General features: G+C 51.0%; 53 protein-coding genes, 2 pseudogenes and 1 riboswitch (1 of these 56 running past the window's edge). Of the genes and pseudogenes, 11 read left to right on the top strand and 44 right to left on the bottom strand.

The window, feature by feature from the left end; genetic code table 11:
• The 3 genes in view from ACI1P2_RS05360 to ACI1P2_RS05350 are tightly spaced (at most 42 nt apart) and all read right to left on the bottom strand, a layout consistent with a single transcriptional unit that may run on beyond the window.
• A protein-coding gene (locus tag ACI1P2_RS05360; RefSeq protein ID WP_355317577.1) for an LLM class flavin-dependent oxidoreductase crosses the window boundary here: on the bottom strand, positions 1-122 show its 5' portion. 934 nt of this gene lie to the left of the window's left edge; the window shows 122 of its 1,056 coding nt (coding positions 1-122); the start codon lies at positions 120-122; its stop codon lies off the left edge, out of view.
• Positions 123-164: 42 nt separating this feature from the next.
• Positions 165-707: a GNAT family N-acetyltransferase gene (locus tag ACI1P2_RS05355; protein WP_355317575.1), complete on the bottom strand. Its 543-nt coding sequence runs from the start codon at positions 705-707 to the stop codon at positions 165-167.
• Entirely contained in the window at positions 700-1,194 is a 495-nt protein-coding gene (locus ACI1P2_RS05350; protein WP_355317573.1) for a DinB family protein, read from the bottom strand. Before ACI1P2_RS05350 ends, ACI1P2_RS05355 begins: the two co-directional genes overlap by 8 nt.
• A gap of 204 nt (positions 1,195-1,398) precedes the next feature.
• Between ACI1P2_RS05350 and ACI1P2_RS05345 the strand changes: the two genes are divergently transcribed.
• The 5 genes and pseudogenes from ACI1P2_RS05345 to ACI1P2_RS05325 all read left to right on the top strand — a co-directional run bounded on the left by ACI1P2_RS05345 (position 1,399) and on the right by ACI1P2_RS05325 (position 6,497).
• Entirely contained in the window at positions 1,399-2,511 is a 1,113-nt protein-coding gene (locus ACI1P2_RS05345; RefSeq protein ID WP_355317571.1) for an iron-containing alcohol dehydrogenase family protein, read from the top strand.
• Positions 2,512-2,542: 31 nt separating this feature from the next.
• Complete coding sequence (locus ACI1P2_RS05340; protein WP_355317569.1) at positions 2,543-3,625, top strand: ABC transporter substrate-binding protein; 1,083 nt, start codon at positions 2,543-2,545, stop codon at positions 3,623-3,625.
• A 114-nt stretch (positions 3,626-3,739) separates the two neighbouring features.
• Positions 3,740-4,441 carry an ABC transporter permease subunit gene (locus ACI1P2_RS05335; RefSeq protein WP_355317947.1) on the top strand — a complete coding sequence of 234 codons (702 nt, stop codon included), beginning with the start codon at positions 3,740-3,742 and terminating at the stop codon, positions 4,439-4,441.
• Between the two features lie 123 nt (positions 4,442-4,564).
• A pseudogene (locus ACI1P2_RS05330) lies at positions 4,565-5,239 on the top strand (ATP-binding cassette domain-containing protein); the annotation flags it as partial.
• A gap of 28 nt (positions 5,240-5,267) precedes the next feature.
• Entirely contained in the window at positions 5,268-6,497 is a 1,230-nt protein-coding gene (locus ACI1P2_RS05325) for an aminotransferase-like domain-containing protein (protein ID WP_355317565.1), read from the top strand.
• 332 nt (positions 6,498-6,829) lie between these two features.
• Here ACI1P2_RS05325 and ACI1P2_RS05320 read toward each other — a convergent pair whose 3' ends face one another.
• Positions 6,830-7,492, bottom strand: coding sequence for a nitroreductase family protein (locus tag ACI1P2_RS05320; protein WP_355317563.1), 663 nt, complete (start codon positions 7,490-7,492; stop codon positions 6,830-6,832).
• 234 nt (positions 7,493-7,726) lie between these two features.
• On the opposite strand from ACI1P2_RS05320, the gene ACI1P2_RS05315 reads away from it, so the two are divergent.
• Complete coding sequence (locus ACI1P2_RS05315; RefSeq protein ID WP_355317561.1) at positions 7,727-8,131, top strand: winged helix-turn-helix transcriptional regulator; 405 nt, start codon at positions 7,727-7,729, stop codon at positions 8,129-8,131.
• Between the two features lie 13 nt (positions 8,132-8,144).
• On the opposite strand, the gene ssuE is transcribed toward ACI1P2_RS05315, so the two are convergent.
• The 16 genes from ssuE to ACI1P2_RS05235 form a co-directional block, all read right to left on the bottom strand.
• A complete protein-coding gene (ssuE, locus tag ACI1P2_RS05310; RefSeq protein ID WP_355317559.1) occupies positions 8,145-8,702 on the bottom strand; it encodes an NADPH-dependent FMN reductase in 558 nt (185 codons plus the stop codon).
• Between the two features lie 28 nt (positions 8,703-8,730).
• The gene (locus ACI1P2_RS05305) at positions 8,731-10,068 is read right to left on the bottom strand and encodes an LLM class flavin-dependent oxidoreductase (protein ID WP_355317557.1); all 1,338 of its coding nucleotides are present in this window, start codon (positions 10,066-10,068) and stop codon (positions 8,731-8,733) included.
• Positions 10,069-10,124: 56 nt separating this feature from the next.
• On the bottom strand, positions 10,125-11,312 hold the full coding sequence (locus ACI1P2_RS05300; protein WP_355317555.1) for a M20 peptidase aminoacylase family protein: 1,188 nt from the start codon (positions 11,310-11,312) through the stop codon (positions 10,125-10,127).
• Between the two features lie 19 nt (positions 11,313-11,331).
• On the bottom strand, positions 11,332-12,342 hold the full coding sequence (locus ACI1P2_RS05295; RefSeq protein ID WP_355317553.1) for an LLM class flavin-dependent oxidoreductase: 1,011 nt from the start codon (positions 12,340-12,342) through the stop codon (positions 11,332-11,334).
• Positions 12,343-12,354: 12 nt separating this feature from the next.
• Positions 12,355-13,107, bottom strand: a complete 753-nt coding sequence (locus ACI1P2_RS05290; RefSeq protein WP_355317551.1) for an amino acid ABC transporter ATP-binding protein — start codon at positions 13,105-13,107, stop codon at positions 12,355-12,357.
• Positions 13,104-13,814: an amino acid ABC transporter permease gene (locus ACI1P2_RS05285; RefSeq protein ID WP_355317549.1), complete on the bottom strand. Its 711-nt coding sequence runs from the start codon at positions 13,812-13,814 to the stop codon at positions 13,104-13,106. Before ACI1P2_RS05285 ends, ACI1P2_RS05290 begins: the two co-directional genes overlap by 4 nt.
• Positions 13,811-14,599: an amino acid ABC transporter permease gene (locus ACI1P2_RS05280; protein ID WP_355317546.1), complete on the bottom strand. Its 789-nt coding sequence runs from the start codon at positions 14,597-14,599 to the stop codon at positions 13,811-13,813. The genes ACI1P2_RS05285 and ACI1P2_RS05280 overlap by 4 nt, the downstream gene beginning before the upstream one ends.
• 39 nt (positions 14,600-14,638) lie before the next feature.
• Positions 14,639-15,487: a transporter substrate-binding domain-containing protein gene (locus tag ACI1P2_RS05275; RefSeq protein WP_355317544.1), complete on the bottom strand. Its 849-nt coding sequence runs from the start codon at positions 15,485-15,487 to the stop codon at positions 14,639-14,641.
• A 51-nt stretch (positions 15,488-15,538) separates the two neighbouring features.
• Positions 15,539-16,078 (bottom strand): GNAT family N-acetyltransferase, encoded by a 540-nt coding sequence (locus ACI1P2_RS05270; protein WP_355317542.1) that lies wholly within the window; start codon positions 16,076-16,078, stop codon positions 15,539-15,541.
• A 130-nt stretch (positions 16,079-16,208) separates the two neighbouring features.
• Positions 16,209-17,162 carry an ATP-grasp domain-containing protein gene (locus tag ACI1P2_RS05265; protein WP_355317540.1) on the bottom strand — a complete coding sequence of 318 codons (954 nt, stop codon included), beginning with the start codon at positions 17,160-17,162 and terminating at the stop codon, positions 16,209-16,211.
• 12 nt (positions 17,163-17,174) lie between these two features.
• Positions 17,175-18,320 carry a M20 family metallopeptidase gene (locus tag ACI1P2_RS05260; RefSeq protein ID WP_355317538.1) on the bottom strand — a complete coding sequence of 382 codons (1,146 nt, stop codon included), beginning with the start codon at positions 18,318-18,320 and terminating at the stop codon, positions 17,175-17,177.
• A gap of 16 nt (positions 18,321-18,336) precedes the next feature.
• Positions 18,337-19,350, bottom strand: coding sequence for an ABC transporter ATP-binding protein (locus ACI1P2_RS05255; RefSeq protein ID WP_355317536.1), 1,014 nt, complete (start codon positions 19,348-19,350; stop codon positions 18,337-18,339).
• On the bottom strand, positions 19,328-20,356 hold the full coding sequence (locus ACI1P2_RS05250) for an ABC transporter ATP-binding protein (RefSeq protein WP_355317534.1): 1,029 nt from the start codon (positions 20,354-20,356) through the stop codon (positions 19,328-19,330). The genes ACI1P2_RS05255 and ACI1P2_RS05250 overlap by 23 nt, the downstream gene beginning before the upstream one ends.
• The gene (locus tag ACI1P2_RS05245) at positions 20,328-21,278 is read right to left on the bottom strand and encodes an ABC transporter permease (RefSeq protein WP_408976137.1); all 951 of its coding nucleotides are present in this window, start codon (positions 21,276-21,278) and stop codon (positions 20,328-20,330) included. Before ACI1P2_RS05245 ends, ACI1P2_RS05250 begins: the two co-directional genes overlap by 29 nt.
• A gap of 14 nt (positions 21,279-21,292) precedes the next feature.
• Positions 21,293-22,243, bottom strand: a complete 951-nt coding sequence (locus ACI1P2_RS05240) for an ABC transporter permease (RefSeq protein WP_355317532.1) — start codon at positions 22,241-22,243, stop codon at positions 21,293-21,295.
• Positions 22,244-22,261: 18 nt separating this feature from the next.
• Positions 22,262-23,815 (bottom strand): ABC transporter substrate-binding protein, encoded by a 1,554-nt coding sequence (locus ACI1P2_RS05235; RefSeq protein ID WP_408976136.1) that lies wholly within the window; start codon positions 23,813-23,815, stop codon positions 22,262-22,264.
• Between the two features lie 176 nt (positions 23,816-23,991).
• On the opposite strand from ACI1P2_RS05235, the gene ACI1P2_RS05230 reads away from it, so the two are divergent.
• Positions 23,992-24,882, top strand: coding sequence for a LysR family transcriptional regulator (locus ACI1P2_RS05230; protein WP_355317528.1), 891 nt, complete (start codon positions 23,992-23,994; stop codon positions 24,880-24,882).
• 111 nt (positions 24,883-24,993) lie between these two features.
• Here the strand turns inward: ACI1P2_RS05230 and ACI1P2_RS05225 are convergent, their stop codons facing one another.
• The 18 genes from ACI1P2_RS05225 to ACI1P2_RS05140 all read right to left on the bottom strand — a co-directional run bounded on the left by ACI1P2_RS05225 (position 24,994) and on the right by ACI1P2_RS05140 (position 45,776).
• On the bottom strand, positions 24,994-26,013 hold the full coding sequence (locus tag ACI1P2_RS05225) for an ABC transporter substrate-binding protein (RefSeq protein WP_355317526.1): 1,020 nt from the start codon (positions 26,011-26,013) through the stop codon (positions 24,994-24,996).
• A complete protein-coding gene (locus tag ACI1P2_RS05220) occupies positions 26,006-26,827 on the bottom strand; it encodes an ABC transporter ATP-binding protein (RefSeq protein ID WP_355317524.1) in 822 nt (273 codons plus the stop codon). The genes ACI1P2_RS05225 and ACI1P2_RS05220 overlap by 8 nt, the downstream gene beginning before the upstream one ends.
• Entirely contained in the window at positions 26,824-27,909 is a 1,086-nt protein-coding gene (locus ACI1P2_RS05215) for a FecCD family ABC transporter permease (RefSeq protein ID WP_355317523.1), read from the bottom strand. The genes ACI1P2_RS05220 and ACI1P2_RS05215 overlap by 4 nt, the downstream gene beginning before the upstream one ends.
• Positions 27,910-28,132: 223 nt before the next feature.
• A riboswitch (cobalamin riboswitch) is annotated at positions 28,133-28,335 on the bottom strand.
• A gap of 202 nt (positions 28,336-28,537) precedes the next feature.
• Positions 28,538-29,170 (bottom strand): RraA family protein, encoded by a 633-nt coding sequence (locus ACI1P2_RS05210; protein ID WP_355317521.1) that lies wholly within the window; start codon positions 29,168-29,170, stop codon positions 28,538-28,540.
• 19 nt (positions 29,171-29,189) lie between these two features.
• Positions 29,190-30,512 carry an LLM class flavin-dependent oxidoreductase gene (locus tag ACI1P2_RS05205; RefSeq protein ID WP_355317519.1) on the bottom strand — a complete coding sequence of 441 codons (1,323 nt, stop codon included), beginning with the start codon at positions 30,510-30,512 and terminating at the stop codon, positions 29,190-29,192.
• Complete coding sequence (locus ACI1P2_RS05200; protein WP_355317517.1) at positions 30,509-31,864, bottom strand: LLM class flavin-dependent oxidoreductase; 1,356 nt, start codon at positions 31,862-31,864, stop codon at positions 30,509-30,511. Before ACI1P2_RS05200 ends, ACI1P2_RS05205 begins: the two co-directional genes overlap by 4 nt.
• A 33-nt stretch (positions 31,865-31,897) precedes the next feature.
• Positions 31,898-32,890, bottom strand: coding sequence for an ABC transporter ATP-binding protein (locus tag ACI1P2_RS05195; protein ID WP_355317515.1), 993 nt, complete (start codon positions 32,888-32,890; stop codon positions 31,898-31,900).
• Positions 32,887-33,870 carry an ABC transporter ATP-binding protein gene (locus tag ACI1P2_RS05190; RefSeq protein ID WP_355317513.1) on the bottom strand — a complete coding sequence of 328 codons (984 nt, stop codon included), beginning with the start codon at positions 33,868-33,870 and terminating at the stop codon, positions 32,887-32,889. The genes ACI1P2_RS05195 and ACI1P2_RS05190 overlap by 4 nt, the downstream gene beginning before the upstream one ends.
• 46 nt (positions 33,871-33,916) lie before the next feature.
• Positions 33,917-34,837 (bottom strand): ABC transporter permease, encoded by a 921-nt coding sequence (locus ACI1P2_RS05185; protein ID WP_408976135.1) that lies wholly within the window; start codon positions 34,835-34,837, stop codon positions 33,917-33,919.
• A gap of 33 nt (positions 34,838-34,870) precedes the next feature.
• Positions 34,871-36,418 carry an ABC transporter substrate-binding protein gene (locus ACI1P2_RS05180; RefSeq protein WP_355317510.1) on the bottom strand — a complete coding sequence of 516 codons (1,548 nt, stop codon included), beginning with the start codon at positions 36,416-36,418 and terminating at the stop codon, positions 34,871-34,873.
• A 96-nt stretch (positions 36,419-36,514) separates the two neighbouring features.
• The gene (locus ACI1P2_RS05175; protein WP_355317509.1) at positions 36,515-37,435 is read right to left on the bottom strand and encodes an ABC transporter permease; all 921 of its coding nucleotides are present in this window, start codon (positions 37,433-37,435) and stop codon (positions 36,515-36,517) included.
• Between the two features lie 3 nt (positions 37,436-37,438).
• Positions 37,439-37,999: an OsmC family protein gene (locus ACI1P2_RS05170; RefSeq protein ID WP_355317507.1), complete on the bottom strand. Its 561-nt coding sequence runs from the start codon at positions 37,997-37,999 to the stop codon at positions 37,439-37,441.
• A gap of 227 nt (positions 38,000-38,226) precedes the next feature.
• Entirely contained in the window at positions 38,227-39,096 is an 870-nt protein-coding gene (locus tag ACI1P2_RS05165; protein WP_355317505.1) for a LysR family transcriptional regulator, read from the bottom strand.
• Between the two features lie 526 nt (positions 39,097-39,622).
• On the bottom strand, positions 39,623-40,969 hold the full coding sequence (gene gabT, locus ACI1P2_RS05160) for a 4-aminobutyrate--2-oxoglutarate transaminase (RefSeq protein WP_355317503.1): 1,347 nt from the start codon (positions 40,967-40,969) through the stop codon (positions 39,623-39,625).
• Between the two features lie 14 nt (positions 40,970-40,983).
• The gene (locus ACI1P2_RS05155) at positions 40,984-42,456 is read right to left on the bottom strand and encodes an aldehyde dehydrogenase family protein (RefSeq protein ID WP_355317943.1); all 1,473 of its coding nucleotides are present in this window, start codon (positions 42,454-42,456) and stop codon (positions 40,984-40,986) included.
• 106 nt (positions 42,457-42,562) lie between these two features.
• A complete protein-coding gene (gene aguA / locus ACI1P2_RS05150) occupies positions 42,563-43,666 on the bottom strand; it encodes an agmatine deiminase (protein ID WP_355317501.1) in 1,104 nt (367 codons plus the stop codon).
• A gap of 15 nt (positions 43,667-43,681) precedes the next feature.
• Positions 43,682-45,058, bottom strand: coding sequence for a putrescine aminotransferase (locus ACI1P2_RS05145; RefSeq protein ID WP_355317500.1), 1,377 nt, complete (start codon positions 45,056-45,058; stop codon positions 43,682-43,684).
• Between the two features lie 127 nt (positions 45,059-45,185).
• Positions 45,186-45,776, bottom strand: a complete 591-nt coding sequence (locus tag ACI1P2_RS05140; RefSeq protein WP_355317498.1) for a TetR family transcriptional regulator — start codon at positions 45,774-45,776, stop codon at positions 45,186-45,188.
• Positions 45,777-46,065: 289 nt separating this feature from the next.
• On the opposite strand from ACI1P2_RS05140, the gene ACI1P2_RS05135 reads away from it, so the two are divergent.
• Positions 46,066-47,427 (top strand): APC family permease, encoded by a 1,362-nt coding sequence (locus tag ACI1P2_RS05135; RefSeq protein ID WP_355317496.1) that lies wholly within the window; start codon positions 46,066-46,068, stop codon positions 47,425-47,427.
• Positions 47,428-47,439: 12 nt separating this feature from the next.
• Here ACI1P2_RS05135 and ACI1P2_RS05130 read toward each other — a convergent pair whose 3' ends face one another.
• The 5 genes from ACI1P2_RS05130 to ACI1P2_RS05110 all read right to left on the bottom strand — a co-directional run bounded on the left by ACI1P2_RS05130 (position 47,440) and on the right by ACI1P2_RS05110 (position 52,826).
• The gene (locus ACI1P2_RS05130) at positions 47,440-47,967 is read right to left on the bottom strand and encodes a PadR family transcriptional regulator (RefSeq protein WP_355317495.1); all 528 of its coding nucleotides are present in this window, start codon (positions 47,965-47,967) and stop codon (positions 47,440-47,442) included.
• A gap of 225 nt (positions 47,968-48,192) precedes the next feature.
• Positions 48,193-49,698, bottom strand: coding sequence for an efflux RND transporter periplasmic adaptor subunit (locus ACI1P2_RS05125; protein ID WP_355317493.1), 1,506 nt, complete (start codon positions 49,696-49,698; stop codon positions 48,193-48,195).
• Between the two features lie 28 nt (positions 49,699-49,726).
• Positions 49,727-51,262 carry a DHA2 family efflux MFS transporter permease subunit gene (locus ACI1P2_RS05120; protein WP_355317491.1) on the bottom strand — a complete coding sequence of 512 codons (1,536 nt, stop codon included), beginning with the start codon at positions 51,260-51,262 and terminating at the stop codon, positions 49,727-49,729.
• Positions 51,263-51,274: 12 nt separating this feature from the next.
• Positions 51,275-51,928 carry an HlyD family secretion protein gene (locus ACI1P2_RS05115; RefSeq protein WP_355317489.1) on the bottom strand — a complete coding sequence of 218 codons (654 nt, stop codon included), beginning with the start codon at positions 51,926-51,928 and terminating at the stop codon, positions 51,275-51,277.
• Between the two features lie 295 nt (positions 51,929-52,223).
• A complete protein-coding gene (locus tag ACI1P2_RS05110; protein ID WP_355317488.1) occupies positions 52,224-52,826 on the bottom strand; it encodes a TetR/AcrR family transcriptional regulator in 603 nt (200 codons plus the stop codon).
• A gap of 228 nt (positions 52,827-53,054) precedes the next feature.
• Here ACI1P2_RS05110 and ACI1P2_RS05105 point away from each other — a divergent pair, with 228 nt between their 5' ends.
• Complete coding sequence (locus ACI1P2_RS05105; protein ID WP_355317486.1) at positions 53,055-54,554, top strand: DHA2 family efflux MFS transporter permease subunit; 1,500 nt, start codon at positions 53,055-53,057, stop codon at positions 54,552-54,554.
• A 109-nt stretch (positions 54,555-54,663) separates the two neighbouring features.
• Here the strand turns inward: ACI1P2_RS05105 and ACI1P2_RS05100 are convergent, their stop codons facing one another.
• Complete coding sequence (locus tag ACI1P2_RS05100) at positions 54,664-55,242, bottom strand: TetR/AcrR family transcriptional regulator (protein WP_355317484.1); 579 nt, start codon at positions 55,240-55,242, stop codon at positions 54,664-54,666.
• Positions 55,243-55,597: 355 nt separating this feature from the next.
• On the opposite strand from ACI1P2_RS05100, the gene ACI1P2_RS05095 reads away from it, so the two are divergent.
• Together ACI1P2_RS05095 and ACI1P2_RS05090 are read left to right on the top strand one after the other, a co-directional pair.
• A complete protein-coding gene (locus ACI1P2_RS05095) occupies positions 55,598-56,959 on the top strand; it encodes a DJ-1/PfpI family protein (protein ID WP_355317482.1) in 1,362 nt (453 codons plus the stop codon).
• A 458-nt stretch (positions 56,960-57,417) separates the two neighbouring features.
• A pseudogene (locus ACI1P2_RS05090) lies at positions 57,418-57,671 on the top strand (transposase); the annotation flags it as partial.

Below are 57,671 nucleotides of genomic sequence, written 5' to 3'. Positions count from 1 at the left end.
CCCAGCTTTTCGGCAAGTATGGCCTGCTGCAGTATGTTTTGAAATTTTTGCTGCTCCGACAAGGTTTCTCCGGTAACTGCATTTCGGATATTCATCACTAGACTGAACAATACGAATTTCATGGGCGATCTCCTTGACTGCCTGATTTGTAAATGCCGGAGCAATTAATGATGAAGCCTTTCCTCCTCCCTGCTTTGAATCCAGACATTGAACAATTCGGGGTTCACAACCTTCCGCAGCAGATGCATCGTGCCGTCCCCGTTGTTGCGATCAATGGATTCGATCCGTTCATACCCTTTCCTTTCATACATATCGAGCAGCCACGGATGCTTCTCTGCCGTTGCCAGAGTAACGGCGGGCGCGCCAAGTTTATCCCGAATTATGGACTCCTCCACCCACGCCAGCAGCTTCGTGCCGACTCCGAGACCTTGATATTTGGGATCCACCGCGAACCATTTAAGGAAAGGAAGACCCGTGTCCCATAGATAGAGCTTTTCTTTCGATAATGTTAATGTAGCTGCAATTTCACCATTCATCTCCAGCACATAACATTCATTCTTCACAATATTGTCTTGTACAAGAGCCAGATCGGCATGAGCGGCCGGCCATTGCAGCTCCAGCTCACGAATCGTAACATAGGCCTCATAAATGATATATTGCAGCCTCTCGGCATCCTCCTGCACAGCAAGACGGATAATTTCACTCATGCTGCTTCACCTCCTGAGAGCGTGCGGCGACGGATGCCTGTTTAATGCGCTCAATTTGCCCGAGATGATTGTAGACATGCCTCGTAAAGCTTGCAACAATATCGGCGGCCCGCACAGTTTCTCCCTTGGCGTTCACTGCGGTCTTTTCCCAATCATGGTCGGTCAGACGTCGAAACAGAAGGGCGTTGTATTGAAGCAGATGTTCGAATAACGCCAGAATGTCGGCCGCTTCGCCATCATTTGCTTTCTGCCCGCTCACCCACGCATCTTGTTCAAAAGCCGGCAGCCTGGCCGTCGTGCCTGCCAGTATATCTCGGATCCGGAAAGAGACGACGATATTATGATCGGCAAGGTGGGACAGCACCTCGGTGACGCTCCATGATTCCGGTGCCGCCTTCCATGTCAATTGTTCTTTATTTAATCCTGCTGTCGCTTCAACCAGCTTACTGTGTGTATCAAGGTATGCCTGAATATCAACCTGACTCATCTAATTTCCTCCTCATCAATTCATCCTTGAGATGAACTTTACCAGCCCTGCTCTAATCTGACTAATAGAATCGATCTATGCTTGTATTGAAAACATCAATTAGACGGCACAGAACTGCTGATGATAGGGTTTCAATATATTACAGTTGACCCATAGGAATAATGTTATTTACATGTTGAACGTTGAAAAAGGAGTGAACGAAATATGCTCACCGTGAAAGCCCCTCATCATTATTGGAATGAACCCGATCTTTTGCAAAAAAGCGGTTCATTGATTGCGCCCTACGGCAAGAATGCGTTTATTGTTGCAGGTCAGCAAGCTCTGGAGGCGGCAGGTCCCGTGCTTCTCGAAAGTCTGGAGCAAGCGGGAATTACCCGCACCATCGCCCTGTTCGGCGGGAAGGTTACAGCAGCGGAAATTGAAGAATATACCGCCAAAGCTGCGGCACAACCAACAGATGTGGTTATTGGCGTCGGTGGAGGAAAGGCCCTTGATCTTGCCAAAGCGATCGGCGGCAGGCTGCATCTGCCGGTTGTTACCGTGCCGACTGTAGCAGCTACTTGCGCATCCTGGGCGGCCGTCTCCATCCTCTACGACGAGCTTGGGCGCTTCTCGGGGTATTTGGCGAATGAGCATTCACCGGCATTGGTGCTTGCAGACACACGGGTGCTGGCTGCTGCTCCCAAACGTTATTTAGCCTCTGGGATTGGCGACACCATTGTGAAATGGTATGAAATCGCCGTGAATTTGAGCGACGAGGCTGATGGGCTGGATGTGCAAATCGCAACCCAAACGGCCAGGCTGGCTCTCGACCGGCTGCGCCGCCACGTTTTGACGGCATATGAAACGGCCGGAAGCGGTGAAGTAACCCCGGCCCTGACGGAGACAGTCAATGACATTATCGTGCTCGCTGGTTTGGCCGGAACAGTGCAGGGGCTAAAGCCCCGTGCAGGTATCGCTCATGCTATACACAACAGCTTGACTTTTGTCCGGCAGACCGCAGGCACGCTGCACGGCGAAAAGGTAGCTTTCGGGCTGCTTGCCCAAACGGTGCTGGAAGGGCGAGCTGAACACGAAATCGGTGAGCTGGCGGCGTGGCTTCACAGCCTGAAGCTCCCGGTCACGCTCCGTGAACTGGGGATCACCGAAGTCACGCCAAGTATCGTGTCTGACATCGTCCAAAGAGTTCATCTGCGTGAAGATACGACACAGGGTCTGAGCTTTGACGTGAAGGAAGCCAGTCTTGCCGAAGCCATCCAGCAAGCGGATCAGTGGGGGCAGCGTATTCAAGAGGAAGCCGTTTTTGCGAAATCCTAGAACGAGCGTATACAGGAAAGGTGGAATCCCGGTGCTTCAAGTCAAAACATTAGCCTCCCTTGCCTCAATTTCCTTCATTATTCTTCTATTCGCCGCCGGCTGCGGCAGTAATGCTGCCTCCCCGGGGGAATCGAAGGCTGCCGCGACAGCTTCCTCCGCCCCGTCGGCAGGATCGGGCGAGACCTCAACTTCCGCTGATCTCAGCACAGTGACGCTGCGTGTCGGACAGACGGGCTGGAGCAATCTGGAGCTTGGCTTTAAAGCAGCGGGTCTGAGCGATACTCCTTATAAAGTGCAGTACAGTGTATTTCAGGGCGGCAATTTGCAGCTCGAAGCGATGGCCGCGGGCAATATTGATCTGGGCTCCACCAGTGAGATTCCTCCTCTCTTCGCTTCCCAGGCGGCAAACGGGGGTAATTTCAAAATCATTGCCTCTTTCGAATCGACCACTCTGAACCAAGAGCTTGTCATTCCGAAAGGCTCCCCGATTAAAAATGTGGCGGACCTGAAGGGTAAAAAGGTAGCTTATGTCAATGCCACAACGGCTCATTATTTCCTGGCGAAAATGCTGGAGGCAGCAGGTTTGTCCTGGTCGGATATCGAGGCCGTTCCATTATCGACGTCGGACGGTCTAAGCGCTTTGATCAGCGGCAAGGTAGATGCGCTCGCAAGCTACGGCAACGCGATTATTACCGCTCACCAGAATGGCGCGACAGAATTGGCGAGCGCAAAGGACATTTTATCCGGAAATTTCTTGTATGAAGCCACCCCCGCAGCCATTAATGATCCGGCCATACATGCGGCTATCGTCGATTATTTGACCCGTTTGAACAAATTTTACGCCTGGACGCGCAATAATCAGCAGCAGTGGGCCGAAATTACGGCAGCCAACACGAAGCAGCCTGTCGAACAGGCGCTCAATACGCTGAAGCTTGGGGAAGCACAGCGGCCCTCCAAACTCTCCTCCGACTTCGAAAAAGCGATCGCTTCCCAGCAGGAGGTTGCGGATACGTTAGCCGGGCTTGGTCTTTTAAAGAGTGACTTGGACGTTAGCTCTATATGGAGCAGGGAGTTTGAAGAAGAGCTGCAGCAAATCACGACCGAATCCAAGTAGAGAAGTGAGCTAAAGAAAGGAGAGCAACTGCCATTGAAAACGTCGAAAACCAAATTGCGCTTCCAGCGGGTGGCCCCCTGGATCATTCCCCTTCTCATTCTGCTCGCCTGGCAGATGCTCACCGGCACGGGGATTATCGCCAATCATGTGCTGCCGCAGCCTCTTCAGGTATTGAACGTTTTGATCAGCATGCTGAAATCCGGGGAGCTGTTAACGCATATCGGGATTAGCGCCAGGCGCGCTTTCAGCGGTTTTTTGATCGGCGGTGGTCTCGGCTTCCTGCTCGGATTAATCAACGGCTTCTGGCGAACGGCCGAAAAGCTGACCGACTCATCCATCCAGATGATTCGCACCATCCCCCATCTTTCCCTGATTCCGCTGGTCATTATCTGGTTCGGGATTGAGGAGCCTGCGAAGCTGGTGCTGGTCTCGCTCGGTGTATTTTTCCCCATGTATTTAAACACGTTCCACGGTATCCGCTCCATTGATCCGGGGTTGATCGAGATGGGGCAAGTATACGGGCTCAAGCGCTTCAGCCTCTATCTGCATATTTTCTTGCCGGGTGCCCTCCCTTCCATTCTTGTCGGCGTCCGCTATGCCCTTGGCATCATGTGGCTCACCCTGATTGTCGCCGAAACGGTGGCTGCCAATTCCGGCTTGGGATATATGGCTATGAATGCCCGTGAATTTTTTCAGATGGATGTCATCGTACTCAGCATCCTGATCTATGCGCTCCTGGGAAAACTGTCGGACAGCGCCGCGAAGCTGCTGGAAAAATGGTGGCTGCAGTGGAATCCGAATTATGCGTCACGATAATGGCTGAAGGGAGATAGTAACATGCCTCAGACAACAAACGGATCTCACATTCATATCCGCCAGGTATCGAAACAGTTTGACGAGCATCCGGTTTTAACGGACGTGAATGTTACGATCGAGCAAGGGGAATTTATTGCCATCGTGGGCCGTAGCGGCTGCGGCAAAAGCACGCTGCTCCGCTTAATCGCAGGCCTCGATCAGCCTTCCGCTGGCTCCATCCAGCTTGACGGCCAAAGCGCCGGAGCACTGCATGAGGATACGCGCGTTCTGTTTCAGGAGGCGCGTCTTCTTCCCTGGAAACGGGTGCTTGATAACGTACGCATCGCCGCTGCTGGCAATGACAAGACAAGCGCTGCGGAGGCGCTCGCATGGGTCGGCCTGGAGGAACGTGGTAACGATTGGCCAAGGGTGCTGTCCGGAGGGCAGAAACAGCGGGTCGCTCTGGCGCGGGCACTCGTAAGCCGGCCCCGGCTGCTGCTGCTGGATGAGCCGCTTGGTGCGCTTGATGCGTTAACCCGCATTGAAATGCAGCAGTTGATTGAACGGCTGTGGCTGGAGCAAGGATTTACCGCCATTCTCGTCACACATGATGTCAGTGAAGCTGTAACCCTGGCGGACCGTGTGCTTCTGATCGAGGATGGAAAAATCGCGATGGATATCAAGATAAGTATGGCGCGCCCACGCGAACGGGACAGCACCTTCGTCTACTTTGAGAATCTCATTCTGGACCGGGTGTTAAACAGGGACACACGCGAAACAGAGCATTTACAGTCCCGAAAGCTGACCTACTCCATTTAATCATAACTCTGTGAAAGCGGGTGTTAGGATGTCCACGCCATTCGAACTTTTTTCATTTGCCAAACGAATCCCTGCCACGCCGTCCATCGGCAGCACAACCGTCACGAAGCCGGATCATGTTCATTTATCCTTCGGCTTTGCTGCACCGCATTTATTTCCTATTGAGCAGCTGTCCCGTGCAGCTTACGAGGCTGTAGCGCAGCATGGGAGAAAAGCCCTCCAATATTCCGGCTCCAGCGGTCCGCGCAAAATCCTTGAATGGATACAGAATCGCTCGCTCGTGCACGGCATCAAGGCTGAATTGAATCAAATTATGGTCACCTATGGTTCGACTCAGGGCATTGATTTGGCGGCTAGGATGCTGCTCGATCCGGGAGATCATGTATGGGTGGAATCCCCCTCTTTTTTCAGCGCACTGCAGGCGTTTCGCACGGCAGAGGCGGTAATCACCTCTTTCCCTATTGATGAGGACGGGCTGCGCGTCGATTTGCTGGAGATTGCCCTGCTCGAAGCAGGCCGCAATAACAAGCCTATTCCCAAATTTATTTATACGATGCCAACCTACCATAATCCCGGCGGGGTCACGTTATCGAATGAACGGCGCAGACGGCTGGCTCAATTGGCGGAGGCTTATAACTTCTTCATTGTCGAAGATGATGCCTACTCGGAGCTTAATTTTAGCGGCCGCAAATCCCCTCCCCTCTATACGCTGCTTCCGGAGAGGGTCATTTACCTGAACACCTTTTCCAAAATCATTGGTCCCGGTCTGCGTCTGGGATGGATGATCGCGGACAAACGGGTGATTGAAAAAGCAAGACTGCTGAATCTTGGCGGCAGCATCGGTGTATTTACACAGGAAATTTTGGCACAGCTGCTTGATGGTTTTGCCTTTCAGGAGCATGTGGACCAGCTCATCCTGCATTACTGCGAGCAGAGAGATGTTATGGCGGAGGCAGTGCAATCGTGCTTCGGAGATCATGTGACGTTTCATTTGCCTGAAGGCGGCTTCTATATATGGCTGCAATTCGGCGAGCATGTCAATACGAGTGATTTTCTGCGGGATGCGGCCGAGCTGGGTGTCAGCTTTGTGGACGGAAAAAGCTTTTTTACAAAGCCTGAAGGCTATCAGTATGCAAGGCTCTGCTTCAGCTATGTGAGTGAGGAGCAAATCGTACGAGGCGTGAATATTTTGGCGGATGCTTATTTTGCCTATGAGGAGAAGAGACTCTTTGGACTGACAAAGCAGCGGTCTCGGTAGTGTTTGCGTTCTTTCGCAAGCTGTGAGACGCTCCGAGGACGTAGCATTCCTCCAATCGCTGTTACCCCCGAAATTTCTCTAATTATAATTTTTAGCTGTAGAAATTCGGGGGTAAAGGCGAACGCTGCCGCTTTTCCGGAATCGCTTCGTCCTCTCCGCTGCATCGTGCGTATCCATACCTGAAACCAAAATAAAATAGCTCCTTGGTCGAGCCAAAAGAGCTCCCGCGATTCGCTTTGAACAAGAAGGAAGCCCGCCAACATTTTAATAAAAAAACGCTAAGCCCTCGAATGTGACCGGCTTAGCGTTTTTTCTTATTGCTTGAATTTATATCATGCCTTAGGCATTTCGTTGAAGAAAGCGACATCCTCAATCGGCAATCTTACTGTCGGGTGTCCGGGCTTCGCCGCCTTACCGATGGCGATAAGCATAACAGGAGCGTATCTCTCCGGAATATCGAACGCTTCTACAAATTTAGCTTGATCATAGCCGCCCATCGGGACTGTATCATAGCCTTTGGCGCGGGCGACAAGCATAAGCTGCATGGATACCAATGAAACGTCAATAGATACTTTTTGGAGAACAGTCTCTGGAGGCATGCTCGCGAACATCCCTTGATAGCGTTCCACGAACGATTTAGCTGTCTCTGCAGGCATGTAGCCCGCATCCACCGCCATTCCGTAAATTTTCTCGGCCAATTTATAGGACTCCAAATCTCCGAGTACCGCAATGACAGCTGAAGCTTCAATCACCTGCTGCTGATTGAAGGCGATCGGAAGCAGTTTTTGCTTCAGCTCCTGCGAGTCGATTACGAGAAACCGCCACGGCTGCAGATTGGCACCTGAAGGAGCCAACACAGCTTGTTGCAGGATTTCGTTCATTTCCTCCCGTGAGATCTTTACTTCGGAATCATAGCTGCGGACGGACCGCCGATCTTGAATAACGTTAAAAAACTGCTGCTGCTCCCCTGCTTGGGACGATTGTGCAACGGACATGCTTCTCTCCTCCTCATAATTACTGTGCACCATAATTCACAGTATGTTCTTAAATCAAATGCAGTCGAACTATCAACTGCAACCCATCTGCTATCTCTGTTTAAGCTAAACCATAGCAGTAAAATAAGTCAGATTGTTATTATAAATTATTAAATGTATTATCTAAAGTAGACACATTATTTTTATATAGCTTTATAAAATAGACTACCTATATTATAGTCAGGAGTGATTTTTGTGGATTTGCGCAAAGAGGACGAGCTATGCCTCATCTCCATTGGTGAAGCTTTGGAGGTTGTTCGCGGAAAATGGTCTTTTTTGGTGCTTACCTTACTTAGTCTGGGTCCGCAACGATTTAATCAAATGCGAAGAAATTTAGATAACATCAGCATCAAGTCTTTAACGGATGTCCTGCGCCATTTGGAGCAATATAAAGTCATCAATCGCCAGGTGTTTCCTACCGTACCTGTAACCGTTGAATACTCGCTAACGGATAAAGGAAGGGAGTACATACCTGTGCTTCGGCAAATGCGCATATGGGGTGAAAACTGGGGGGAACATCCGAAGCTCGTTGATGATCGCAAAACCTCGTTGCAGCATAAGCAACAAACCACCCCACCAGTAATCCTAAGCCAGCCATGAGTCCATAGCTCCTTTAATGCGTTAACGTCGACCTTGGTGCATATCCGCCCAGTTCGGCCACCAGTTCGGCAAATGCGTCATCCAGACGCTCTTTTAGTTTCTCCGTTAGCTTGAACCCACCGTCTTCCAGGCGGCCCACCCATTGATCCACGGAAAATACACCGCCGAGAATGCGGGTTCCGCCCAAGGCGGCAACCACCGACTTCAGGGCGTAATCAACGGAAAGCAGATGCATGACCGACTGTCCGATGAACAGAGGTAGCACGGGCTTATCCGCAAATCCCTTTTGCGGGATCAGATCCAATATCGTTTTCAGTGCCCCCGAATAAGTGCCCTTATAGATCGGACTAGCGATAACAATAGCATCAGCCTCCTCGATCAACTCAACAGCTTGCTGGATGGCCGGATGGCTGAAATCGGCTCTCAGCAATTCCTCGGCAGGCAGCTCTGTTGCTGATACGAAAGCAACGCTGTAGCCGGCGAGCGCGAGCCGTTCTTCCAAATAGTCTGTCAGTCCGAACAAACGGGAGCCCTCCTTCGGGCTCCCAATAATAAAAACGATCCTGCTCATTGTGCTCCTCCTTATCCTGGCATCTGTTTTAAGATTGCACCGCAGTTGCCTTCTCCCTGGTATAACGGTTTTCCGGCACGGGCAGCCCGAGATTGCCACGCAGCGTGTCGCTTTCATACTCGGTTCTGTAAATACCCCTTTCCTGTAAAATCGGCACAACCTGATTCACAAAATCCTCAAGCGCTGTAGGAACAGCGGATGCAATCATAAACCCGTCAGCGGCTTCCGCTTCAAACCACGCCTGAATCTGATCCGCCACCTGCTCAGGGGTTCCGATGAAGCCGCTGCGCGGCGTCGCGGCTTGCAGCGCTACCTGTCTTAGCGTCAGCCCTTTCTCTCTGGCGTTCTTTTTAATCTTGTCCGTACCGCTTTGGAAGCTGTTTTTACCGAGATCCCCGATATCCGGGAACGGTTCGTCGAGCGGATATTGTGAGAAATCATGGTGCTCGAAAAATCTGCCCAGATAATTCAGCGCATTCTCAATGGTCACCAGTCCGGCAATCTCCTGATACTTGCGCTCGGCCTCCTCCGGCGTACTGCCGATGATCGGCGAGATGCCCGGAAAGATCAGCACCTGCTCCGGATTTCGTCCGAACGCAGCCGCGCGCGCTTTCACATCCCGATAAAATTCCGCTGCTTCCTCCAGCGTCTCATGACCTGTAAATACCGCATCCGCTTCCCTGGAGGCGTAATTTTTGCCAACCTCGGACGACCCGGCCTGGAAAACAACAGGCTGCCCCTGCTTGGAGCGGGCGATATTCAGCGGACCTTTAACGGAGAAAAACTTGCCTTGATGATTCAAAGTGTGCAGCTTCCCGGGATCGAAAAATACCCCGCTTTCCTTATCCCGCACAAAGGCGTCATCCTCCCAGGAATCCCACAGGCCGCGGGTAACCTCAAGATATTCGGTTGCGATCTCGTATCGCTTGTCATGCTCGGGATGCTCCCTGCCGCCATAGTTCAGGGCCGAGCCTTCCAGCGGGGATGTCACGACGTTCCACCCGGCGCGTCCTCCGCTGATCATGTCCAGGGAAGCGAATTGGCGGGCTACGGTAAAAGGCTCGCTGTACGTAGTCGACAATGTGCCCACAAGCCCGATATTTTTGCTTACAGCGGCCAGTGCGCTCAGGATCGTGAGCGGCTCGAACCGGTTCAGAAAGTGGGGAATCGATTTTTCGTTAATATACAAGCCGTCCGCAATAAAGATAAGGTCAAATTTGCCTTCCTCCGCCTTCCGGACCCATTGCTTGTATAATTCAAAATTCACGCTTGCGTCAGGCCGGGCATCCGGATGACGCCACATCGACGTTCCTCCGCCTACTCCGTGCAGGAGTGCCCCCAGTTTAAGCTGTTTATGCTTCGCCATGTTCCATCCTCCTCATTTATGTGTTCTGCTGTTCCCTGCCGCTTCCATGCCATGTGCTATAATGCCTGTTTCCCGCCAAAGCCTTCTGCATAATAACCTAGAGCGCGTACCGCTATGCCAGCCAAATAATCCGCTGCGACCGGCAGCGCGCGTTCATCCAGATCAAATGCCGGATGATGCCACTCCTGACTGCCTGATGTGCCCATAAATACGAACAAGCCCGGCACAAGCTTCTGGTAAACGGCAAAATCTTCTCCGGCCGGCGATGGTGCGGGAACAACCGGCAGAAGTCCCAAATGCTCCGCCTCCTGCCAGGCCAGCTCCACCAAAGTTTCATCATTGATAGCCGGAGGCGGTCCCTCAATCCAGCGCACGGCTGCGCTTGTTCCAAAAGCGGCTGCGACGCCTTCGACAACTTGATCGAATCGGGCCAGCACTCGGCTGCGCACTTGCTCATCGAAGGTACGGACTGTTCCCTCCAGCACAGCCTTGTTGGCGATCACGTTCCAGGTCGAGCCGCTGTGCAGCTTCGTTACACTGATCACCGCGCTATCCAGAGCGCTGACATTACGGCTGACAATGGATTGCAGCGCCGTAATGATATGTGAGGCAATTACAATGGGATCGATACCCGCTTCCGGCACTGCGGCGTGTGAGCCCTTTCCCTGCACTTCCACTTTAAATCCGTCCGCAGCAGCCATGATCGGCCCTTGTTTAATGCCGATCGTGCCTACCGGCAGGTCAGGCTTGTTGTGCAGGCCGAAGATAGCCCGCACGTTTTCGAGAGCGCTGCTTTCAATCACCTGGCGGGCGCCGGACGCTTTTTCTTCCGCAGGCTGAAAGATCAATCGAACGGTACCGTTGAGCTCTTCCTCGCGTTCTTTCAGCAAATAGGCGGCCCCAATAAGCGAAGCAGTATGGAAATCATGGCCGCAGGCATGCATTTTGCCTGGAACGGCAGAGGCGAAAGACAGTCCTGTCTCCTCTTGAATGGGAAGTGCGTCAATATCCGCCCGCAGCGCGATAACAGGCCCTCCGTGTCTTCCACCCACCTCTGCAATAACACCTGTCCGCAGCGGGTACTCCGCAATGCGGATTCCTGCCGCTTCAAGCCATCTTCTGATTCTCGATGTCGTCTCGAACTCTTCATTCGACAGCTCCGGATTGCGGTGCAGCTCCCTCCGGATTTCCGTCAAACGGCCTGCCAGAGCGGCAGCGCTCCATACCTCCGTCTCCTTGCTCATACATTTCCCCCCTTCGGTATTAAGCTCGGACCTCAGCAAAAGCTTCGCTAAGCAGCTCATACGAGCGCAGCCGTTTTTCGAACGGTGTCACGTTAGTGGTCACAATAAACTCCTCAATACCCGTCGCTTCCTGCAGGGCAAGCAATTTATCGCGCACATTCTCCTTGGAGCCTGCCGTGATGAGCGGATCTTTCTCCTCAATTGTGTAGGACTCCCCGGACTGGCGTCCAAACTCTTCGGCTTGCTCCAGCGTGCTGACCGTAACCGTGCGTCCGCTGGCCAGATGAACCTTTACCAGCCTTTGCGGCGGAATCAGGCTCTGTGCCTCCTCATCGGTGTCCGCCACAATGGCGGAAAGCGCCAATATAACTTGTGGCTGCGTTCCCGTCCCATGATTGAAGCTTGCCCGATATTGCCGCACTGCTTCTACCGCAGCCTCTTCATCGCCGCCAATGAACAATGAGAATACGTATGGCAGTCCCAGGCTTGCAGCCAGCTCGCTGCTGCCGCTGCTTGCTCCAAGCAGATGAAGCTCGGGGGCAAGCGGCGGAATCGGTGTTGCTTTCAGTCCGGCGAGCGCACCGTCTTCGTCCGGCTCAACGGTCAAATACCTGTGCAGCTCAACAATTTTGTCTGTCAAGGATAACGGATTTACGATATTTTTTTGCAGTGCCTGCGTACTGCGCGGCAGTCCGCCCGGCGCGCGGCCGATGCCCAGATCGACGCGGCCCGGGGCAAGCGAAGCAAGCACATGGAAATTTTCCGCTACCTTATACGGACTGTAATGCTGCAGCATGACACCTCCCGAGCCGATACGGATACGCGACGTCTTCGCCAGCAAATAAGAAATAAGCACCTCAGGCGACGATCCTGCCACCTGCCCGGAGTCGTGATGCTCCGCTACCCAGAAGCGCTTGAAACCAAGCTCCTCTGCTTTTCGCGCCAAAGCAACCGTATGCGCAAGAGCTTCTGCCCCTGTCTCGCCCTCATAAACCGGGCTCTGATCCAAAATGCTTATTGTAATCGACATTTTTTCTGCCTCCTAGATGGAATAGCTTGGCTCCGGACTTAACCGTTTCAAAAACTGTTTTGTCCGTTCTTCCTTCGGTCTGCGGAACAGCTCGACGGGACTGCCCTCTTCCACAATCACTCCGCCATCCATAAAGACCACATGATTGGCAACCTCCTGGGCGAAGCCCATTTCGTGTGTCACAATGATCATCGTAATGCCTTCCCTGGCGATTTGACGGATCACTGCAAGCACCTCGCCTACAAGCTCCGGATCAAGCGCGGAGGTAGGTTCGTCGAGCAGGATCACTTCAGGCTCCATGGCCAAAGCCCTTGCGATGCCGACCCGCTGCTGCTGCCCTCCCGAAAGCTGGCTCGGATAAGCGTCAAGCTTCGCGCCGAGCCCAACCTTCTCCAGCAGCTGGATGCCGCGCTTCCGAGCCTCAGCCTTGTTCAGCTTTTTCACCACAATGAGCCCCTCGATGACGTTCGCAAGCGCTGTTTTGTGAGCAAACAAATTGTACTGCTGAAATACCATCGCCGAGCGCTGGCGCAGCTCATGAATCTCCTTCTTCCCGGCATGCTTGCAGTCCAGGACAAAATCACCAATGTGTATAGTCCCGTCGCTTGGCCGCTCCAAATAATTGATACAGCGGAGCAGCGTCGTTTTCCCGGAGCCGCTTGGTCCAAGAATAGCCACAACCTCGCCCTTCCCGACCGTCAGCTCGATTCCTTTGAGAACCTCGCTGCGGCCGAACGATTTTCGAATGCCGCTAAGACGGATCATGCTACGCCTCCTTTTCTGTAAATATTGATCCTGCGTTCAATCACCCCGGTAATGCGTTCAATCAGAATCGTCAATCCCCAGAAAATGACGGCGGCGGCGAGGTATGCCTCGAAATATTTCCAGTTGCTCGATGCTACGATCTGGGCCTTCGCGTTCAAGTCGACCACCGACACCGTAAAGGCAAGCGTTGAACCGTGCAGCATACCGATGATCGAGTTGGATAAATTCGGCAGGCTGGCCGCAAACGCCTGCGGAAAAACGATGCGCCGCAACGCCTGGGCAGTGGTCATGCCGACTGACCAGGCCGCTTCCAACTGCCCGCGGTCGACAGCCTGCAGCCCGAAACGGACAACCTCGGACATATAAGCGCCGGACGTGATCGAGAACGAAATGAACGCAAAAGCGATCATCGGAATTTTGGCCGAGTTCCAGCCCAGCTCCAGCAAAGCCGACAGTCCATCAACGATCACCGGCAAGCCGAAATAGATTAACAGGAGATGAGTCAGCATTGGAGTGCCGCGGATAAAGGTCACATAAGCTGTCGACAGCTGGGACAGGACCGGAATACGACGCAGGCGGAACAGTGCCGTGAGCGTACCGATCACGAAACCGCAAGAGACAGAGACGACGGTGATGTACAGCGTAGTCGGGATGGCGGATAACAGCTGGACGAACGCTGTCCAGATAAATCCCGGATCAAGATTCATAACCGGACACCTCCTTCTTGCCCGGGACGGGGCTTGGCGGACAGGCGTCCGAGCGACAAGCGTCTGTGGCCAGCAGACCGGCTACCGCTTCCTTCATCCGGGCGCATATGCCGTTGCAGCTTTCGTTCTGCCAGAAGCAGAATTCGTTCCAGGACCATGCTGATCACCAGGTAAATTAGAGCAAGGGAAAGGTAGGTCTCGATAAAATGCTGGGTCAGCTGCCCAAGCGTTTCCGCCTTTCCCGTCAGTTCCATGACACCCAGTGTAAAGGCAAGGGAAGTATCCTTCAGCATGGCAAGCACCAGATTGGAAAATACGGGTACGGCGACGGCCAGGGCCTGCGGGAGAACAATGCGGGTAAATGCTTGATACCCCGTCATCCCGACCGCATAAGCCGCCTCCACCTGTCCGCGGTTAACAGCAAGAACCGCCGCCCGGATATTTTCAGAAATGTAGGCTCCGGTATGAAGCCCAAACGTTAAAATCACAAAAAAGAGAACGGGCAGCTTCGTGATATCAACCGAGAAAAGCTTTAATACCTCAGGAAGCCCGTAGTAGAACAAAAAAAGCAGAATCAAAATCGGTGTTCCGCGGAAGAAGGAAACGTAGAGCACCGACAAATGCTGAAGAACAGGCACCTTGTACAGCCGGGGCAGGGCCACCAGCAGCCCTACAATCAAGCCTAGTAGAATCCCCCCCGCTACGATCAGCAAAGTGATATCCAAAGTGTCCAGCAGCTTGGGGATAAACTTGAACACATAGGTGATATCGAAGCCGTATTCCATCTTACGATCTCACCTTTCTCTTAAAAGTTCTTGAAATGATCACGACGCATTGGCTGTAAAGTCCTCACCCAGCCACTCCTTGCTCAGCTTGCCCAGCGTACCGTCGGCTTTGATCTCCTTCAGGGCGGCGTCAATGTCATCCGACAGCTTCTGCGCGTCAGGATCATTCTTGCGGAATACGAACAGAATATCCGCCGCGGACAAGCTGTCGCCTACGGTTTTCAGCTTGGCTTGGGGGTCGATCAGAGAAAGCGTAAAATCCGCACCGATTGTGGCATCGACTCTTCCGCTGGTGATCTGGCTGACTGTATCGTTCGCCGCTCCGTTTTTGTAAACAATCTCGATTTTCTTGTCATGATCCTTATTGTAATTTTCAAGAATTTGCGCAGCGGCGCTTGTCGCGCTTGTCAGCACCTTTTTGCCGACCAAATCGTCCAGAGTCTGGATCGAATTATTGTCTTTGGCGACGATGATTTTGTTTTTCCAGAAGGCATACGGCTCCTTGTTGAACAGGTATTTCTGCTCACGCTCCGGATTTTTCTCCATCTCATGGGCCACGAAATCAATTTTCTTCGTTTCCAGGCTCAGCAGCAGATTGGAAAATTCCATCGTCTGAAACTCGAATTCATAATCAGGAAGGCGTTTATCAATTTCTCTTACGAGCTCAACGTCAAATCCGGTCAATTTACCGTTCTCGTCGATATAGCAAACCTTTTGGAACGCTGTTCCAGTACCGACGATTATTTTTTTCACATGTGAGTTTCCTGAACTGCCCGAGGAGGCATTTGCTGCATTTTGCCCGCTTCCATCGTTGCTTGCATTTGAACCGCAGCCTGCGGTCACGATGACCAAAACCAGTGCTGCAAATAGCAATCGCATTTTCTTCATCCTGTTGACCTCCGTCTTTTAGGCTGATCATGGTTTGCCCAAACCTGACTATTATCGCTGCTTTATGGCTTCCTGCTGCTTATGAATGCGCTCGAATAATTCAGGGTTCACAATTTTGCGCAGCAAATGGCCAACGCCATCACCGTTGCCGGGATCAAAGGAATAGATGCTTTTATATCCCCGACGTTCGTACATGGGCAGCAGCCACGGATGCTTTTCGGCGGTCCCTAGGGTTACAGCAGGCGCACCGAGCTTGTCGCGGATGATATGTTTTTCCACCCAGTCGAGAAGCCTGCCGCCATATCCTTTGCCCTGCTCGGCCGGGTCAACGGCAAACCATTTAATGAACGGCAAATCCGTAATATGCTTCACATCGTCTCCCTTTGAAAGGGTAATGGTTGCAACGATCGTACCGTCTGCCTCCAGCACATAGCATTCATTTTGCGAAATATTCTCCTGGATCTGCTCCAGATTGGCGTTTGCAGCCGGCCAATGCAGCTCCAGCTCGCGGATCGTGGCATAAGCCTCAAATATTAAAGCCTGCAGCCGCTCTGCATTATTCAATTCTGCTAAACGAAAGTGTTCGCTCATGAATGAACCCCCTTGTTTCTAAATTTATAATTCCTATGCGCATAGTAAGAATTGATGTGATAATAATGTACCACCCGCTTCATGAGCGCGCTAATAGACTTTCTCTATCGTTCGATTGAAAATGCGAAAATTAATCCTCCGCTAACTGTCTCTCTTTTTCCAGATACCCTTTCAATATTCTTGCAATTTCCCTCATTCCCGAGACATCGGCCAGACCTTCGGCTTCCGGATTGTAATTTGTATTTGTATTGACATCATACGTATAGGTCCTGCCTGCTGAATCGGCAATAAATTCAATCCCGGCAAAACTGATTCCGTTTTGCTGCAGGAATGCCTCATATTTGGCTATGAGCGGATTACTGAATCCTTCGATGACTTCAAATTTCGGACGTGACGAGGTTCCTTCCCCAACCGGGCAGAGCTGCTCCCCGATTTGGCAGGCATCCGCAGGACATAACTGAAATCCTTCCGAGGTATCCACTCTGACCGCATAGTAGAACTTGCCGTCGATAAATTCACAACGGGTAATCACCTGATCCTCGTTTTGGATGTACTGCTGGATCAAGGTTACTCCATCCACTGAATCCTCAAAGGCTGCGCTGTTTACGTAGGTCTCCAAATTTTCCATGCTGTCAAACAGGTAGACGCCAAGCCCCTTTCCTGCACGATTATGCTTCGTGATAAAGGTCCGGTACGGAAAATTTCTCGCGGCTTCCATCACTGCTTTTTTGCCAACTGCAGCAACGGTAGCAGGAGTCTCAATACCGAATTTTTGCAGCTCCAGATACTGCTTTACCTTGTTGACTTCAAGCTCCAGCGCGCGGCTGGTGTTAAGTACGGTTCTTCCATGATGCTCAAGCCATGCTAGCACATTCGCGGTGTATTCGGGGGCGTATCGATGATTCCGTGAGTGGGATGAAGCGCTCATGCGATTGTAGTACACGCCGCTTGGCGGGCGCTGGCTTAAATCCAGCCGCCCTTCGTCCAAATGCCAGAATTCATGCGGCACCTCCAATTCCTCTAGCGCTGCCCGCAGCGGGATAATCCAGCTTTCATTTTCGTGGATAATATACGCTTTCGTCATTTGTTATCTCCTTCACAGCTCACGGTTTGTCAGACGTTCAATCACATGGGCCAGCAGCTTTGTTCGCGGGACGAGTGATTCAATAACCAGATACTCATCCTTGCTGTGCGCCTTGCCGCCTTTCGGACCCAAGGCATCGATGGTTGCAATGCCCACAGAGGAGGTAATATTGCCGTCCGACCCAGAACCGACCTTTTTGTCATGCAATTTTTCTCCCAGCTTCAGCGCTTCCTCCTGAACAATGCTCAGCAATTCTTCAGTCAGCTCGTTCTTGATCATCGGCGGCCGGGTAATACCGCCTTGCAGCTCCAATGAGGTTCCTTCAATATCGACACGGGAGCAAATCTCCCGAATGCTGCGGTCAAGCTCTTCCGCCTGTGCTTTCGTTTCCATCCGCACATCGATATTGGCAAAAGCATGTGGTGCGATCGTATTGCTTGAGGTTCCTCCCCCGATGACACCAACATTGACATGAACACCTGCCTCAGCATCCGTCAATGCGTGCAGCTTGATGATTTTATGGGCGAGCTCGGCAATGGCACTGCGTCCTTTCTCAGGCTCGGCTCCGGAATGCGCAGCGACTCCGGTTACGGTCAAATAGTATTTTCCGCCCCCTCTTCTTCCGGTAACCAGGGTTCCGTCCTCATCACTCGGCTCGACAATCAGAGCATACTTGCTTAGTTCCGCATATTGCTCAATCAATGAACGGGAATGAACCGAGCCCACTTCCTCGTCAGAATTTAGGATTATCCGCACATTTTTAAAGCTGTCGCTTCCGCTCTCCTGCAGGTATTTGATAGCATACAAGGTTGTGATTTGGCTGGCTTTCATGTCAAACACACCCGGTCCGTAAGCAAACTTCTCATCTCTTGAAAAAGGCCGCTCCGCAACAGTTCCGGCAGGAAAGACCGTATCCATATGGGCAATAATGAGGATTTCCGGATGCTGTGCCTCCGGATGAGTGATCACAAGGTTGTTCCCTCTCTCCTCCAGTTCCTGCACAGCTACCTGAAAGCCGATCTCTTTATAAAGGCTGCCTAGCTTCGCTGCAACTAAATCCACCCCTGATTTTACAAAAGTTCCGCTTTCAATATTTACGATCTCCTCTATCAACTGCAGCATTTCCGCTTCTTTCTGCTTCCAATCTTTACTAGACATGAACTGTCATTCCTTTCTAATTTAAAATGGTCTCTGCTTTCAGCTCGTCATGATATAAATGGCATTGCACCCTGTGGCCCGGGGATAATTCCATGGCAGCAGGCTTAACCTGCTTGCAAACATCCATTACATACGGACAGCGGGTATGAAACACACAGCCTGACGGCGGGTTGGCAGGTGAAGGGATATCCCCCTGTAACAGAATCCGCTCTCTCTTTAATTTGGGATGAGGCGCCGGGATGGCGGACAGCAGAAATTGCGTATACGGGTGCAAAGGGCGGGCAAACAATTCATCCGTCGGGGCTTGCTCGACCAAATGCCCGAGGTACATCACTCCGATCCGGTCCGCAATATGCCTGACTACACTCAGATCATGGGAAATGAATAGATAGGACAACCGATATTCGGTCTGCAGCTCAATTAATAAATTCAGGATTTGCGACTGAATGGATACATCAAGTGCGGACACAGGTTCATCGCAGATCATCAGTTTGGGCTGCAGCGCCAGCGCTTTGGCAATACCAATCCTCTGTCTTTGCCCCCCGGAAAATTCATGTGGAAACCTGTCCGCATGCCTGGCGGTTAACCCTACGCGGCCTAATAACTCAAGTACGCGCTCATGCCGCTCATGCCTAGAGCCTTGACCATGAATGGCCAACGGCTCAGCAATGCTGTAGCCGACCCTTTTATTGGGGTCCAGGGATGAGAGAGGGTCCTGGAAGATCATTTGTACCTCTCTTCTTAACGCCTTGATCTCTTTTCCCCGAAGCGTAAAAATGTCCTGATTCTGAAAACAGGCTCTGCCGCTTGTAGGTTCCGTTAAACGAAGCAGCGTTCTGCCGGCTGTGCTTTTCCCGCTTCCCGATTCTCCGACCAAACCGTAGGTTTCACCTTCATATATTGAAAAAGAGACATCCTGCACCGCCTTCACCTGTTTTTTTCGCCAGAAGGACCCGGATTTGGCAGCAAAATATTTCGTTAATTGTTCAACCTGCAGCAGAGGCTGTTCACGAATCGGTTGTTCGCTCATGGTGTCCCGGATTCCCCCTTCTTTCTTCAGCAATAGCTGCGTAATGCCAGCACCTTATTTTTTGTCCGTGCGCGATTTCTTCCAAACGAGGTGGTTGTGAACGGCAAATGTCCGTGGCAAAAGAACATCTGGGCGCAAATCTGCAGCTGCCGCTCACTTCTTTCATTGCAGGCACAGAACCTCTGATTTCATATAACCTGCCCTTGCGCTCTCCGTTCAACCGGGGCACGGATTTCAACAGACCAACCGTGTAAGGGTGTAAAGGGTTATCAAACAGGGTTACAACGTCCGCTTCTTCAATAACCTCACCCAAATACATGACGATAACCCGTGAGCACATCTGGGCAACTACCGACAGGTCATGCGTAATGAGTATGATGCCCATGCCAAGCTTGGCTTTCAGCTCATTCATCAATTCCAGAATTTGCGCCTGGATCGTGACATCCAGCGCCGTGGTCGGCTCATCGGCAATCAGCAGCTTCGGTTCACAGGATAAAGCCATCGCAATCATTACCCGCTGCCTCATACCGCCTGATAACTCATGAGGATAAGCATGAAACCGGGCCTCGGGATCAGATATGCCGGTTAAGCGCAGCAGCTCTACAGCCTTTTGTCTTGCCTGGGTTTTGTTCAGCTTTTGATGCAGCATAAGTGCCTCCATCATTTGATCGCCAATGGTAAATACGGGATTCAGTGATGACATCGGATCCTGAAAAATCATCGCTATTTCATTCCCCCGCACTTCCCGCATCTTCTCCTCAGGCAGCTGCAATAAATCCGTACCGTTGTAGAGAATCTGCCCTCTGTAATCTGTCGATTCCTCATCAAGCAGACGCATGATCGATTCAGCGGTGACACTTTTTCCGCATCCGGACTCTCCAATGACACCTAATGTTTCCTTGGGATCAATATGAAAGGAAACACCATCAACCGCCTTCATGAAACCTGTTTCCGTAGGAAATATGGTTGTTAAATCTCTAACTTCCAATAGTGAGGTCCCGTTCATTGCGCTCACTCCTGCCTATACTCGTCTTCTTGTTCTTTTTAACAAGCCGTTTCTTCTTGGTTTTGGGGTCAAGGAAATCACGCAGTCCGTCTCCGAGCAGGTTCAGACCAAGGATCAGCAAAATGATGCACACACCGGGGAATACCGTCATCCACCAGGCGTTAAAAATAACGTTTTTCCCGTCAAGCAGCAAATTGCCAAGACTGGGCGCCGGAGCAGGGATACCCGCACCAAGGAAGCTTAAAGAGGCTTCGGTTAAGATGGATACCGCAAAAATAAATGACCCCTGAATAACCAACGGAGAGAGCACGTTTGGCACAATATGCAGACCGATAATGCGAAAGGGTCCCGCCCCTTGTGCCTTTAATCCTTCAATATAGGTTTTCTCTTTGACAACGAGCGCTGCTGATCGAACAAGCCGGGCAATCGACGGAATATACACAATGGACAGAGCGATAATGACATTTATGGTTCGCGGCCCCATAATAGCAACGATAGATATTGCCAGCAAAATGGACGGGAAAGCATATAAACCGTCGCAAATTCTCATCAAAATATGATCGCATACGGCATAATAAGCCGATAGCAGTCCAACCGCCAGACCGATAAGGCCAGAGATGATCGTTACCGCTCCTCCAACGAGCAAAGAGACCCTTAAACCAAAGATGACACGTGTATATACATCCCGTCCCAAATTATCAGTTCCGAAATAATGCTCGCCGCTTGGCGGCTTAAGCCGGTTCAGCGCCTCAATCGAATACGGATCAAAGGGAGTGATCCAGGGAGCAATGAGGGCTGTCAGGGTCAACAAGGTGATACAGACGGTCCCCGTGACCAGCAGGGGGTTCGACCAGTATCTCCGCAGCGCGATGCTGTACCTGCCGGAAGTTGGCGCCTTGCTGCTTCGCTCAATTTTGGGCACATAGATCCCCCTTTCTAACGCCGGTTTAGCTTGATCCGAGGATCAAGAAGCCCATAGAGTAAATCAATCAATAAATTTAGCAATACATAGGTGATCGTAATCAGCAAAATGCTGCCCTGAATGACCGCAAAATCCCTTCTTTCAATGGAATTGATGATGAGCTGGCCGATTCCCGGTATGTTAAAGACCGTTTCAATAACGGCCGCTCCCGTTATTAAGGTCCCAAAGGTTTCCCCAATAACCGTTAATATAGGAATAAAAGCATTCTTCAGGGCGTGCTTGTATACGATTTTTTTCTCTTGAAGCCCCTTGGCCCGGGCTGTTTTAATGTATTGTTCACTCAGCACTTCGATCAGTGATGACCGGGTCATGCGTGCGATCAGCGCAGCCTGCATCGCCCCAAGCGCGATCGCCGGCAGCAGCAGGTAACGAAGATGGTCCCACAAACCGTTGCTTAAAGGCCGGTAACCAGCGACCGGGAGCCATTTAAACTCGACTGCAAAGATCAGGATCAGAAATAAACCGAGCAGAAAGCTGGGGACGGATATGCCCAGCAAGGATACCCCCATCACCGCTTGGTCTGCCAACGTGCCTCTTTTTCTCGCAGCCACAATCCCCATATACAAGGCAAGCACAACCGCGATGATTTGGGCGAGAATCGCCAGGGACAACGTAGGCGGCACTCTGCTGAAAAAAGCTTCGGCTACGCTCATATCCATAAAGATGGAATCCCCCAAATCCCCCCTGAGCACATTGCCGAACCAGGCAAGAAACTGCTGATGCAACGGAAGGTTTAAGCCCAGCTGCTCACGCAGCACAGCTACACTTTCCGCACTTGCCTCATCCCCCAGGATGACGCTCGCAGGATCACCGGGGGTTAAATGGATCAGCAAAAAAACGACAACTGCAACAACCAGCAGCACAGGAAGCAGCGACAGAACCCGCTGAATCAGATATTTGGCCATCAGCCTGAACCCCCGGCACTATTCATCGAGCCACACATTCCACAGAATCGGTCCGACTAAATCAGCAAAGCCCTTTACATTGTCGCGGACAGCGATAAGATTCTGAATGTTGCCCAGCTTGATGATCGGGAGATACTCCCAATTTTTCCGGTTCAATTCATCGACCAGAGGTTTGGCTGCCTCAATGGAAGGGGCCGCTTGAATTTGAGCGAGCAATTCATCAATTTCCGGACTGTTGGTCCACCCCGGATAATCCGCACCAGACTCCAGGAAGGGATACTGATGGATCGTTGCACGTGTAGCAAAGCTTACGGCAAACAGATCGAAATTATTTTCATCTGTCCGGCGTTCTTGAACTGTCGGCCAGTCATACACGTCCAGCTTCGCATTTACACCGATGGATTTAAGCACCTCTTGGGCAACAACCGCCAGATTGTATTGCTCCGGATAGTCGCGTGTGGTCAGGATTACAACCTCTTCCCCGGCGTAGCTTGATTCCGCTACCAATTGTTTGGCTTTCTCGATATCATTTACATTGTATTGCTCCGCTCCCGCCTTGCTGTACCAATCGGTCTGGGAAGGAAGCGCCAGCGATGAATCCAGCTTATAGAAGCGACTGTCACTATATGCCGCAGTAAGAGCTTCATCATAATTCAGAGCCAGGTTAAAGGCTTGTCTCAGCTTTTGATCCGCGAAAGGGCCTGCTTTCTTATTAAAGACATAAGTCACAATGCCCCCTTCACTAAAATAATTGCTCACCCCATCGGTCGACTCGATTTGTTCGGCATTATCAAAGGGGATGCCAAACGCCACATCATACTCTCCTGTCATGATGCCGGCAACACGGGTTGACTCGTCTGTCACATAACGGAAGTAAATCTCATCCAGATAAGCGTTCTTCTTGCCGCTAAGTCCGCTTGACTCTGTCTCTTGCGGGGCATAATCCGCAAATTTGGCCAGATGAACATACTGATCGGTCTTCCATTCCTCCAGCTTGTAAGGACCTGTTCCGATAAACTCTTTTACGCCTTCGGGACCGGCGGCGTCGATGACCTCTTTGGGCATAATGCCTGGAAAGGGAGCCGTGTCAGCAAGTATGTAGGAACCTATAAGAGATGGTGCCTCCAGCGTAAGCTGTACGGTATAATCATCGATTTTCGAAAATGCGGCTCCTTTCAGGTTGGCTTGCCCCTGGGTCGAGGTGGCCAGCCATTTCTCCATGGAAGCTACTACGTCCTCAGCTTTCATCTCCTTGCCGTTATGAAACAGGACACCTTGACGAAGATGGAAGGTGTAGGTTTTCCCATCCTCACTAATCTCATAGGATTCGGCCAGTTGAGGAACAACCTCATAGTTTTTGTTCAGCGTCAGCAGCTGTTCATAGATGTTGCGGGAGACGTCCCTCGTCGCCTGATTGGTGGTCAGATGAGGATCAAGTGTGGCAGGATTGGCGGGGTAGGCTACCTCCAATATGCCGCCGGAAACGGGATTGCCCTCTTCATTGCCTTGTACGCTGGAGGCTTCCGGCTTGCCGCTGCATGCGGCAAGAACAAGGACTAAACTTAATGACATTACGATAGGCAGTCTTTTAAATGATAGATTCACAGGACTCCTCCACTTCTTCACGAATTATAGTATAGTTTTCCACTTGGAATAGTTTATAATATAGCATACGAGGTGTATTACTTATCTCTAACGATCGTAATCGAACAATTACGATGTTTAATACTTCACGGTGGGGGAGTCGCATGGATATTCAATACTTTATTACTTTTCGTGAAGCTGCACGCTTCCTGAGCCTCACGAAAGCGGCAGAGCAGTTGAACTATGCGCAGCCAACAGTCAGTGTACAGATTAAGAAGCTTGAGAACCACTTCGGCACCAAGCTGTTTGTGCGAAACGGCAACAAATTAAAGCTGACCGAGCCGGGATTCAGACTTCTTCACTTTGCGGACAAGATTGTTGAGGGTTACCTGGGGGCGGAGAATCTGCTCATTCCGGATTCTGCCGTGGACCTTCGCATTGGCACGACGGAGACACTTGCCGCTTTTTTGCTTCCTCCGTATTTTCAATTGTTCCGTAAGACGTATCCAAAGCTGAATGTCACTTTTTTTCCTGCATCTGATGAAGACAACATTCGTAAATTAAAGAATAACGAGATTGATTTGGCTATCGTGTTAAGCACTCCCGTTTCAGCTCCTGACTTAAGAGCTTTTCCTATTCGCAATGAGGAATTTATATTCATTTGCCCGCAAAACCATCCTTTACGCGGCAGAGATGATGTATCGATTCATGAGCTGCACAACAGCTCGTTTATTTTTACAGAGAAAGGGTGCAAATACCGGGAAGCGCTGGAGCAATCCCTGAATGATCATGGTGTAACCTATGAAACCGTGTCTGAAATGGGAAGTATTGAGGGGATCAAGCAATGTGTTATCTATGGCATGGGAATCGCGATGATTCCCAGAATAGCCGTTGAGCAGCAGCTTCTTCAGAACGCCCTGTCCGGCTTTTCCATTAACCCGGGAGCTATCCAGCCGTTTTATTCGCAAATTCTTCTGTCCAAGAACAAACATATTACAGCGCCAATGAATCACCTGATTACATTGCTTACAGTGCATGATCATGTATTTACATAATTATTACTTTGCCCCCTCTTGTTAAAAGACGTAAAAGAAGCCTTTCTCCGGAACTGCTGCTCATCGCTTCAATTCCGGGAAAGGCTTCTTTTGATTTTGAAAAACAAAGAGCTATTTCATATCCGCCGCTTGATCAGGATAAAACCCGCCTGCAAGTGTCCTTAACGCCATCGGTGCGCGTACCCCTTCTGCCGCCGCCGAAAGAGGCATCACAACAAATCGCTTGTCCTTGATCGCAGCCACATCCGCCAATGCAGCATTGCTCAGCAGCAGAGCTTTCTTTTGTTCCACGCTTGTATCCCCATAATCGACGATGACAATGACATCCGGGTTGCGGTTCACAACCTCCTCCCAGCTGACCGTGGCCCAGCCTTTTTCGATATCATCAAAAATGTTTTTTCCGCCCGCCATGTTAATCAAACTCGTCAAGTAGGTGTTGGCGGCAGTAAATGCTGTATCTTCCCCACTGTCATAGACGAACACCTTGACAGGTTCGCTAACGGTGCCAATGCTGTCCTGGATCTGCCCGACCTCCTGTTTCATATCATTCACAAGAGCCTGGGCTCTCTCTTCGACTTGAAAAATCCGGCCAATATTCAAAATGTCCTGATACACATCGTCCAGTGACGGACCGGCCTTGTTTGAAGATTCCTGAACATAGGTTTGCACGCCTTGCCCGGCGAGTTCTGCTCTGGAACCAAGCGTTTTTTCGGTAAAGGCACTTTTCCAGCCCGCGTAGGCAAAATCCGGATTTGCCGCAAAAAACACTTCCTGGGACGGGTATTGTTCCGACAACACAGGAATTTTGTCGTACTGTTCTTTGTACTCAGGAAGGATTTGGACATCCAAGTAAGCCGTTCCCGCCATGGAATCCTCCAGGCCAAGCGCCAGCATCACCTCTGTCGCATGCTGATTCAGCGTAACGGCACGCTGCGGCGGCTCGGTGAACACAAGCTTTTCCCCCATATTTTCGATGACAACAGGCTCTTTCCCTGAATTCTGCTGGTCCGATTGCGCCCCGGCTGGTGATATGGCTGCGGCTTCCTGAGTAGCATTGCCGCACGCAGACAGCAGGCAAATCAACGCTGTGCCAACCATGCACAGTCTGAATAATCTATTAAACTTAATCATGGCTTCCTCCGCTTGTCCAATCATTTGGACTGATATTTTCCATTTCACTCATCTCTGGCAGAAATGTTATGGATGGTTTGCCTGTCATTGGATGCCTGACGACTTCAGTCGCTACTTCAAAAATGGCAAACAGCAGCCTGGGCGTGAGGATTTCCTCCGGTGTCCCGGTTACAATCACCTTACCATCCTTCATGACAACCAGGCGGTCACAGTAGCAGGCCGCGATGTTGAGATCATGCAGAGCCGCCAATGAAGTGATGTTAAGCCCTTTTACCAGATCCATGATTTGCAGCTGATGCTTGATATCCAGATGATTGGTAGGCTCGTCCAGGATGAGAAATTTGGCCTGTTGTGCAAGCGCCCGCGCGATAAAAACACGCTGCTTTTCTCCACCCGATAGGGTTGAGAAGCTGCGGCCCGCGTCCTGCAGTAATCCGACACGTTCCAGCGCCTGCTCCACCAGCCTCAGATCCTCCCCGCTATCCGGCTGATACCACTTTTTATGAGGATTACGCCCCATCATGACCATGTCCTTGACGGAGAAATCGAAGGCGACCGGCGCTTCCTGGCTGACTACTGCGATCTGCCGGGCTGTCTCTTTATGCGATATGGAATGCAAATTCTGTCCGTCAATCGAAATCCGGCCGGAATCGGGCTGCAGGACACGGTAAATATTTTTCAGAAGAGTTGATTTCCCGCTGCCGTTTGGCCCAATCAGCCCGACAAGCTCGCCCTTCCGTACATGCAGCAAAACTGAATCAATCAGTTGTTTATCCTGCACACTGTAGGAGACTTCTTCAACCGACACATTCATTTACCGTCCCCCCCACCAAATGAGTATGTACTTCTGCGCAGCAGCCAGATGAAGAACGGCCCTCCGCATAAGGCTGTAACGATACCAATCGGCAGCTCCTCCGGTGCCAGCACAAGCCGTGCGGCCACATCAGCCCAGATCATGAATATCGCGCCAAACAGCATGCTTAACGGCAGTACCCGGCGGTGATCTGAACCGGTCATCATCCTCGCGATGTGTGGAATCATCAACCCGACGAAGCCGATAGAACCGCTTACAGAGACAATCGTGCCTGTCACCAGGGCTGCAATAACGACGAGTAAAATACGAAAAGCGGCAATGTTGACTCCCAACGTCACTGCCGCCTCCTCCCCCATCAGCAGGGAATTCAGCGAACGGTGCAGGGACAATAGCAGTGCAGCTCCCACAGCAACGATAAGGGCCGGGACGGTCAGATGCTCCCATTTCGCACCGGTCAGACTGCCCATCATCCAGTACATTGCGGAGCGGATACCGTCCGCATGGGGGGCCAATGTAACGATAAAGTTGGTGGCGGCTGACAGCATCATGGAAGTGACAATACCGGACAGCAGCAATCTCGTTGTTGAAATCTCTCCACCGACCTTGGCCAGTACGAACACGAGCACCATAGCAAGCAGTGAGCCTGCAAATGCAGAAAGAGGCAACGCGTATATCCCGAGAAAGCGGAAGGCGCCGAAAATAATCACAAGCACCGCCGCTGTGGATGCTCCTGAAGAAACGCCCAGGATGTAGGGATCAGCCAGCGAGTTTCGTGTCAGTGCTTGAATAGCGGCTCCTGCAACAGCCAATCCGGCTCCAATGACAGCGCCCAGCAGAACTCTGGGGAATCGGATATTCCACACAATATGCTCCTGCGCTTTCGTCCACGATCCATCCATCCAGCTATCCAGGAGAGGAAGATGGGAAAAGGCGATGTTCCACACCTGTACAGGATGAATCTGTACGGGTCCAAGCATAACAGCGATGGTAATGGAAGCGGTCAGAACAACCGTCCATGCGAACAAATGAACCACAAACCATGCCGGTTTAGCCCCGAGTCCTCCATTTTGTTGTTCGTTCATTGAACTCCTTTCCTTCCTTTGTGCTAAAAAGGAGATTATAAGAATGCACAGCAAAAAAGCACCCTCAAGTTTATGAGAGTGCCTGTACTGGATCAGTGAAAAGCGCAGGGCCGTTTCCAGCCTGCCAGTTTCATCACCTTGCCAGGAAATGAAAGCAGCAGTAAGAAAAGCCCGACGACATCATCGTGAACCGTGCCGGCCACCCCCTATCCGCGTAGGTTTGTGACAATACAAGAAGCAGGCAGGTCTCCTGACTTGCGGATCTTCGCCGTCTGCGGTCTTCCCATCGAACAACGACAGTGACCATGAACTTGCAGACCGGCTCCTCGCTTACAGTGGCGGGACCGTGCCGGATTTGCACCGGCTTCCCTTTTAAGACAAGGCTGCGTTTTCACACACCTCGTCACCTGCTCTTTTAAAATATAATATAAAAAATCAATATAATGGTAGCATGTATAGAAGCGGTTGTCCATTGAAGTGCGGCACTTTCTTTGCCTCAAATCAATTGACTTTTGTAATGAGAGCGGCTTCTGCAATCATGGGCAAAACAAGAAGCCTTCCTTCGGAACGGCTGCTCGCGCCTCATTTCCAAGAAAGGCTTTCTTATAATCTGTATAGGATATATGGATTAACCGGGATTCGGAATGGTTCCAAGCACTTTGTCCAAATAAAGTCTGGCTGAAGCTTGGTCTCCACAAATAGCCAAACTTCGTTCTTCATCCTGGTTCAGCTTGTTTCTGGCTGCCTTTGCCACAGCTTGAGCCTGCTCCTCAGGAACCGCAACTACGCCATCGATATCCCCGATAATCCAGTCCCCTGGCCGGATGCTAACCCCTCCTGCAGAGACCGGGATATTGGTATGCCCACCTCCGTATTTATTGCCTGAGGCGATCGTTGCTCCTTTGCTGAAGACAGGGAAATTCAAGCTGCGGATCCCTTCAATATCCCGAATGACACCGTCAACCACCAATCCCTGAAGCTGGAAGGTCTGAGCGAGTCCCACGACGAAATCTCCCGCGACAGCGCGGCGTGTGTCCCCCTGTGCGGCGATGACAAGAATATCTCCCGGCCGGGCCTCCCGAATCCCCCGCAGAACGGCGAGATTGTCCCCGGCAGGAATACTTACCGTAAATGCCCTCCCGGCGATCTTGTGCTGATGATCGATGGGTTTGATGGCATAATCCAGATTCGTCAATCCACCCAGGACATCCGAAATGCATGTCGTCGGCAATCCTTGAAAAATGTTATCGATATCGGACATTTTCTTCTCTCCTAATATTTTATGAGGTGGACACGGTTGAATGACGGTTCGCGGGCACAGGTAAACCGAGATGCTCCCGCAGCGTGCTCCCTTCGTATTCGGTCCGGAACAGTCCGCGGTTCTGCAGCTCAGGAATGACCCCGTCAACAAAATCATCAAATCCGCCCGGCATATAAGGAGGCATAATATTGAAGCCGTCAGCCGCATAACCTTCGAACCACTGCTGAATATGGTCAGCCAATTGAATTGGCGTCCCAACCACGATCCGGTGTCCGCGTGCTCCCGCTACCTCACGGAACAATTGACGCAAGGTCAGCCCCTTGTCCCTGGCAAGCTTCATCAGCAGCTGAGGCCTGCTCTTGCGGCCGCTCGACTCCGGGATATCCGGAACGGGATCATCCAGGGAGTAACCGCGCAGATCATATTCAAAGCGTTCCTCCAAAGTATCATAGGCCCGGGAATCATCAATAAAGCTTTGCAATTCCTCGTATCTCTCCCTGGCCTCCTTCTCCGTTGCTCCAATGACAGGGAACAACCCGGGAAGAATATGAAGATGCTCCGGCAACCGGCCATATTTCGGAAGCAATTCTTTCAAGCTGCTATAGAAATTCTGTGCATCCTCATAGCTCTGCTGCGCAGTAAATACCACCTCTCCAATCAGTGCGGCCAATTCCTGACCGGGGCCGGATGAACCCGCCTGAATGATGACAGGATGACCTTGCGGACTCTGGCTTACATTGAGCGGACCCTTGACGGAGAAATACTTGCCCTTATGATTCAGCTCATGTACTTTGCGCTTGTCGATGTATTCCCCGGTCTCCTTGTTTACAATGTATGGGTCCTGTTCCCAGCTGTCCCACAGTCCTTTCACAACCTCTACGAATTCAGCTGCGCGCTCATACCGCAGGCTGTGCTCCAGGTGGTCTTGTGCGGAGAAATTGCGGGCCGCTTCCTGCGTGGACGTGGTCACCACGTTCCATGCTGCCCGGCCGTCGCTCAGCTTATCGACGGAAGCAATAAGCCGCGCCAGATTAAAGGGATCATAATAAGTGGTTGAAGCCGTGACCGCCAAACCGATCCGGCGGGTTACCGTGGACAGTGCCGCCAGCAGTGTGATTGGCTCAAACCGCGCCACAACGGACGGCGGACTGCCGGCGGAAGTTGTGAGTCCATCCGCCAGGAAGATCATATCCAGCTTCGCCTGCTCCGCTTTCTGCGCAAGCTGTTGGATCAAAGCGAAGTTTTCACTTCCGGAGTGCGCCTCAGGATGCCGCCATCCTGCCACATGATGGCCTGCGCCTTGTATAAACAGTCCCAGCTTCAGCTTCCTGCCCCTGCTCATGTCAGCTGCACCCCTTTCCGTTGTTGGCTTTGAGCCGAGAATTGATTGGAGGGACGGGCAAGCCCCAGATTTTCCCGCAGTGTAGTCCCGCGATATTCCGTGTGGAACAATCCTCTCCGCTGAAGCTCAGGAACAACCAGTCTCGCAAAATCCTCGAGGCCTGCAGGCAGCGCCTGCGGACGGATGACAAAGCCGTCGCAGGCTCCGCCGGTGAACCAGCTCTCCAACTCGTCTGCAACTTGCTCGGCCGTCCCGGCAAAGGTGCGATGCCCGTTGCCTCCGGATACCCGTTCAATCAATTGGCGGATCGTGAGCTTTTCGGATTCAACCATATTTTTCATCAGCTCAAACCGGCTTCGATTTTCATTAATGGTTGCAGGATCCGGAAGCTCCGGGACAGGTCCGTCAAGCGGATAAGAGAACAGATCCACCTTCAGCCGCTTGGAGAGCCGGTGCAGTCCCAGTTCGGGGATGATGGATTCACGAAGCTCGGCTTGTTTCTCTTTGGCTTCCGCTTCGGTTGCGCCCACGATCACACTGAAACCCGGGACGATTTTGACCTCATCCGGATTGCGTCCGTATTTCTCCACCCGTGATTTCACATCCGCATAAAACGCCTGCGCATCCGCCAACGTCTGCTGGGCTGTATAGATCAATTCCCCGATACGCGCCGCCAGCTCCTTGCCGTCCTCCGAGGAACCCGCCTGGGCCAACACCGGGTAACCTTGCGGCGGACGCGGCAGATTCAAAGGACCTTCCACAGCGAAAATGTCACTTCGGTGTCTTGCCGCATGAATACGTTCCACATCGGCGTACAAGCCTCGGGTTTTGTCGAACAGAAGCGCATCATCTTCCCAACTGTCCCACAGCTTGGTTGCAAGCTGGACAAACTCCAATGCACGCTGATAGCGCTCGTTATGCTCATAATTTTCATCACGGCCAAAATTAAGATGGGTCTTCCCAATTCCGGTGGTCACGATGTTCCAGCCCGCGCGCCCGCCGCTCAGATGATCCAGCGAAGCGAACAGCCTGGCCGTATGATACGGCTCTGTATATGAGGTGGATACCGTAGCTACGAGCCCGATCCTTTCCGTGACCCCGGCCAAAGCGGATAGAAGAGTATACGGCTCCAGACGGTTCAGCGCCTGATGCTTCACATTCTCCCCCAGCTCGTAGGCATCCGCCAAAAACACGGTATGAAATTTGGCCTGCTCGGCGATGAGAGCCATTTTTTTATACAAGGACAACGAGGTTACTCCCTCTGGCTCAGCCGAAGGCAGTCTCCATGCCGTCTCATGAAAACCCGTGCTGTTCATAAAAAAATTCAATATCATCTGGCGATTTGTGCTCATTTTATTGTTTCACCTCAGCCTTTTCATGAAAATTTATAAAGGAAAGTGACATGACACCCTATGACCAGCTGTATACTCTCTGAACTCCGGGGGCTGGCTCCGGCAAATTTCCTGCGCCATCGGGCATCTTGTATGAAAGCCGCACCCCCTGATCGGGTCCGAAGGGCTTGGGACATCCCCCTGCAGCACGATTCGCTCCTTTTTGTCCCGTGGATGCGACACAGGGATCGCCGACAGCAGCGACCGGGTATACGGGTGCTTTGGGTGATTGAACAAATCATTTTTGTCCGCCAGCTCTACGATTTTACCGAGATACATCACCGCGATTTTATCGCTGACAAACTTTACGGAGGCCAGGCCGTGCGCAATAAAAATAAACGTAATTCCGTGCTCCCGCCGAAGATTTCTGAGCAAATTAAGGATCTGGGCCTGAATCGATACATCGAGCGCCGATACAGCCTCATCACACACGATAAGCTTCGGTCTTAGTGCCAGCGCTCTGGCGATGCTGATCCGTTGTCTTTGCCCGCCGCTGAATTCATGCGGATATCTGTCCAGGTGGTGCTTCCCGAGCCCGACCGTTTCCATTAATTCGGTAAGTCTGCTCCCCAAGGCTTCACCCGGCGGAAGACCATGGATGCGAAACGGCTCTGCAATAATATCTCTGACCTTAAGCCTTGGATTCAATGAAGAGTATGGGTCCTGGAAGATCAATTGCAGGTCCGACCGGATGCCTTGAAGCTGTTTCTCGGTCATGCCTGTCAGCTTGCGTTCTGCAAACCATACTTCTCCATCCGTTGGCTCTTGCAATTGGAGAATCAGCTGGCCGAGCGTCGATTTACCGCAGCCGGATTCTCCGACAATACCAAGCGTCTCCCCCTTGTTCACAACGAAGCTGAGGTCGTCCACGGCCCGAATATGTCCCTTCCTCGTGCCTAGCAATCCTGTCCTATAGGGGTAATATTTTTTCAGTCCCTTCACCTTCAGCAAGGGGCTTTCCTGTTGCTCCACAAATGCGCTGCTCACTGTACCCCTCCCTGAATCAGCGGATAAAAGCATCTTACGGCATGCCCTGCTTCTATAGGCTGGAGCTCCGGTTTCTCTGTTCCGCATCGGCTTGTTGCATGCGGGCATCTCGACTGAAAGGCGCACCCGGGAGGAAGCTCATGCAAGGCCGGAACCGTTCCTTTAATGGAATACAATTCCTCCTGCTCCGTGTGAAGCTGGGGAAGCGACCTCATCAGACCGGAAGTGTACGGATGAAGCGGACGGTCAAACAGTTCCCCCACCGCGGCTTCTTCTACAATCTCGCCGGCATACATCACCAGAACCCGGTCCGCCATTTCGGCCACAATCCCAAGATCATGGGTAATCAGAATAACGCCCATATCCAGCGTGCCGCTCAGTTCTTTGATCACTTTAAGAATCTGGGCCTGCACCGTAACATCCAGTGCTGTAGTAGGCTCATCCGCAATGAGCAGGCCGGGATGGCAGGATAGAGCAGATGCGATCATAACCCGCTGCCTCATTCCTCCCGACAGCTGGTGGGGAAAATAATGAATTACCTTCTCCGGGCTGGGAATGCCGACAATTCTTAACAGCTCAATGCTGCGAAGCTTTGCCTCATTCCGGCTCAACCCCGCATGAGCCCGCAGCGACTCGGAAATTTGGCTGCCGATTGTAAATACAGGATTAAGAGAAGTCATCGGCTCTTGAAAAATCATGGAGATTTCACTGCCGCGGACTTTCCTCATTTCACTTTTGTTCAGCTCAAGCAGATTGCGGCCTTTCAGCAGGATCTCCCCCGTAACCTCTTTGCCGGGTGAGTCGAGAAGCCCGATAATCGACAGCGAAGTTACGCTTTTGCCTGAGCCCGATTCTCCGACAATACACAGAGTTTCGCCTCTCCCGACTTGAAAAGAAACCCGGTTAACCGCAGGAATAACACCCTCTCTTGTTCTGAAAGAGGTACGAAGATTCTTCACTTCCAGCAACGCTTCGGGCATACACTCATCACCTCTCTCTCATTTCTGACGGGACATTCAGCCATACTCACGATTTCAGCTTGGGGTCCAGCCAGTCGCGCAGCCAATCCCCGACAAAAATAATCGCCAGTACCGTGAACGTTATGGCCAGTCCCGGAAAGGTGGCTACCCACCAGCTCGTCGCCAAATACTGTCTCCCGTCGCTGAGCATCCCTCCCCACGATACGGCAGGAGGCTGAATGCCCAAACCGAGAAAGCTCAAAGCCGCTTCCGAGATGATGACCCTGCCCACGCTGAGTGTTGCAATCACGATAAAGGATGAAATAATGTTCGGCAGGATATGGACTCCCATGATCCGCAGAGCTTTGGCGCCGCTGACGCGGGCTGCGCGCACATAATCACGCTCCCGCACGCTCAGCACCTCGCTGCGGACCAGTCTGGTGTAGCTGACCCAGCCCGTTATGCCAATGACGAAGATCAGTGTGCCGACCCCTTCGCCAAGCACAAACATAAACAGCATCATGAATAAAATGGCCGGTATGGCGACAAATGCGTCCGTTACACGCATAATCAGCGCATCGATCCACGATCCGTAATACCCGGCCAGAAGACCAAGCACCATACCGATGAGTCCCGAAATGGCTACAGAGCTGAACCCGACGATAAGCGACACCCGTGATCCATAAATCATCCGGCTCCATATATCACGGCCCAGCCCGTCTGTTCCCAGGGCATATTCCCAATTACCGCCCTCTTCCCAGGCCGGGGGAAGCAGCTTTTGAGCAATATTGGCCTTTGCCGGATCGTGCGGCGCAATATACGGCGCGGTCAGTGCCAGCGATATGATGATCAGGAGCAGGAACAGACCCACGACGCCGGTCTTGCTCTTGAAAATTTGCTGCCAGCCCCCTCTGGATTTTTGTTTGTCCGTATGGGAGGAGCGGGCGGGAACAGCTAGTGATGCTTCTGTCTGAATGGATTTTTCCACATCCATGCCCTCCAATCCCTCTGTCTGCTTTGCCTATTCTTTCAGCGTAATGTCTTCAGCGTAAAACATCTCATCCGGGCGTGGAGTAAAGTCTATCCTGTTGTTCACTCCATAATTGAATTTATTCTGATACAGGAAAATTCTTGGACGATCCTCAGCCAGAATCGCTTGAACCTTCTGGTATTGCTTCTCTCTTTCTTCGTCATTCAGGTTCACGGAGGCTTGCCGCAGCAGTTCATCCACTTCCGCGTTGCTGTAGTCCGTCTGCCCTTTGGCGTTATCCGATCTGAAAATTTCCAGCGGAAGCGGGGCTTCAAACATGGAGTTGCCTTTTCCCTGCAGAGCCAGTTCCTTAAAGGTATTGGAATTGTCGCGCTGCTTGTACTGGGTCTGCTCCAGGATTTCAAGATTGACTTTAAAATTGGCTTCTGTCAGATAGGCGGCAATGGCCTCGGCTACCTCTTTGGTGCTGGCCGGACTGCTGAGTGTCAGCTCAACTCCGTCCGGATAACCGGCCTCCGCCAGCAATTGCTTTGCTCGTTCCGGATTATAGAGGTTCGTATTGAACAGCTCGGGATTAAAGCCAAGGATTCCCGGTCCAAGGGCTTGCTGAGTTGGCACGCCCGCCCCACCCAGCACACTGTCAACCAATGTCTGCTTGTCGATCGCAAGCTCAATCGCTTCCCGAACCTTCGGGTCCGCTGTGACCGTTCCGGGGGTTTGGCGCACCAGCAAGCTTTGCACTCTCGCACTCTCCAGGTCGGCATAGTAGGTTTTGCCGCTGTCTTTTACCCGCTGGATATCGCCAGGGGGAATGATCACCGCTATATCAATAGAGCCTGTAAGAAGCTCCGAAATCCTTGTTGTGGCTTCCGGTATGGTACGGAACACGACTCTGTCCCATTTGGGGTCGCCGCCATAATAATCCGTATTTTTGACCAGTTCAACCCGGTCGTCCTTAATCCACTTGTCAAACTTGTAGGGTCCTGTTCCCACCGGAGCCGCATTGAAACCTTCCACTCCCTTCTCCTGGAAATACTTTGCTGGCAGGATGCCGGAGCTGATACGGCTTAATCTTGATAGTAAAATCGGGTCCGGCTCTTTCGTGACAATATCAACCGTATAATCATCAATGACGTCTACACGGTCGATGATGTTGTATGAGGAATAATCGATCAGGGATTTATCGCGCGCTGCGCGCTCCAATGTAAATTTAACGTCAGCAGAAGTGAAAGGATCGCCGTTATGGAATTTAACATTCTCTCTCAGGTTGAAGCGCCATGTCAAATCGTCAGTTCTTTGCCAGGAAACGGCGAGACCCGGTATTTTCTTTTTCGGATCGGATGCGTCCTTTTTGACGAGATAATCAAACAGATTGACATGGATGGATTCCGTCTGGGTGTTGCCATGATCATGAACATCAAAGGTGACGTTATCAATAGTGTTGCCGATGGTAAGCACCTTCTCCCCGCCGGACTGGCCTGCGCCACCGGCCGCGCTTCCGCTGCTGCCGTTTCCGCATCCGGTGATCACCAGTATGAATGCGAATATGGCGAATGGCCATTTGAACAATCGTTGCATCTTTTTTATCCGCCTTTCTCTAGTAGACAATCCAACAGAAAAACAAATTAACTCAGTTTGCATATAGATATAGTTGGATTTGAGTCAGTGAAGTGTCTAAGAGCTGTATTTGATCCTCGGATCAAGCAGCTTGTACGTAATGTCTGTCAATAGATTAATCAGGATTACGATGAATGCAATTATAAATATTGAGGCCTGGATGATGGCCATATCATGCGTATTGATCGCCTGGACAATAAGCTGGCCCATGCCTGGCCAAGAAAACACCGTTTCGGTGACCAGTGATCCGCCAACGAGATTGGTCAGCTGCAATCCGGAGATGGTCACTACCGGAATCAATGCGTTTCGCAGGCCATGTTTGCCCAGAATTACGATTTCCCGAAGTCCTTTGCTCCGGGCTGTCCGGATATAGTCCTGACTGATAATTTCGAGAAAACTGGAACGAATCAGCCGTGTCATCTCGGCGGCAATACCGGTGCCGAGTGTAAGCGCAGGAAGAATCAGGTGTGAGAAACCGCCTCTGCCCGACACGGGTGTCCATTCGAGCTGAACTGAGAGGAGCAAAATCAGCATGATGCCAACCCAAAAGTTAGGCATGGCTTTACCCAGAACCGATATGCCTGAGATCAGCAGATCCATGAAAGAGTTTCGCCTGACCGCCGACCAGATGCCAAGCGGAATCGAAATGCAGCAGGCCACAAGCATCGAAGCCGCCGCCAGCTCGAAGCTGGCAGGCAATCTCTCCAATACGATGGGCAGGGCGGACTGTCCGTAACGGAATGAATCGCCGAAATCGCCGCGCAGCAGATTGGACACAAAGATGGAATACTGCACATATAAAGGCTGGTCTAAACCCAACGCCTCTCTTAGAACTTGCCTGTCTTCAGCCGTAGCTGTATCCGGAAGCATCATCGTAACAGGATCGCCTGTGACATGAACCAGTACAAATACAACCAGTGTAATGATAAAGAGCACAGGAACAACCTGAAGCAAGGAGCGGATGATATACTTGGCCATCCGCTATTTCCCTTGCGGTATTGCTTTCCCCTTGGAATCGGAGGCTGTGGTTAGCACCACTTCACCCGTAATCGTCTGAGGATTAAGCAGAAGATTATATATAGGGCATACACGCTCAACCGTTTCGTGAAGCTCTTGAATTCTTTCGGGTTTCTCATCAGAGGTAATGTGAATTTTGTAATGAATGTTGTGCGGGTAAATGGGAACATCCTCATAACCTTCTTGCCCGGCCAGCGGATGCTCCTGTCCATGGACCTCAATCTCCAGGGATTCCAGGGATATCCCCAGCTTGGCAGCCTGGATCAGCGTGATGTGGGTCATGCAGCTGCCCAGAACGCCAAGCTGAATTTCCGGCGACGCTGGACCAAGGCTATATCCGGCAAAATTTTCGGGACTGTCGCTAATGATCTGAAAATCCCTGATTCGGATTTCACGGACTCCGCTCCGGCCGGCCGCACGCACTCTGGCAGCATAGTTTCTGGGCTGGGGGTTGGCAAGCGCCTGCTGATGCAATTGCTGGGCGGCTATTTTTTTCTGTGCAAGATATTCATTTAATGTTGCCATAATTTCATCTCCCTTTGGATATCGAGTGTTCGGTTCACGTCGCAAACGTAAGAATCGGAATCAACTTCAATACACCTTTTCCTATGTATTTAGTCGGTATTTGAGTTGTTTTCTTCCCCTTGCTTTGACGTTCACCGGAAATGAGGTTGCTATTCACTTTAACCGATAGAATGAATTTAATAAAATACGAAATCGTTATGCCTGACCATTCGAAATTCCTATGGTATCTATAGGAATTGATTGAAATCGATGCTTTTCATAAATTGCACAAAAGCTCTAACCTGGTTAAGCTGTATCGATTCCTGATGATAAAACATAAATGTCCGGCGGATGATGGGCTCGCCCTTTCTGTTCTTGATTTGGATCTTCATCAGCGGCTCTCCGCTGAAATACATGCTTGGCATAATGGCATAACCGAGCCCGTTCATGACCATCTCCCTGGCGGAATCCGTATGATCCACCTCCATCCCGATTCTGGGAGGCACAGAATAATGATCAGACCACCAGTTATCGATTTCGGATTTCAGAACGTAGTCCGTTCCGTAATCAATCCGGGGGAGATCAGGCAGATCTTCAAGAGTTATGGCTTCCTTGGACACGACACATAACGTATCCTGAAACAGAAAATGCTTCTCCTCGTTCCAGGTGTACTCCCCGCGAATGAGCCCGATGTGGATTTCATGATTGAAAATCATACTGTGAATGGTTTTACTGCGGCCTGTAATGACTTTATATTCAACCTTTGGATAGAGCTCCTTGAACATCTTCAGTATGCGCGGAAGCTTGTTTTTCGTAAAAAAATAACCGACGCCAAGCCTGAGTGTTCCGGTAACCTCGTTATCGAGATTCAGCAGATCATCCTTGATTTTTTGATATTTTTTCAGCATTTCATCCGCTGCTTTTGCCATGTATTCTCCATGCGGCGTAAAATCCACACCGCGTCTGCCCCGTTTCACAATGGTAATTTCAAATTCCTTCTCAATTTGCTGGATTCGACCTGTCAGTGCCGGCTGTGACATGAACAGATTCTGGGCGGTCTTCGTTATATTGCGATGCTTGTATAATTCCTGTAGTATACGCCAGTCCCGGTCTTCCACTCCATATCCCTCCGTTAATATAAACTATTCCAATTATGTAACTAGGAATTTCAACTACTATATATTACTTCTATTTATTTGTATAGAGAGCAGCCCATCCGCGCGATCTGGAAAGAAAAAACTCCTGCGCAAGCAAGAGTTTAAGAGAATATTAAAAAACGGCTCAATCTAGAAATCGGTGCTTGACCCATGGGTTTGCCTCGAATGATCGCTCTATCTATCTGGTACATTTCTTTGCTAACGGACGTCACAGCGCCTATTTGGCCAGAAAAACAAGGTTTCTTTTCTAACGGTTGTGCACGCGCTTATCTAGGCGAAACAGCCCCTTTACCTGAAGAAAAACAGGAAATAGGCTCGCTGGCACCCGTTACATCTTGTAACCCCCCGTTTTTACCCAAATAGCGTCGCCCACACCCGTTAGAATCTTCGCACTTTTAAACGTACACGCACCTATTCCCCGATCAAGCACCGATTTCGGTTTTGAGCCAAAAAAACCTCTAATAAATGCGAAGTTCGGCACTCCTTATTACCCTGCATACATTTCCGTTAGCGATTCACTCATGATGTCGAGGCCCTCCTCCAGCTGCTCGTCGGTTATAACCAGTGGAGTCAGGAAGCGGATCACGTTGCCGTAAAGGCCGGCGGTCAGCAAAATAACACCTTTGTCATAACATGAACGAACCAGCTCGGCCGCAAACGCTTTGGCAGGCTCACCATTGGACGGTTCCGTAAATTCGACGGCGCACATTGCTCCGAGGCCACGGACATCCCCGATGATGGGGTGCTGCTTTTGCAGCTTGTCAAAATGGTCTCTGATCCGCAGTCCGATCTGCCCGGCCCGTTCGCAAAGGTTCTCCCGTTCCATCTGGTCAAGGACGGCAAGAGCGGCCACGCACCCCAGTGGACTGCCGCCATAGGTTCCACCAATTTCGCCCGGATTGGGCGCATCCATAATGTCCGCTCTGCCGACGACCGCGCTGATCGGCAGGCCTGCGGCGAGTGATTTGGATACGGTGATCAGGTCAGGCTCAATGCCAAAATGCGTGCTGGCGAACATTGTGCCTGTGCGGCCGAAGCCGGTCTGGATTTCATCCGCGATGAAGAGAATGCCATGCTGCCTGCACAGCTCATATACGCCCTGGACAAAAAGCTTCGGCGGCACAATAAAGCCCCCCTCTCCCTGCACCGGCTCCATAATGACCGCTGCCAGTTCTTCCGGCGCAGCCTCAGTCAGCAGAAAGTCCGCAAACTGTTCAAGGCAGAAACGCGCATACTCCTCCTCGCTCATGGCTTCCGGACGATGATACGGGTAAGGATAAGGGGCCTTATATATAGCCGGGGCGAACGGACCCATCTGAAATTTATAAGGCCGCACCTTGCTGGTCAAGCTCATGCCAAGCAGCGTGCGCCCATGAAAGCCGCGCGTAAAGGAGACGATACCGGGCTTTCCGGTATGCTTGCGGGCGATTTTCACGGCATTCTCCACCGCTTCGGCTCCGCTGTTCAACAGCACAGCTTTCTTGGCAGAGGAACCCGGCGCAAGCGCCGCAAGCTTCTCGGCCAGCTCTACATACGACTCATACATGCCAACATGAAAGCATGTATGCAGGAACCGCTCCGCCTGCCGCTGCACGGCCTGCACGACCGCCGGCGGGCAATGGCCGGCATTCAGCGTGCCGATCGCACCGGCGAAATCGAGAAACACATTGCCGTCCACATCCGTCAGCTGCGCGCCGCTGGCGCTCTCCACAAACAGCGGAAAGTTGTTGCCAACGCCGCCCGCTACGGCCGCCTCCCTTCTGCGGAGCAGCTCAGACGTCTTCGGTCCGGGCAGCGGACCCTCAATCCTGGCATACTTGCGCTCTTTCCCCAATCGTATCGCTCTCCTTAATTGCGGTACCAGCCCAAGGGCTCAACCTGCAGATTGGTATTGATTTGCTTAACCTCCGTATAGGCCTCGTAACCGAATGTCCCCAGTTCTCTGCCGATGCCGCTCTGCTTGTATCCGCCCCACGGGGCCTCATTGTAGGTAGGATGAAAGGTATTAATCCAGGTAATGCCTGCCCGCAGCTTCCGCACGACCCGCTGCGCCTTCGCCCCGTTATTCGTGAACACCGCGCCCGCGAGTCCATACACCGTATCATTCGCCAAACGAATCGCTTCCGCTTCATCCTTGAACGTCTGCACCACCAGCACCGGGCCGGAAATTTCCTCCCGCACAATGCGCATATCCGGCTTCGTATCCGTAAAAATGGTTGGCTGCAGGAAGTAGCCCTTGGCATACTCGCCATCCGTCAGCCTTTCCCCGCCGCATACCAGCGTGGCGCCTTCTTCTTTGCCCAGCTCGATATAGCTCAGCACCTTTTGCAAATGCGCCTCCGATACAAGCGGACCCATCTCGGTGCCTTCATCGAGACCGCTGCCGACGGTGATGCGCTGCGTCCGCTCCACAAGCCGGGCCATAAAGCGCTCGTAAATGCTCTCTTCCAGCAGCAGGCGCGAACCGGCCGCGCAAATTTGCCCCTGGCCCGCGAATATGGCAAACATGGCGTACTCCACTGCCGTTTCGAAATCGGCATCGGCAAATACGATATTCGGCGATTTGCCGCCAAGCTCCAGCGATATTTTCTTCATGTTGCCGGCAGCGGCCTGCATAATACTGCGGCCGGTGGCCGTGCCGCCGGTGAATGCAATTTTGTCCACATCACCGCTTGCTGCAAGCTCATGGCCGACCGTAGGCCCGGCTCCCAGAACAAGATTGGCCACTCCGGCTGGGAAGCCGGTGCGCTCAATGAGCTCGAACAGCTTGACGGCGGTCATCGGTGTAATCTCCGACGGCTTGAACACGACCGTATTGCCTGCCGCGAGCGCTGGCGCCAGCTTCCAGGCGGCCATCAGCAAAGGATAATTCCACGGCACAATCTGGCCGCATACGCCGATCGGTTCGCGTACGACGATGGCCTGCATCGGGTCGGCCACTTCATAGGTTTGGCCGTGCGGCTTCGTCGCCAGTCCGGCGTAATAGCGGAAGCAGGCGATAGCGTCGTTCACGTCCCCTTCCGCTTCCCGCAGCGGCTTTCCGCTGTCCAGCGTCTCCAGCCGCGCGAACTCCTCCTTCTCCGCTTCCAACAAATCCGCCAGCTTGAACAGCAGCCGCGCCCGCTCCGCGGCAGGCGTCCCGGGCCATCCGCCTTCGTCAAAGGCGCTGCGCGCTTCGGCAATGGCCTTCCGCGCGTCCACGACACCGCCTTCCGCCGCCTGTGCGATGGTTTCCCCATTCGCCGGGTTTACAATTTCCCTCGTTTCGCCTGATACGGCTTCCACCCATTGTCCACCGATATACATCCGTAACATGAACATTCCTCCTGCCCCCAAGAAATGTGAAACGGCCAAGCCTCCAAATAACGAGTAACGGACTTCAAATAAGGTTATGTCAACGATTGGCAGCGGGTTGCTGCAGATCATGTCAACGATCGCCGGCGGGCTGCTGCTGGGTGATACAGTGAATGTTACCGCCACCAAGCGCAATTTCCCGTGTGTTCACCTGGACAACCTTTCTGTCCGGGAACAATCCGCTAATTTGTTCAAGGGCGTCCTGATCGCGCGGATCGCCAAAGGCCGGGATGATGACGCCTCCATTGCAAATATAAAAATTGACATAAGTGGTGGCAAAGCAGGTTCCCGTCGCCCTGCTGTAGCTGCGCCTCGCCCTGTCGATGCGGAGCGCTTCCTCCTCCGTTATCGTCAGCGGTGACGGAATCGGAATGCGGTGGATTTCCAGCTTCCTGCCACGCGCATCGACGGCTGTGCTCAGCGTTTGGTATGCCGCCTGCAAAACGTCATACTGCGGATCATCCGGGTCGTCCGTCCAGCTCATCGCCACGACGCCGGGCCGGACAAAGGCGGCTACTTCATCGATATGGCCGTCCGTTTCGTCAAAGCACATGCCGTCCTTGATCCAGATGATCATATCAACGTTCAGGTATTCCTTCAGCAGCTCTTCGATGTCGTTCTTGGACAGGCCCGGATTCCGGTTCGGATTCAGCAGGCACTGCTCCGTTGTCAGCAGGGTGCCTTCCCCGTCCACATGAATGGAGCCTCCTTCAAGAATGAAATGCTGGGCGTCATACCGGTCCTTGTATTCCATCTCCAGCACCTTCTGCTTCACCAGCAGGTCTTTATCCCAAGGAAAATACAACCCACCCTGCAGTCCTCCCCAGGCATTAAAGCCCCAGTCTATCCCCCGCACCACACCCTGGCTATTCGTGACGAAGGTCGGCCCGATATCCCGCATCCAGGCATCGTTGGAGGACAGCTCAACGACCCGGATCGGGGGCGGGAAAACAGCGCGGACATGCTCATACTGTGCCGAGCCGACTCCAATCGTCACCGGTTCAAACTGCGAGATGGCGAGCGCCACCTCCACGAAGGCATCCTGGGCTGGCTTTGCCCCCATTCTCCACGTATCCGTCCGCGTGGGCCACAGCATCCATGTGCCGCGATGCGGTTCATATTCGGCAGGCATGCGGAACCCGTCCCGTCTCGGCGTGCTGTTGATCGTTCTTGGCATACCAACACCTCTTGCTTAAGCTTTTGTCTTCTCCAGCACTTTACGGAACGTCGCGATGACCCGGTCCATTTCTTCCTTGCTGATCGTGAGCGGAGGCTCGATCCGGATCGTTTTGGAATTAATGAGCGTGCCCGCGACGAGAATGCCCTCGTCAAACATGCCCTTGGAAATTTCGTAGCCGACCTCGTCCCGGTGGAACTCAATGCCGATCATCAGACCAATGCCGCGTATTTCCATGACCTTGTCTTCATGTCCCGCGGCCACCTCGCGAAGACCTTCCAGGAAGGAGCGTCCCGACTCCCCTGCCCGTGCGGGCAGCTCTTCTTCAAGCAGCACGTCGATGGTCGCTATCGCCGCAGCGCAGGCCAGCGGATTACCGCCGAAGGTCGTGGTATGCATGAACGGATTGGGGAACAGGCTTTTGAATACTTTTTCCGTTGCAACCACCGCGCCCGCCGGGATCACGCCGCCGCCGAAGGCTTTGGCAAGACACAGAATGTCTGGCACAACCCCGTACAGCTCGCAGGCAAACATTTTGCCTGTACGCCCCATGCCGGTCTGTACCTCATCAAATACAAGCAGCGCGCCGTATTGATCGCACAGCTCGCGCACCTGGCGCAAATAATCCGGCGGCGGCAGGATGATTCCGCCCTCGCCCTGCACAGGCTCAAGCAGAACAGCAGCGACATCCTCCCCAACCATCGCACAGGTCTCGAACGTTTTGCGCATCATATCGATATCGCCGAACGGGATATGGCGGAAGCCGGGAATCAGCGGCAGAAACGGCTTGCGGAACATGCCTTTCGCCGTGCCTGACAGCGAGCCCAGGCTTTTGCCGTGGAATGCCCTCGTTGTGGAGATGATCGTTGTCCGCTCGCTGTACATTTTGACAAGCTTTAAGGCCGCCTCCACACTTTCCGTGCCGCTGTTTGTAAAAAAAGAATATTTAAGATCGCCCGGTGTTATGCGTTCCAAAATTTTGGCCAGCATCGCGCGTAAAGGGTCCAGCAAGTCCTGGCTGTGCAGCGCCTGCCGCTGCAGTTGGTCCTCGACCGCCTTGACGACCTTCGGATGCCGGTGACCGACATTGTAAATGCCAAAGCCGCCCAGACAATCAATGTACTCCTTGCCATTGACATCCTTAAAGCACGAGCCCTCGTCAGACCATTCCACCGCGGCGAACTGTCCCCCCTGCGTTACTGTCTTTCGGTATTCCAGAAAGCCGGGGTTTACGTTCTCGCGAAAGCCGTCGATCGTCTCTTTCGTGATCCACGCCGCCTCTTCCTTCGTGATTTCCTTTTTTGCAATCAAGTCCAACACCTGTTTGATATAGGCTTTGGTCTCTTCCTCATGACCTGGCTGACTGCTTGTTTTTGATGGATCGATCGCCATCGATGATGCCTCCTTATTGTGCGATATACACATGCGAAAATTTACTTATACAGGAAAATGAATGAACATCAGTCATTTTGGCGGGGATGAAGGCCTTTCAGCCATTCATTGTGGTATAAAGCGGCGGTTATCGTTCAAGCAGCATGGATCTTTTCAAAAATTGGAACACCTCAGCCTGCGATTGTTCACGTGTAATATCCTGGTCGCGTCCGATGAAAAAGCGCTCGGCGGCGTTCTCCACCAGATTGATCACCAGCTTGCCCGTCCACGGGATGTTCAGCTCCGGAATTACTTCCTTGTTGTCTATCGCCCGCTTCATTTCAGCTTCAAACCACTCGTAATACGGCTTGTAGATCGTCTCCCACATTTCCATGGAATGATCAATGGCCAGCCCGGAATAAACGAGGACGATGACATCCTTGTATTCATCCGTGATGTTGTAAATCTCCTCGATAAAAATCTGCATAAACTCCGGAAAATCTTTGCGGTTCTTCGTTTTGTCCCGGACCTTCTCCATCGTAATGGAGATCAGATTCTGGGCGATGGCGGGAATTAAAGCGTTTTTCGAGCGAAAATACAGATAAAACGTGCCCTGCGCGACCCCGGCTCTCTTGACGATGTCCGAGATGGATGTGCTGTGCAGCCCTTTTTCCGAAATGATCTCAATCGCGGCCTGTAGAATGGCGTTGTATTTATCATGTACTGTGCTTGTTGTCAACGGTTTGCCCTCCTATGACTGAATATCATTCATTTCCCATTTCCTGTGTTCTACTTTACCGTATACTTGCATGCAAAGCAACATCATGCCGTAGTTTATTTTGTTAACTTACATAACATAAAAGCGAAAAAATCAACTTGAAAAAGAAAAAAACTACGGTATATACTATGACTCATAAACTTGAAACGGGTAAAGGAGTGGTTCAAACGCCAATTACGGAATGTTTTCTGACATGAATCTGCAGGTGAACCTTGTTTTAATGCTGTTCATGAATGGAAGGAGGAATGGTATGAAAGAGGAAAATTCACTAACGCTAAAACGCTCGCTGAACACATGGCAGCTCATTCTTCTCGGTCTCGGATTTATGACTCCCATGGTTGTGTTCGACACGTTTGGTATCGCCTCGGAGGAGACGGCCGGGCATGTTCCGGCTTCATATGTGGCGGCACTGGTTGCACTGCTTTTCACGGCCGGCAGCTACTGCTTTATGATCAGGGCTTTTCCAAATGCCGGCTCGGCATATACTTATACGCAAAAATCGTTCAACCCGCATCTGGGGTTTATGGTCGGCTGGCTTGCACTTATGGATTATATGTTTTTGCCCATGGTGAATGCCCTGATCGCGCAAATTTACCTCACATCCCTGTTTCCGCAAGCCCCTGCCTGGATCTTTGTTGTGCTGTTCGTGGGCATCGTTACGGCTATCAATTTGCTGACTGTTAAAGGAACCGCCCGCCTGAACGGCTATTTCGTGCTGCTTCAGCTGCTCGTTGTCCTTGTCTTTATCGGGGTTGCCGTATGGGGGCTGCTCCAGGGCAAAGGCTCGGGCCGGATCTGGTTTCCGGAAGCCTTCTTCTCCACCGATATCAGTACGTCCACCCTTATTTCCGGCGCGACCCTGCTTTGTTTTTCCTATCTTGGCTTTGATGCGGTCGCCGGTTTTTCGGAAGAAACCGCCACGCCGACGAAGACGATTCCCCGCGCTCTTTTCCTTACCGCTTTGATGGGCGGCCTGATGTTTACTGTTACCTCCTACTTTGCGCAAGCTTTATTCCCGAATGTATCCGACTTCAAAGATCCGGAAGCTTCGACTCCGGAAATCGCCCTTTATCTGGGAGGCGCTATTTTTCAGGCCATTTTTCTGACCGCCGGTTTTGCAGGCACGATCGCCTCGGCTATTTCTTCCCAGGCCAGCGTATCGCGGCTGATGTATGCGATGGGCCGTGACGGTATGCTCCCGACCAACTGGTTCCGCTATCTTCATCCGCGTTCGCGCACCCCGATTTTTAATACGCTGTTTGTGGGCCTGATCTCTTTGACTGCCGTTTTTTTCAGTCTGGACACAGCTGCTTCGTTCATCAATTTTGGGGCTCTTACTGCCTTTACCTTCGTTAATCTGGCTGTGATAGCCCACTATGCAGTTCGCGGCAAAATGCTGCGCAATGCCAGGGAAATCCTGTGTTATCTCGTGATTCCCCTGATCGGCGCTGCTTCCATGATTGTCCTGTGGATCAATCTTGACATGCATTCTCTCATTCTGGGGCTATGTTGGGCCGCACTCGGGTTTATTTGTCTGCTGTATTCCACCAAAGGCTTTAGAACGACACCCGGCAATCTGGCAGTGTCTGCCCGGCTCGACGAAACGGTATAAGGCGGCAATAGGCTACTGATTTTGTAAAAGAACCAGGAGCTTATTAAACATCCGGATTTCCAGCTGTATGCTTTCCGTGATCACTTCACTCATCAGCAATTTAAAGTTTGGATCAACCGACTCAAACTCCGCTGCGAGCACTTTTTCTTCCAGTTCCTTTAATTTCTTTTCAAAGCGCTCTATGATTTCTTCCACATAAAAAACCAGTTTTTTAGTGTCAACATATTCAATAAATGGTAATGCTGCAAACAAGGATCTCATGGACTTGGCGTTTTTAAAGCTTTTATAAATCTCTTCTTTAAAGTCCTCCCGGCCTTTTGCAGTGATACTGTAGGTTATTTTGTCGGGACGGTTCTCTGTGTGGATGATTTGAGATTTTTGAATAAGCTCCTTTTTCAGCAAGGCCTCGAAATTATAATACAGATTGCCATCCGTCACATTTACTGTATTATTCGTACCCTGTACTATCCTTTTTTTTACATCATAGGGATGATAGTCGCCTTTGTGCAGCATTCCCAAGATGAATATTTGAAGAGACAAGGTTGTCTACCCCCTTAGAAATTCTGTAATCTTATGAAATACGTACCGTCCATTCTAGTTATTTTACACCATTACGCCTTAGATGCCGAATTTTCTCCACTGGTTTTACCGATAACCCAATCGAAATGAAACAGGGGGCACCGGCTTTCGCCCATATCATGGCGGCTGGTCCCCCTTTCTCGATCTATTGGATGATTAAATTTTCAAGATCCGAACGTATAGCACTTAAGGATGTGAAACGGTAATCGCTGCATTGTCAGCAAGAAGCGCCTGGTTGTTTACGATAACCTGGTCACCATTTTCAAGGCCATTGGCAACCAATGCTTGTGTACCCGATTCTTCTCCTACGCTAATCTCCTTGCGTATAGCATGGCCGTCAACAGCCACGTACACGTAGGACTGGTCGCCGTCTTTTTCAATCGCCTTCGTTGGAATAATGATTCCTTCCTTAGCATTTGTATCCACAAAGCTTACATCTGCCAGCATCCCGGATTTCAGCTTGCCGCTCGTATTGGCGACCGCTACTTTCACCGGAAAACCGTTGCCATTCGCATCATCGGAGCCTATGCTTTTGACCTTGCCTGTCGTCAATGTGCCTGAAGCGGCTACGCGAACCTGTACGGCATCACCAGCCTTGATATCATTAATCCGTTCGGCAGGCACATAGATTTCCAGATTGACACTGTCCAAATTGTGGATGACAAGCGCCGGGGATGAAGTGGGGGCTAATTCACCAGCTTCAATATTTTTACTTTTAACAATCCCTGTTATAGGCGAAGTGATGACCGCATTATCCAGTGAATTTTGGGCAATTTCAACGTTAAGCTGTGCTTGCTCCAGCTTTTGCCGGCTCGCTTCCACCCCTGCCGTGCTCTGTGCTACTTCCAATTGCTGCTGGGCATTTTGGTAACCGCTATTGGCGTTTTCATAGCTGTTTTTAGCATTTTCGTAAGCAGCTTTGGCCGTGGACAACGCTTTTTGGGCAGTGGTTAATGATTTTTCTGCGGCGGCCAGCTGGTTTTCCGCATTGGATTTCGCATTCAGCGCATTATCATAGGCTGTCTGCGCGCTCACCTGAGCAGCCTGTGCTTCTTCCAATTGCACCTGTGATGCCAGTGAGCCGGCGTAAAGTGATTGCGTTCGGGTCAAGTTCTTTTTCGCATTCTGCAGCGCCTCCTGCGTCTGCTTTACCGTATTGCTGGCCGTAGAGACGGCTGTCCGGGCCTGCTTCAATCCGGTTTGCGCCTGATCAACAGCCGCCCCAGCCTGATTGATTCCTTGCTCTGCTTGCGTAATTGCGCTTTTGGAGGAGATGACACCGTTCCGCGAGTTCACGATGCCAGAGTTCGCGGATACCACGCCGGATTTGTGCGAATCTTCTGCGGAGGCAATGGCTGCCTGCGCAGCCGCCACATCGGACTTGGCAATTTTTAATTTATTGCGCAGATCATCATCTTCAAGCTTAAACAGCACCTGCCCCTTTTTTACCTCGCTCCCGACATCAACAGCTATGCTGGACACTTTGCCGGAAATTTTGGGAGTAATATTCACCGTTTCCGATGAGGTGATTTTTCCTGTATAGATCTCCTCTCCTCCGATCACCCCTTTTTGCGCCTGGCTTACCTTGACCTTAATACTTATATCCTGAGCAGCCTGGCTGCCCTGCGAGCAACCGGATAAAATGCCGGTTCCCAGCAGCAATACAGCAGCAGTCGCTTTCCACTCTTTCATCTATGCTCCGTCCCCTTTCTTTCCGTGCTTATGCTTGAATTTCCGCAGCTTCGTCCTTTGCTGCTTTTCGTTTTCGTCCGGTAATGAACAGGAAAATCATCGGTATCGAACAAAATAGCGGTATGGATGATAACAGGAAGGTATCCGCAATTCCCCGGGAATACGCATCCAGAGAAATTAAACCTGATACTGTAGAAGTCCACGAGCTCCCAAGGGTCGATTGCAATATTTGTGCGCCTTCCGGTGTGATCGATTCGGCAATATGCTGGGTATGCAGCGCCGTACGGCTTTGCATGAGGAACGTAAGAATCGCAATGGCCATCGAACCGGCGATCGTTCTGATCAGGTTGGAAGCGCCTGAAGCATTTCCGACCTTATGGTTTTCCACAGCATTCATCCCGATCGTAGACAAAGGCATTAAGCATAATCCGATTCCTATTCCGCGCAGTACGGTCACCACCTCAAACCACAAATGGGATGTCTGTGGTGTCAGCAAGTGAAGATGATAGGTCATTACACTGGTTAATGTCATCCCCACCAGACCAATCGGTACGATTCCCACCTTATCCAGCAGCTTGCCGGCGATCGGCATCATAAGGGCCATGGCCACAGCCTGCGGGAGTAAAATAATCCCTGTATCTACAGGAGATACAGACTGAATATTTTGCAAAAATAACGGCGCCAGAAAAGTACCTCCATACATCCCCATCATGACAAAACTGGAGGCAATGACACTCACGGTGAATTTATAATTTTTAAACAATGAGATATCGATAACCGCATTGTCTTTGCCGCTCTCGACAACGATGAGAAATACCAGCGACCAGAATGCGATAAAGAATAAAGAAACAATTTTAAAAGAACCCCATCCGTCCGATGACCCGCTGGAGAGCGCGTACAGCAATGTGCCCGCACAGGTGGCCGCTAACAGAAACCCAATAATATCAAACTTTATCGGTTCGCCCTTTGGCGGTTCCTTGATCAATAACACAACCATCAGAATGGCGAATAGTGCAACCGGAACACAAGCGATAAACAGAAATCTCCAGTTAAACCATTCAATCAAATAACCGCTCAACGTCGGGCCGATGGCAGGTGCGGCCATGGAGGAAATGCCCCAGATCCCGATCGCCAAACCAACCTGCTCGCGTGGAATGATTTTATACACAATGGTCATACTGAGCGGAATAATAACGCCTCCGCCAAGCCCGGCAATAATACGGGCCACTATCAATGCCATGTCATTCCAGGCAAATATGCATAAAGTTGTGCCTAAAGTGAAAACGGAAAGTGCGCCGATCAAAAACTTTTTATAGCCGAACCGCTGCTCCATGAAGCCTGTAATCGGAACGATAATGCCGGAAGCAAGGGTATAACCGGTAATGACCCACTGAATTCGTGTGGTGGTAGATCCTAAATCCGTAGTCAATTGCGGAATCGCCACGTTAATCAAGCTGTTATTCAATACGGCAACAAAGGCGCCCAGCACAATGGCTAAGAAAGCCAGCCAGCGTTCTCTCGATGAATCGTCAGGAGGAGCAGCGGTTATTGTATTCGAATCCATGCCAATCCCCCTCTATGGAGTATGAATTCTGACTTCAACGTTGGTCCCCGGAATCAATCGCATTCCCTCCGGCACGTTCAGGGCAATTTTCACGGGAATCCGCTGTGTAACCTTGTTGAAGTTGCCGCTCGTATTCGTTGCGGGAATTGCAGAAAATACGGAGTTGGAAGCTTGCCCGACTTGGCTTACTTTCCCCTGAATGATCTGACCGCCCGCTGCATCCAACGTGACCTCGACGGCCGCCCCCGGTTTGATCCGGCCGATGTCGGTTTCTTCAATATTGGTTGAAACATACAGATTGTTCATATCCACCATGACCGCTACCACGGAGCTTGGTGCTGCAATCTCCTGCTCCCGGGAGTAGATTTTAATCACCGAACCGTCAATGGGCGCGCGCAGCACGGCTTTGCTGACGGAAGCGGAGTCCAGGCCGGACACATCCTGCGCGGCAATCATCTCATCCTTCTTGAGCACATCGCCTTCTTCGACATAAATCTGATCCAGCTTGGACGTGATTTGCGGCATCACTTTATATTGATCCGCGGCAATCCGCGCATCATCGCTTGTCACATAATGTGCGCCCTGGTACCAGTAATAGTAGCCTAGCGCCCCGCCGCTCAATATAAGCAAGACAATAAGTACTGAATAAATTTTCTTCTTACTCACGAACTCCACCTCAGTAGGCTGAATTTTTTTGGCGAACTCACTTTAAAAATCCCTCGTAAAATGGTTGGAACCACCTTTTATTGGCAGATTCCTGAAGGAACACGCTCCTTTTTGTGTGTTTTTAATCTAAACATATTACTTTGTACAGAGTAATAGACGATGAGAATTTTAGCCAACTCCGGGCGGATTGTCAATATAAACATAAAAAGATCAGGGCCATATTCACATGAAAAAGCTCTCGCAACCAATCCGGAAGCGGGAGCTGTTTGCAAGATATCTGTCGAAATATCTCAATTTATTCTTTCTCTTGATGATGCCCTAACAGCACTGAAATTTGTTTGGCAAGAAAATGCGGAGTATACGGCAGATCATTTCTCAGCCAGCCGACAATCGTTCCAATTAATGCGGAGGAATAGTGCCAGATAGCAATGTCTTTGGGAACCCCTGACTTTGAGATGATGGTGTCGCTTTCTGAATTATGGATCGGGAGAGAAATCATTTCTGTTAACAGCTGCAGCAAACGTTCCGTGAAGATCGGAATTCTTTTTGAACCAAGTATGATTTTATAAAATTTGGAGTTTTCGGAGATATGCTCAAGCAAAGACACCAATCTAAAAAAATGAATCTCTTCCATGGAATTGTTGTTCACAGGCACCTCATGATTCAGTACATGCTGAATGTCCTTGACCATGTCATCCGCCATCTTCTCCAACATATCAGGGATATCACGATAATGCAGATAAAAGGTCACACGATTAATGGTGGCCCGCTCCGCAATCCGATTGACGGATATTTTTTCAACTTCAATTTCTTGCAGCAGATCGATAAGGGCATCCTTTAACAGCTGGCGTGTTCTGATGATCCTGGGATCAGTGCGATGTTTTTTATGTTCATTCATAGGTTGGTTTCAACTCCTGTATTTGGTGATTTACAATTTTTCGCTTTTTGTCTATTATTTAAAATTTAAAAAACACATAAAAGATATTATGTTAACTAATTTACATATTGGCTGAATACGTCGCTTGAAATACTTCACATTTTAAATTTATTATTTAATTTATATAGTGTAAATTATCCTACACTTTGTAAAGTAAGTCCAGACAGAGATATGAAAGGATGGAGCCAAATGAGTAAAGCCATACAAACAAATAGCACCATAAAAAAAGGCCCCATCTTGTTTACCATGATTTTGGGCGCCTTTCTTGCGACACTAAATCAAACGATCATGAGTGTTGCCACACCGGAACTGATGACTGATCTTCATATTTCTGCGGCAACCGCCCAGTGGCTGACAACGGGATACATGCTCGTGAACGGTGTGCTGATCCCGATTACAGCCTACTTAATGCAGCGATTTACGACCAGACAGCTGTTTCAAGCTTCGATGTTGTTCTTTTTAATCGGCACGGTCGTTTCCGCCTTTGCAGGCAGCTTCCCCGTTCTATTGACCGGGAGAATGATTCAGGCAGCCGGGGCCGGCATTATTATGCCGCTGCTCACGAATGTCATCCTGACGCTATTCCCTCCGGAGAAAAGGGGATCGGCCATGGGAATGATGGGATTTGCTATTATTTTCGCTCCGGCGATTGGACCTACTCTTGCCGGTTATGTTCTGGAAAATTATGCGTGGGAGATGATGTTTTACGGCATGATCCCGCTTGCTCTTATTGTAATCCTGTGCGGATTTATCTTTCTGCGGAATGTATCGGAGCCAAAAGTGATCAAGTTTGACATGCTCAGCGTCCTCCTTTCCACCATTGGAATGAGCGCATTGCTGTACGGCTTCAGCCTGGCAGGCAACAAAGGATGGACAAGCCCGGAAGTATTAGGCTCCATCATCGCAGGCCTCGCTGCTCTTGCTTTGTTCACTTGGCGTCAGCTGGTGTCCCGCAATCCTTTGCTGGATCTGCGGGCCTTCAAATACAATATGTTCACCTTAACGACGATCATTAATATCGCGGTTACGATGGTCATGTATGCGGATATGATGCTGCTGCCTCTCTATCTGCAAAATGCCCGCGGCTACACCGCTCTGGAATCCGGTTTGCTGATGCTGCCCGGGGCGCTGGTGATGGGCTTCCTGATGCCGGTTACGGGCAAGTTGTTTGATCGTTTTGGCGCGAAGTGGCTGTCCATTATCGGTCTGGTCATTACAATTGTCACCACGCTTGGTTTTATTAACTTGACGGATTCAACCAGCTACACCTATCTGCTTCTGATGTCAACAGGCCGCCGGATCGGGATGGCATTGCTGATGACACCGCTGCAAACCGCTGGTTTGAACCAATTGCCGAACAGACTCAATACACATGGCACGGCCATCTCAAATACAGTTCGGCAAGTAGCTGGCGCCGTCGGCACTTCCCTTCTTGTCACTGTAATGACTAACCGGACAAACACGCATATGCAGAATATGATCGCTTCAGGCGCGGCACAAGAGACGACAAAAGAACACTTGATTTTGCAAGCCAATATTCAGGGTATCAATGATGCCTATCTTGTTATTGTTGGGATCGGAGTCATCGCATTGCTGCTTTCCTTTTTCATTAAGCGTGTGAAACAAGCCGCTGACGTTGAGGAAGAACCTAAAGCAGGTTTGAAAAGGGCAATCCGTACAGAAGCATAATGTCATATGCAAACAGGCAGTTGGCCGCATAGTTAAATTAACAAGGGGCTGTTCCTGAAGTCATGGAAGATGACTTAGGGACAGCCCCTTTTCGCCTGCAATATCATGTTCATTCGGAGGATGCTTCTTTACCAAATGTTCTTAATATACAAGCAAGCTGCTCATTCATATATTCCGGGCTGTGGGCAAAACCGTCCTTGCTCCATTGAATAAGCAGCCCCATGATTGCGTTTGTCTGATAAGCTGCCTGCAATGAGGCGTCCAGTTTATCGAACTCGAACTGTGAAGCACTGCCTTGAATCAAGCTTTTGATTTTCTCAAAAAGTGAATAGTAATAGGAAAGTGAAGAATTCTTGTCAAACACGATTTCATAAAATTCCTGATACTTTTTGACATGATGAAAGATACGAATGGTTGAGGGATCGAGATGGCTGGAGGTGATGCGGGACGTATGCCGGTATGGTTCGTAGTAGGATTCCTCCAGATCTTGCAGCAAGTCGTGAAGATGCTCGTCAAACAAGGCCCTGATGTCCTTATAATGCAAGTAAAAGGTTCCCCTATTCACTTCAGCCTCGCGGCAAAGCGAAGACACGGAGACCGACTCCAGTGTTTTTGTTTTTAACAAAGCCAGGAGTGCCTGATGCAGCGCTTTTTTCGTCTTGATGACTCTTACATCATTTTCATTCATATTCACTATTTCCCTTTCATATAAACGCTTGCCCGATTTGATAATTGACATTTTGAGACGTATCTGTTCAATAACTTCGATATAAAGAGTATTATATAACGCCATATGAGAAGTGTATAGTTTTTTGCTAGTACTGCGTTGTCGAATAGCCCCTTCGAGTCATATTCAGAAAAGATCCTGTCGGCTATGATGATAAAGCAGTGACATGGCGATATCCGGAAATAAACTTTGACTGGACCTAAGTCGGGGGAAAATAACCGTCTGCGGATGGTTTTTCCATTTGTCTTTTCCTATTATCCTTTAATCTAGAAAGTCAATAACAAATATTTATTTGCTGATTAAAGGAGAGGGAAAATTGAAAAAAGTATGGCGTGTCATTGTATATGCGTGCGTTACGATTCTGGTGGTAGGAGGAACCGGAGCGTTCGGTTACATGCGCACGATGCAGGAGTCTATGTCGGTCTACGATAAGCCAGTTCCTGCTTCTTTACAAAGCGTCCAAGCTCCTGCCTATGATTCGAAAAAGCCGACAGTAGCCGTTATATTGGCGAATGAAGTGACCGAGGTGTTCGATTTTCTCGTACCTTACGAAATGTTCTCTATGACAGGCTCATACAATGTGTTTGCGGTTGCACCCGACAAAAACGTCAAATCGTTGACAGGCGGTCTTGATATCGTTCCGCATTATACTTTTGATGAATTAGATCAATTGACGGGTAAAGGTCCGAATATCATCGTCATCCCGTTCATGCCGATTTTGGATGAAGCGAAATACAAGCCTGTTCGCGATTGGATAAGGCAGCACTCGGGCAAGGAAACGACATTACTGTCCATCTGCAACGGTGCCGAGAATTTGGCCGATACCGGCCTGCTGGATGGAAAATCTGCAGCAACGCACTGGGGAGATATCGGCAGGTTGGAAAAGAAATATACCGAAGTTACTTGGAAGAGGGACCAGCGCTACGTGGCTGACGGCAATTTGGTCTCGTCAGCCGGCCTGACTTCGGGGATCGATGCAACCCTGTACGTCATCTCCCAGCAAATGGGCGAGCCCACTGCTGAGAAAGTGGCGAAGGAAATGAATTACCCATCCTACCATTTTGTTCAGCATCCGCAAATGGAGCCGTTCACTGCCGGATTGAGCGATGTCGTCTATATTCTGAACAACGCCTATCAATGGGGCAAGAAGAAAGACGGGATTCTGCTGTATGACGGTGCCGACGAACTCATGTTATCCTCTGCTTTTGACACTTATGGAGCTTCCGGAACGACGACAACAATAACGGTATCAAGTAAACACGATCCGGTCGTGACCCGGCATGGTCTGAACCTCGTCGCCCGATATCAAATTGCAAATGCTCCGAAACTCGACAGAATGATTTTCGTAGGCCCGAACGTGAAGACGGTCGCTGCGGGCGATATACGGAACTGGAACGAAAACGGTGGAGAGGCTGAACAGCTTTACCTGCACACGGACTCACCCGAGCGGTTCGCGATGGAACCAGCGTTTGAAGATCTGGCAAGGCAGGAAGATGTCAGGACGGCCAAATTCGCTGCCAAGCGGCTCGAGTACCGTGCCACAAGTCACTTTAAACTTGAAGGAGCCTCTTTTTCGTACGAAGCGTTCGGCATTCCGATCGGTGTCGGCATGTTGTCTCTGTTCGTTCTTTATGTAGCGGACAGACGTTTCATAAGAAAAAAGAACATCTCCACATAAACCGGGATGAAAAAGAAGCATTGCAGACGTCAGGTCTGGATGCTTCTTTTTCGTTAGAGAGACTACTGGAGTTGACGCTGAATCAAAGCAGACACTTTTTTCTAGCTTTCTTGGAAGAAGGGGATTCGCCCCGCTCAGAGTCTAGTATCCAGAGCGAGACGGGTGTCTATAGAGTATGGTGTTTGTGTTCGGTGTTTGGTGTTTGGTGTTTGGTGTTTGGTGTTTGGTGTTTGGTGTCTGGTGTCCGTTGCCTGACCTCTTCATACAACTTTGCATGATTATCCCTTTCGCTCAGAATGCGGGGGTTGAGTGAGCCTAGGGGAAGGAATAAAGAGAAAAGAGATACGAAAAAAGAGGCAGCTCTAGTGGGATGTTCGGCTTGAAATGGGAACATATGTTTGATATAATGAGAAAAAGAACTTACGTTCGTATATCATTGATTCGGGGGGCGAGCAGACATGGAAGTCCAAGCGGAAACAGAACTTCAATCCTTTAGCAGTCTTTATCACAACGAGCAGGACTGCATGGAGGCATTGATCTCGATGAAGTGGCCGAACGGTTTCGTCTGCCCCGCGTTGCGCTCACACCCGCTGCAGTCGTCTGACTTCCCGGCGCATTCCCATGTTCGAGTGCGCCAGGTGTGCGCATCAAACGTCGGCTTTGGTCGGCACGATTTTTGAACGAACCCATCTCCCCCTGACCAAGTGGTTCC

This window comes from Paenibacillus jiangxiensis (assembly GCF_046098255.1).
Classification (GTDB): Bacteria; Bacillota; Bacilli; order Paenibacillales; family Paenibacillaceae; genus Paenibacillus; species Paenibacillus jiagnxiensis.
The sequence above is the reverse complement of the archived record's forward strand: the minus strand, read 5'-3'. Positions and strand labels throughout refer to the sequence as shown.

Coding starts and splice junctions, on each gene's coding strand:
- ACI1P2_RS05355 (WP_355317575.1), bottom strand. CDS start 707: ATGAGTGAAATTATCCGTCTTGCTGTGCAGGAGGATGCCGAGAGGCTG.
- ACI1P2_RS05350 (WP_355317573.1), bottom strand. CDS start 1,194: ATGAGTCAGGTTGATATTCAGGCATACCTTGATACACACAGTAAGCTG.
- ACI1P2_RS05345 (WP_355317571.1), top strand. CDS start 1,399: ATGCTCACCGTGAAAGCCCCTCATCATTATTGGAATGAACCCGATCTT.
- ACI1P2_RS05335 (WP_355317947.1), top strand. CDS start 3,740: ATGCTCACCGGCACGGGGATTATCGCCAATCATGTGCTGCCGCAGCCT.
- ACI1P2_RS05325 (WP_355317565.1), top strand. CDS start 5,268: ATGTCCACGCCATTCGAACTTTTTTCATTTGCCAAACGAATCCCTGCC.
- ACI1P2_RS05320 (WP_355317563.1), bottom strand. CDS start 7,492: ATGTCCGTTGCACAATCGTCCCAAGCAGGGGAGCAGCAGCAGTTTTTT.
- ssuE (WP_355317559.1), bottom strand. CDS start 8,702: ATGAGCAGGATCGTTTTTATTATTGGGAGCCCGAAGGAGGGCTCCCGT.
- ACI1P2_RS05305 (WP_355317557.1), bottom strand. CDS start 10,068: ATGGCGAAGCATAAACAGCTTAAACTGGGGGCACTCCTGCACGGAGTA.
- ACI1P2_RS05300 (WP_355317555.1), bottom strand. CDS start 11,312: ATGAGCAAGGAGACGGAGGTATGGAGCGCTGCCGCTCTGGCAGGCCGT.
- ACI1P2_RS05295 (WP_355317553.1), bottom strand. CDS start 12,342: ATGTCGATTACAATAAGCATTTTGGATCAGAGCCCGGTTTATGAGGGC.
- ACI1P2_RS05290 (WP_355317551.1), bottom strand. CDS start 13,107: ATGATCCGTCTTAGCGGCATTCGAAAATCGTTCGGCCGCAGCGAGGTT.
- ACI1P2_RS05285 (WP_355317549.1), bottom strand. CDS start 13,814: ATGAATCTTGATCCGGGATTTATCTGGACAGCGTTCGTCCAGCTGTTA.
- ACI1P2_RS05280 (WP_355317546.1), bottom strand. CDS start 14,599: ATGGAATACGGCTTCGATATCACCTATGTGTTCAAGTTTATCCCCAAG.
- ACI1P2_RS05275 (WP_355317544.1), bottom strand. CDS start 15,487: ATGAAGAAAATGCGATTGCTATTTGCAGCACTGGTTTTGGTCATCGTG.
- ACI1P2_RS05270 (WP_355317542.1), bottom strand. CDS start 16,078: ATGAGCGAACACTTTCGTTTAGCAGAATTGAATAATGCAGAGCGGCTG.
- ACI1P2_RS05265 (WP_355317540.1), bottom strand. CDS start 17,162: ATGACGAAAGCGTATATTATCCACGAAAATGAAAGCTGGATTATCCCG.
- ACI1P2_RS05260 (WP_355317538.1), bottom strand. CDS start 18,320: ATGTCTAGTAAAGATTGGAAGCAGAAAGAAGCGGAAATGCTGCAGTTG.
- ACI1P2_RS05255 (WP_355317536.1), bottom strand. CDS start 19,350: ATGAGCGAACAACCGATTCGTGAACAGCCTCTGCTGCAGGTTGAACAA.
- ACI1P2_RS05250 (WP_355317534.1), bottom strand. CDS start 20,356: ATGAACGGGACCTCACTATTGGAAGTTAGAGATTTAACAACCATATTT.
- ACI1P2_RS05240 (WP_355317532.1), bottom strand. CDS start 22,243: ATGGCCAAATATCTGATTCAGCGGGTTCTGTCGCTGCTTCCTGTGCTG.
- ACI1P2_RS05235 (WP_408976136.1), bottom strand. CDS start 23,815: ATGTCATTAAGTTTAGTCCTTGTTCTTGCCGCATGCAGCGGCAAGCCG.
- ACI1P2_RS05230 (WP_355317528.1), top strand. CDS start 23,992: ATGGATATTCAATACTTTATTACTTTTCGTGAAGCTGCACGCTTCCTG.
- ACI1P2_RS05225 (WP_355317526.1), bottom strand. CDS start 26,013: ATGATTAAGTTTAATAGATTATTCAGACTGTGCATGGTTGGCACAGCG.
- ACI1P2_RS05220 (WP_355317524.1), bottom strand. CDS start 26,827: ATGAATGTGTCGGTTGAAGAAGTCTCCTACAGTGTGCAGGATAAACAA.
- ACI1P2_RS05215 (WP_355317523.1), bottom strand. CDS start 27,909: ATGAACGAACAACAAAATGGAGGACTCGGGGCTAAACCGGCATGGTTT.
- ACI1P2_RS05210 (WP_355317521.1), bottom strand. CDS start 29,170: ATGTCCGATATCGATAACATTTTTCAAGGATTGCCGACGACATGCATT.
- ACI1P2_RS05205 (WP_355317519.1), bottom strand. CDS start 30,512: ATGAGCAGGGGCAGGAAGCTGAAGCTGGGACTGTTTATACAAGGCGCA.
- ACI1P2_RS05200 (WP_355317517.1), bottom strand. CDS start 31,864: ATGAGCACAAATCGCCAGATGATATTGAATTTTTTTATGAACAGCACG.
- ACI1P2_RS05190 (WP_355317513.1), bottom strand. CDS start 33,870: ATGCCCGAAGCGTTGCTGGAAGTGAAGAATCTTCGTACCTCTTTCAGA.
- ACI1P2_RS05180 (WP_355317510.1), bottom strand. CDS start 36,418: ATGCAACGATTGTTCAAATGGCCATTCGCCATATTCGCATTCATACTG.
- ACI1P2_RS05175 (WP_355317509.1), bottom strand. CDS start 37,435: ATGGCCAAGTATATCATCCGCTCCTTGCTTCAGGTTGTTCCTGTGCTC.
- ACI1P2_RS05170 (WP_355317507.1), bottom strand. CDS start 37,999: ATGGCAACATTAAATGAATATCTTGCACAGAAAAAAATAGCCGCCCAG.
- ACI1P2_RS05155 (WP_355317943.1), bottom strand. CDS start 42,456: ATGTTCATGTTACGGATGTATATCGGTGGACAATGGGTGGAAGCCGTA.
- aguA (WP_355317501.1), bottom strand. CDS start 43,666: ATGCCAAGAACGATCAACAGCACGCCGAGACGGGACGGGTTCCGCATG.
- ACI1P2_RS05145 (WP_355317500.1), bottom strand. CDS start 45,058: ATGGCGATCGATCCATCAAAAACAAGCAGTCAGCCAGGTCATGAGGAA.
- ACI1P2_RS05135 (WP_355317496.1), top strand. CDS start 46,066: ATGAAAGAGGAAAATTCACTAACGCTAAAACGCTCGCTGAACACATGG.
- ACI1P2_RS05125 (WP_355317493.1), bottom strand. CDS start 49,698: ATGAAAGAGTGGAAAGCGACTGCTGCTGTATTGCTGCTGGGAACCGGC.
- ACI1P2_RS05120 (WP_355317491.1), bottom strand. CDS start 51,262: ATGGATTCGAATACAATAACCGCTGCTCCTCCTGACGATTCATCGAGA.
- ACI1P2_RS05110 (WP_355317488.1), bottom strand. CDS start 52,826: ATGAATGAACATAAAAAACATCGCACTGATCCCAGGATCATCAGAACA.
- ACI1P2_RS05105 (WP_355317486.1), top strand. CDS start 53,055: ATGAGTAAAGCCATACAAACAAATAGCACCATAAAAAAAGGCCCCATC.
- ACI1P2_RS05100 (WP_355317484.1), bottom strand. CDS start 55,242: ATGAATGAAAATGATGTAAGAGTCATCAAGACGAAAAAAGCGCTGCAT.